This window comes from Paludisphaera soli (assembly GCF_011064595.1).
Lineage (GTDB): Bacteria > Planctomycetota > Planctomycetia > Isosphaerales > Isosphaeraceae > Paludisphaera > Paludisphaera soli.
Window position 1 is genome coordinate 114,346 of sequence record NZ_JAALJI010000010.1, and the last position, 57,671, is coordinate 172,016.

Below are 57,671 nucleotides of genomic sequence, written 5' to 3' on the forward strand. Positions count from 1 at the left end.
GGACTGCACAGCCGCCGTCGAGGGGGGGGACTCGCGCAACGCCCTGAAGTTGATGGAGCGCGTGCTCAAGGCCGACGTCCGGCCCTCGACCGAGATCGACCTGGCGGCCCTGGCGAGGGCCACCCAGGATCCGGCCCCGCCCCGCCGGGACGGGAATTCCGAGCCCGCAACGCCCCCGAAAGGCTAGAATCGGTTCGGGGCCGGTCGGGATCGACGCGCGAATGCTGGGGCCGAGTCATGAGCACACGTTTCGGGGTCGCAGCCGTCGTCCTGGCCCTCCTCTCGACGGCCCCGGCCCGCTCGCGGTCCGACGAGCCGGTCGCCAGGCCGGGGGTGGTCAGCGACTGGTCGTACTACAACAACATGGCCTGGTCCGCCTTCGCGCGGGGGGACCTGGAGATCGCCGAGGTCCGATTCGGCAAGGCGATCGAGAAGATCCGCCCCTACCCGAAGGCGCACGGCCGCCTCCTGACGCGGAGCTACCACGACCTCTCGCGGGTCCTCTGCGCCCAGGGCCGCTTCGCCGAGGCGGAGCCGCTGGCGAAGTGGGTCGTCGAGGCCCGCCAGGCGGATCCGAAGACCCGCGACGACGCCCTGTTCGACAGCTATTACCTCCTGGCCGTGATCGAGCGCTCGCTGCGGAAGGAGGCCGAGGCCCTCCCCCTGCTCGTTCGCGCGATCGCGATCGAAGAGAAGAACGTGAGCCTGTCCGACCCACGCCTCGCGCTGACGATCAAGGAGCTGGCCGACCTGGAGACGAAGCTGGGCTCCTACGCGGAGGCCGACGCGAACTACCGCCGGGCGATCCGCATCCACGAGTACGCCGAGACCCCCACCCCCGACCTGGCCGACGCCCTGGAGGGCCGCGCCGCCGCGCTCGACAAGCTCGGCCGGGCGGACGAGGCCCGGGCCTGCGAGGCGAGGGCCAAGGAGGTCCGAGAGCGAGCGGCCGCGGCGGCGGTCAGGCCAGGATCTCGTTGACCACCCGGCCGTGGACGTCCGTCAGCCGGAAGTCGCGGCCCTGGAAGCGGTAGTTCAACCTGGTGTGGTCGAAGCCCAGCAGGTGCAGGATGGTCGCGTTCAGGTCGTGGACGTGGACCTTGTCTCGCGCGACGCTGAAGCCCAGGTCATCGGTCTCGCCGTGGCTGATCCCCGGCTTCAATCCGCCCCCGGCCATCCACATGGTGAAGGCGTTGGGGTGATGGTCGCGGCCGTCCGAGCCCCCCTGCACCATCGGCGTTCGGCCGAACTCGCCGCCCCAGACGACCAGCGTGTCCTCCAGCATCCCACGCTGCTTCAGGTCCTGGACGAGCGCGGCGCAGGCCTGGTCGGTCTCGCCGCAGTTGTTCTTGAGGTCGGCCGTGAGGTTGCCGTGCTGGTCCCAGGCCTCGTGGAAGATCTCCACGAACCGGACGCCGCGCTCCAGCAGGCGGCGGGCCAGGAGGCAGGTGCCGGCGAACGACCCCTTGCCGGGCTCGACGCCGTACATGTCCAGGACGTGCTGGGGCTCCCTGGAGAGGTCCATCACGTCCGGGGCCGACATCTGCATCTGGAAGGCGGTCTCGTACGAGTTGATCCGGGTGGCGATCTCGGGGTCTCCCATCACCTCCAGACGCTGGGCGTCGAGGCTGTGGATGGCGTCGAGCGAATCGCGCTGGACCTGGCGGTCGACCCCTTCGGGGTTGGAGAGGTAGAGGACCGGGTCGCCCCCTGTGCGGAACTGGACCCCCTGGTAGACGGTCGGCAGGAAGCCGCTCCCCCAGTTCGAGTTGCCGCCGCTGGGGCCCTTCTTGCCGGTGCTGAAGACGACGAAGCCCGGCAGGTCGTTCGCCTCCGAGCCCAGGCCGTAGCAGGTCCAGGCCCCGAGGCTCGGCCGGCCGAAGATCATCGAGCCGGTGCTCATCATGATCTGGCCGGGGGCGTGGTTGAACGCGTCGGTGGACATCCCCTTGACGACCGTCACGTCGTCGACGACCCGGGCCAGGTGCGGCAGCAGCTCGGAAAGCTCCGTGCCCGACTGGCCGTGGCGGCCGAACTCGAACTTGGGGCCGAGCAGCTTAGCGTCGGGGTTGATGAACGCGGCGCGGTAGCCCTTGAGCAGCTCGGCCGGCGGCAGGGTGCCGTCGAACTTCGCGAGCTGGGGCTTGGAGTCAAACATCTCCAGGTGAGACGGCCCGCCGGCCATGAACAGGAAGATGACGCGCTTCACCTTGGGAGGGAAATGCGGTGCCTTGACGGCCATCGGCCCGGAGGCCGTCGGCGACCCCGCGCGGGCGTCGGCCGCCAGCAGCTCGCGGAAGGCCATCGCGCCCAGGCCGACGCCGCACTGGCCGAGGAACCACCTTCGCGAGACGTCGAGCGGGTCGTGACCCCGGTGGAGACGATCCTGGCAATTCATGAGTGACCTCCCGCTTATTCCTTGGTGATCGTCTCGTCCAGGTTCAGCAGCACCCGAGCCACGACCGTCCAGCTCGCGTGCTCGGCGGCCGACTCGCCCGCAACGCCCGAGAGCTTGGCGGGGTCGGCCTCGCCCGACGCGAACCGTTCGGCCTGCTTGCGCAGCAAGGTCGACAGCACCTCCACCTCCTGCGCCGTCGGCTTCCGCGCCAGGCAGCGTCGGAAGGCGTAGACGAGCCGGTCGGCCTCGGTCGAGCCCCCTTCCTTGAGGACCAGCGTCGCCAGCGACCGGGCCGCGTCGAGGGCCATCGGCTCGTTCAACAGCGCGAGCGCCTGCAGCGGCGTGTTCGACCGGGCCCGGCGGACGCAGGCGAAATCGCCGTTGGGCGCGTCGAACGCCTGGAGCATCGGATATGGGATCGAGCGGTAGCGGAACGTGTAGAGGGCCCGGCGATATCGGGCGGAGCCGGCGGACTCGGGCCAGGCTTTCGGGCCGTAGCTCGACGGCGGCTGGAACAGGAAGGCCGGCGCGGGCGGGTTGACGCTCGGGCCGCCGATCGTGGGATCGAGCAGCCCCCCCGCCGCCAGCATCACGTCGCGCACGACTTCCGCGTCGGCGCGGACCCGGGCCCCCCGCGCCAGCAGGCGGTTGAACGGGTCCTTGGCGAGCAGCTCGGGCGTCGCCCGCGAGGCCTGCCGGTAGGCGTTGGACTCGACGATCAGGCGGTGGAGCGTCTTCAGGCTCCAGCCCCGATCCATGAACTCGACCGCCAGCCAGTCCAGCAGCTCGGGGTGCGAGGGGGTCTCGCACTGCGAGCCCAGGTCCTCGCTCGTCGAGGTGAGCCCGGTGCCGAAGTAAGACTGCCAGACGCGATTCACCGCCGCGCGGGCGGTGGTGGGCGCCTTGCGATCCACGAGCCATTCGGCGAAGGTCAGCCGCGTCGGCGCGGCCTCGGAGGTCGGCGGCGGGTTCAGGAAGGCGGGGAATCCGGGCTGCACGGGCTCGGCCGGCTTGAGGAAGTCGCCGCGCTCCAGGCGATGGGTCTCTCGGGGCCTCTCGCGAAGGACGAGCTGCGAAGCCCCTTCGGGATGCTGCTTCCAGAGGGCCTCGATCCGCTCGTTGGCCTCCGCCCACTCGGGGACTGTCGTGCGGAAGTGGCCGAAGACGGCGGCGGCCAGTACGGCCGTGCGGGCCTCGGGAGCGACCGCGAGGGCCTCGCGGACGGCGACCGGGATCGGGTCGGCCTGGGCGTCGGGCGCCTCGGCGACCGAGAATCGGAAACGGCCGAAGTTGTTGTTCTGGTTGTCGTCGCTGTTCCAGCCCCCGTGCCGCTGGGTGAGCTTGAAGGTCAGGACCACGCCCGAGGGGAATGAGACGGGCTTGTCGAAGGTGAACACGGCCTTGCGAGGGACATTGCGGCGGCCTGGCCCGGCGTCGATCCCCCAGGCCGTCTCATCCTTGCGGTCGATCGCAAAGGCGATCGGGCCCGTCACGCGCCGACGCTTGCTCTTATCGTCGAAGATCGGCTCCAGCTCGGCTTCGGGCGGGTTCACGTCGGCGGTGGCCCAGGCGATCGCGACCTCTTTCCGCTCGTTCGGCTTGTCGGCGGGGGCGGCCTCGACGTGGAACTCGGTGAGGGCGAGCAGGCCCTTGGTCGAACGGCCCGGCCCGGAGAGCGGCAGGCTGGGGTCGTTGAGGAGTTCGAGCCGGACGGCCGAGACGCTCGCGACGGGCTGCAAGGCGGTGAACTGAGCCGTGTGGAGGGTCGGGGCGTAGCCGGAGGCCAGCAGCGAGCCGTCCTCCAGCAGCGTATGCTTCTGGCCGCTGCCGTTATTGGCGTCGACGTCGGTCCGCACGACGCTCCAGCTCGGGCCCGGATCGCGGACCGACTCTTCCCAGGACCGCATCCGGTCGGCCCAGTCGGGATTTTCCTTGCGGAGGCCTTCCTCGATCGCGGCGACCCCCTTGAGGATCTCCTCGCGGCGATGCAGCTCCTCGGGCGTGTAGACCGCGACGGCGGCCTCGTCCACGCTGTTGAGGAAGGCGAACATCCGGTAGTAGTCCTCGTGCGTGATCGGGTCGTACTTGTGGGTGTGGCACTGGGCGCACTGGATCGTCAGGCCGAGCACGGCCTTGCCGACGGCGTCCATCCGATCGAACATCGCCTCGACCCGGAACTGCTCGGGGTCGACGCCCCCCTCCTCGTTGATCATCGAATTCCGCAGGAAGCCGGTCGCGACGACCTGGTCCTGCGTGGGGGATGGCAGCAGGTCGCCCGCGAGCTGCTCGACGATGAAGCGGTCGTACGGCAGGTCGCGATTGAACGCCCCGACGACCCAATCGCGGTAGAAATGGACGAAGCGGGGCTTGTCCTTCTCGTACCCGTCGGAGTCGGCGTAGCGCGCGGCGTCGAGCCAGACGCGGCCCCAGCGCTCGCCGTAATGCGGCGAATCGAGCAGTCGGTCGACGAGCCGCTCGTACGCCCCCGGGCGGTCGTCGGCGAGGAACGCGTCGACCTCGGCGATCGTCGGCGGCAGCCCGATCAGGTCGAGGCTCAGTCGCCGGATCAAGGTGGGCCGGTCGGCCTCGGGCGACGGCGCGAGTCCCTCCCCGTCGAGCCGGTGCAGAATGAAGGCGTCGATCGGGTTGCGGACCCACTCGGGCCGCGAGACCTGCGGAGTCTCGGGCCGCTCGGGGGGGAGGAAGGCCCAATGGCCCTCGTACTCGGCCCCTTCGGCGATCCAGGTCTCCAGGATCTTCGTCTCTTCGGGCGTGAGCGGCTTGCCGACCTTGGCCGGCGGCATCTTGGCGTCGGCGTCGTCGGTCGTCGCGCGGAGGATCAGTTCGCTGTTCTCGGCGTCGCCGGGGATGATGGCCGGGTCGCCGCTGGCGGCCGGCGACGTGGCGTCGTGGGCGGTGTCGAGCCGGAGCTTCCCCTTGCGCTGGGTGGCGTCCGGTCCGTGGCACTGGAAGCATTTATCTGACAGGATGGGCCGGACGTCGCGGTTGAACCGCACGGTCTTCCCCGAGGGGGAGGTTTCGCCGGCCCCCGCGCCGTCCGCGAGGAAGGCGGCCAGGACCGCCAGGGCGAGACGGCCGGCCCGCGGGAACGAACGGCTGCGGGCGACTTCCTCGACTGATCTTTCCCTCATCATCATCCGTCCTCGCCACGACCACGAACGGAGCAGAGCACGCATCGGCGGCATGAAGATCGGGCCGGCCGACCCCCACGATTGTACACGGTCGGCCCGCTCCTGGCACCGTCCCGGCCTTTCGGATTGCGTTCGCGAGGCTGATCCGGCGGATGGAAAGGATGCAGGCGCCTCGGTTTGGAGTGCTTCGGCCCCCCGTCCGCGCCGAATTCGCTCGGGATCGATCGGGAGCCGATCGAGCGGTTTCGGGCCGGTCCGAGGTTGCCGGGGTCCCCGGCTTTGCAGTAGAGTGGGCCGGCCCGCCCCCTCGTCCCAAGTTATGCATAGATGTCGTGTTAGCTCACGCCCGGGAGCCCCAGACATGAGCGGAAGCGATCGGACCGCCGCCTCTCCTACGACGAATCAGGGTAGCGGCGGCCACGGGATATTCAGGCCCCTGTCCCCCCTCCGCCCCGGCTGGCGTTCGCTCCTGCACGCGTTCGTGATCCGGGCGCGGAAGACCCCCTCCCGGATCGCGATCCAGGATAGCTTCGGGGCCAAGCTGACCTATTCCCAGACCCTCATGAAGGCCGCGGCGCTGAGCCGGGTGCTCTCCCGCGAGCTGGGCGACGAGGAGTTCGTCGGCCTGATGCTGCCGCCGATGGTCCCCTCGGCGGTCGCGAACCTGGCGCTGGGGTTCCTGGGGAAGGTCGCGGTCAACCTGAACTACACGACGAACCAGGCAATGGTCGACTCGGCGGTGGCCCAGTGCGGCATCCGCCGGGTGATCACGTCGAGTCGGGTGCTGGAGAAGTGCCCGATCCGGCCCTCGGCCGACCTGCTGATGCTGGAGGACGTGCCGGCCAAGGTGCGGGCCTCCGACAAAGCGTTCGCGGCGCTGGTCGCCAAGGCCGTGCCGATCCCCGCCCTGGGCCGCTTCCTGCCCGGCCTCCGGACGCGCGGGCTGGACGACCTGGCGACGGTCATCTTCACGTCCGGGTCGACCGGCGATCCCAAGGGGGTGATGCTCACCCACCGCAACATCCTCAGCAACGTGCTCCAGATCGACGAGCAGATCGAGTTGGCCGAGCGCGAGATGATCCTGGGCATCCTCCCCTTCTTCCACTCGTTCGGCTACACGATCGGGATCTGGACGGCCCTGGTGCTGGGCAAGTCGGTGGTCTACCACGTCAACCCGCTCGACGCGCGGACGATCGGCAAGCTCTGCGAGGAGCATGACGTCACCCTGATCGCCGGCACCCCGTCGTTCACCCGGATGTACCTGAAGGCCTGCCGGGCCGACCAGTTCAAGGCCCTGAAGCACCTGCTCCTGGGCGCCGAGAAATTGAAGGACGAGACCTACCGCGAGATCAAGGCGACCCTGGGGATCGAGCCCATGCAGGGCTACGGCACGACCGAGCTGTCGCCGGTGGTGTCGGTCAACGTCCCGGCCGAGACGACGCTCCCCGACGGCCGCAAGCTCTACGCCAACAAGCCCGGCAGCGTGGGGCTCCCCGTCCCCGGCACGGCCGTGAAGACCGTCGACCCCGAGACCGGGGAGGACCTGAAGTCGGGGGCGACCGGCCTGATCTGCGTGAAGGGCCCCCAGGTGATGCCGGGATACCTCCACAAGCCCGAGGCCACGGCCAAGGTGCTCAAGGACGGCTGGTACTCCACCGGCGACCTCGGGTTCGTCGACGACGACGGGTTCCTCACCATCACCGACCGCTTGAGTCGGTTCTCGAAGATCGCCGGCGAGATGGTCCCCCACGTCGGCGTGGAGTCCGCGATCATGGCGGCGGCGGGCGTCGACGAGAATCAGGTGGCCGTCACCTCGATCCCCGACCCCAAGCACGGCGAACGGCTCTGCGTGCTGTATACCGAACTCGGCGGCGCGACCCCGGACGACGTGCACCACCGTCTGGTCGACGCCGGAGTTCCCCGGCTCTGGATCCCCTCCGTACGGGATTTCGTCCGGATCGACGAGATCCCCATCACCGGCACCGGGAAGATTGACCTCCGGGCCCTGCGGGACCTGGCGGTGAAGCAGCCGGTGGCCTGATCCCCGCCCTCCGCCGGCGCGGCGAGCGCCGGCGGATTCATTTCCCGGCGCGATTTTGGTAGAAGAGGAACGAGGGGGACGAAGAGGCGGCCGGGAGGCGTCGGAGATCCGCATGGACCTGCTGCTGCGCGTGACGTCCGGTCCTCACATCGGCGAGGAGCAGCGGATCGATCAGCGCGACGATTTCGTCGTCGGCCGCTCCTCGCGCGCCTCCTTCCCCATGGTGCGGGACCTCCTGCTCTCGCGCGACCACTTCCGGATCGAGAAGCGGAACTTCGCCTACCACCTGATCGACCTGGGGAGCACGAACGGCACCAAGGTCAACGGCCTCCGCGTCGAGCGCGTGCCGCTCCGCGAAGGAGACGTGATCACGGCCGGGCAAAGCTCGTTCGAGGTCCTGGTGTTCGGATCCCACGCCGGGGGGCCGCCCGCCGCCGTCTGCGCCGGCTGCGGGGCCCGCATCCTCCCCCCGGCCCCCGGCGATTCCCAATCCGGAGAGAAGACCGGCGTCCTCGCCCCCGAGGGGACGGCGGCCGTCGACGCCCGGCTCTGCGACGCATGCCGCGCCAAGCGTGGGCAATTCCCCGAGACCGATCCCGACTACCTGATCGAGGAGCTGATCGGCGAGGGGGGCATGGGCGAGGTCTACCGCGCCGTGCACCTCTCCGCCAACCGCCGCGTGGCCATCAAGATGATGCGCGCCAGCGCCACGGCCGACGACAAGGCCTTCGGCTACTTCCAGCGCGAGATCCGGGTCCTGAAGGACCTGCTTACCCCCGGCGGCAAGGGTCATCCCGGCATTGTGGAGTTCTACGACCTCTTCGAGGTTGACGGGCACTACCAGCTCATCATGGAGTTCGTGGACGGCAAGAACGCCCTGGAGTGGGCGCGGCAGTTCCAGCCCCTGCCCGTCCCCACGGTCGCCCAGATCGGCCGCCAGCTCCTCTCGGCCCTCGCCTACGCCCACGGCAAGGGCTACGTGCACCGCGACGTCAAGCCGTCCAACCTCCTGGTGATGGGTCCGGTGCACCGCCCTCGCGTGAAGCTCTCGGACTTCGGGCTCGCCAAGAGCTTCGTCGAGGGCAACCTGTTCTCGACGATGACCCGGCAGGGGGACGTCGGCGGCTCGACCGGATTCCTCTCCCCGGACCACATCCGCGAGTTCCGCCACGTCAAGGAGCCGGCCGACATCTACAGCGCCGGGGCCACCCTGTACTATCTCCTGACGAACGAGTACCCCTATTACGGCTTCAACCCCCGTCAGGCCAACTCGTACGAGTTGATCCTGGAGTCTCCCCCCATCCCCCTCCGCGCGTTCCGGCCGGACGCCCCCGAGGAGTTGGAGCGGATCCTCCAGAAAGCCCTCCAGAAGCAGCCCCGCGCCCGCTGGAAGTCGGCCCAGGCGATGAGCGACGCCCTGCAGGAGTTGCTGCTGATCACCCAGGCCTGATCGCGGCCGCCGCCGGATCGGGCGCCCTCCCAGCCGGCGCGGCCCGAGACATCGGTCCGCCGACGCCGCACATCGCTCTCGTTTTGCGTCGGGGCCATCGTGTAAGATGAAAGAATGGCGAAGCGGGGGGGCTCGACGGCCGCCGCGCTGCCATCTCGTCGGTTCGTGCGACGTCGGCATCCTGGCGCGAGGGAAGTGATTTGGACCGTCTGGGAACAGTCGCCGTCGTGGGCGTCGGCCTGATCGGCGGCTCGATCGGGATGGCCCTGCGCGGCCGAGGCCTGGCCCGCGAGGTCGTCGGCGTCGGCCGCGACATGACCAGCCTGGAGCAGGCCCGCTCGCGAGGGGCGATCGACCGCGCGACGACCGACATGGCCTCGGGCGTCGCCGAAGCCGACGTCGTGGTCGTCTGCACGCCCGTCGGCCGGGTCGCCGAGGACGTCCGCCGCGCGTCCGAGTCGGCCCCGAAGGCGGCCCTGATCACCGACGCCGGCAGCACCAAGCGGGCGATCGTCGAGGCCGTGGACCGGTCGCCCCGGGCCGCCGCGATGTTCGTCGCCGCCCACCCCATGGCGGGCTCCGAGCGATCGGGCTCCGCCTTCGCCCGGGCCGACCTCTACGAAGGGCGGGTCTGCGTCCTCACCCCCTCTCCCCGCACCGCCCTCGATCGCCTGGAACGGGCCCGGAGTTTCTGGTCGGGCCTGGGCTGCCGGATCGTCGAGATGGGCCCCGCCGAGCACGACGAGGTGGTGGCCTACACCAGCCACCTGCCCCACGCCCTGGCGGCCTCGCTGGCGGCCACCGTCCCCGCAGACTGGCACCCGCTGGCGGCGGGCGCCTTCCGGGACTGCACCCGCGTGGCCGCCGCCGACACCGAGCTCTGGACGGCCATCTTCCGCGACAACCGCGGCCCCCTGATGAACGCCGTGGGCAAGCTCCAGGACCGCCTCTCCTCGCTCAAGTACGCCCTCATGAACGACGACGAGGAGTCGATCCGCCGCTGGTGGAGCGACGCCCGCGCCCGCCGCTCGTTGTTCGAGGCCCAGCAGCCCCCCGGGCCCTGACCCCGCCGCCCGAGAGGGCGAGCCGACAGACCGACCGCACCCCCGCGACCGAACGAACGTCGAAACCTCCTCTTGTGTGTTGAAATCAAGCATGCTCTGGCACCTCGACATCGAGCCCGCGTCCGATCAGCCCGACTCGACCGGCCTCCGGGCCTCCCAGGAAGCCGTGGAATCCGGACTGCCCGGTCCTTGGCGCATCGCCTCCAGCCGCGGCTATCTCGTGGAGGGGGGCCTCACGGCCGACGACCTCCGCGACGCCGCGCGCCAGGTCCTCGTCGACCCGGTCGTCGAGACGTTCCGCGTCGCCCCCTGCCCGGCCGCCGACGGCCCGTCCGCGACCGTCGTCCACGTCTCCCCCAAGCCGGGCGTGACCGACCCCGAGGGCGAAAGCGCGCTGGGACTTCTGGGCGACCTGGGCTTCGCCGTCGAGGGGGTCCGGAGCATCCGCAGCTACCGCATCGAGGGGCCCGCCGAGCAGCTCCCCCGGCTGATCCAGCGCGTCCTGGCGAACGACGCCGTCGATCAGGTCGTCGTCGGCCCCCTGAACCTGGATCGGCTGGGCGAGGGCAAGCCTTACGACTTCGCGCTGGTGACGGTGCCGATCCTCGCCATGGACGACGCGGCGCTCGTCAAGGCGAGCAAAGACGGCCAGCTCTCGCTCAGCCTGGCCGAGATGCGGACCATCCAGGCCCACTTCCGCGACCAGGGCCGCGACCCCACCGATTGCGAGTTGGAGACGATCGCCCAGACCTGGAGCGAGCACTGCTCCCACAAGACGCTCCGGGGCCGGATCGACTTCGACGGCAAGCCGATCGACAACCTGCTGAAGCGGACGATCTTCGCCGCGACCCAGGAACTCGACCTCGACTGGCTCGTCAGCGTCTTCTCCGACAACGCCGGCGTCGTCCGGTTCGACGACGAGTACGACGTCTGCTTCAAGGTGGAGACCCACAACCACCCCTCCGCCATCGACCCCTTCGGCGGGGCGAACACGGGCATCGGCGGCGTCATCCGCGACGCGCTCGGGACCGGACTGGGGTCGAAGCCGATCTGCAACACCGACGTCTTCTGCGTCGCCCCGCCCGACCTCGCGCCGGATCAGCTCCCGGCCGGCGTGCTCCACCCGAAGCGGGTGCTCAAGGGGATCGTCGCGGGCGTGCGGGACTACGGCAACCGGATGGGCATCCCCACGGTCAACGGCGCGCTCGCCGTCGACCCGGCCTACCTGGCGAATCCGCTGGTGTTCTGCGGCACCGTCGGCGTGCTCCCGCGCGGCAAGGCGTTCAAGAGCGTTGAGCCCGGCGACAGGATCGTCGCCATCGGCGGCCGCACCGGCCGCGACGGCATCCACGGCGCCACGTTCAGCTCGGTGGAGCTGACCAGCGAGAGCGAGTCGCTCTCGGGCGGCTCCGTCCAGATCGGCAACGCCATCACCGAGAAGATGGTCCTGGACGTCATCGTGCGGGCCCGCGACCTCGGCCTCTTCCGCGCCCTGACCGACTGCGGCGCGGGGGGCTTCAGCTCGGCCGTCGGCGAGATGGGTGCCGACCTCGGCGCCGTCGTCGACCTGGAGAACGCCCCGCTCAAGTACCAGGGCCTCTCCTACACCGAGATCTGGATCTCCGAGGCCCAGGAGCGGATGGTCCTCGCCGTGCCGCCGGAGCATTGGGAGGCGTTCCGGGACCTCTGCCAGATGGAGGGGGTCGAGGCGACCGACCTCGGCGAGTTCGTGGCCACCGGCCGGCTCACGCTCCGCTACCACGGCGAGATCGTCGGCGACCTGGCGATGGACTTCCTCCATGACGGCCGCCCCGACGTGGTCCGCTCGGCCACGTTCACGCCCCCCCCGGCGCGGGCGATCGAGCCGCCGGCCTCGGCCGACTTCACGGCCGACCTGCTGGCGATCCTCGGCCACTGGGACGTCTGCAGCAAGGAATGGATCGTCCGCCAGTACGACCACGAGGTCCAGGCGCGGACCGTCGTCAAGCCGCTGGTCGGCGAGCGCGAGGACGGGCCGGGCGACGCCTCGGTGATCCTCCCGGTCGTCGGCTCGCATCGCGGCCTGGCGATCTCGTGCGGGATCAACCCGCGCTACGGCCGGCTCGACCCCTACGCGATGGCCGGCTGCGTGATCGACGAGGCCGTCCGCAACTGCGTCGCCGTCGGGGCCGACCCCGACCGCATCGCCCTGCTCGACAATTTCTGCTGGGGGAGCCCCGAGCGTCCCGAGACGCTCGGCTCGCTGGTCCTCGCCGCCCAGGCCTGCCGCGACCTGGCGCTCGCCTACAAGACGCCGTTCATCTCGGGCAAGGACAGCCTCTACAACGAGTACTCGCACGAGGGCCGGAGCCTGGCCATCCCGCCGACGCTCCTCATCAGCGCGATCGGCCAGGTGCCCGACGTCCGCCGCTGCACCACGATGGACTTCAAGGCGGCGGGCAACCGGATCGTCGTCGTCGGGGAGACCCGCGCGGAGTTCGGAGGCTCCCTCTTCGCCGAGGCCCGCGGCCTCGAAGGGGGCGTCGCGCCCAGAGTCGAGCCCGAGGTCGGCCTGGCGACCTTCCGGGCGCTCCACAAGGCGATCGCGGCCGGGCTGGTCCGGAGCTGCCACGACCTCAGCGAGGGGGGCCTGGCCGTCGCCCTGGCCGAGTCGGCGTTCGCCGGCGAGATCGGGGCGAGCGTCTCCTTGCGAGGCGTCCCCCGCGACGCCGCCGCGGCCACCGACGCGACCTTGCTGTTCGCCGAGTCCCCCTCGCGGTTCCTGCTGGAAGTCGAGCCGAAGAACCTCGAAGCCCTGACCGCGACGCTCCGGGGCCTGCCGTTCGCCGAGATCGGCGAAACGACGGCGGCCCACGGCGGCCCGCCCCGGCTCGTGGTCGAAGGGATCGACGGGGGCCGCGTGATCGACGCCTCGCTGGATGAAATGGCGGCGGCCTGGCGTCGCCCCTTGAATTGGTGACCGCACCTGGAGCGTCCCTCGCCCGGACGCCAGTTTATGGATGAATCGCCCGCGCCCGGATCGAGAACTTGGGGGCCTCCGGAGATGTTAAGGTTCGTCACATTCGTCGACGGTTCCAACCTGGACGGGGTGCTCAAGCATCTCAACCTCCGGGTCGACGACTACGGCGCGTTCTATCGCCACGTCTTCGAGCAGAGCGTGCAGTACTGGGGCCGGACGTTCGCCGAGGGCTCGCCCTGGCCGACCGCCCAGCACTCGCGGATTTACTGGTACGTCGTCGGCAAGATGGACGAGTGGGACCTCAACGACCCCAAGGCCGAGTCCCGGCTCCGGGCCCGATTCGAGATGAACCCGAGGCTTCGCGACGCCTACGTCGAGGACGTCCTCCGCAGCCGCCCCGACCTGCCGGCGGAACGGCGCATCGAGGAGGCCTGGAGCATCTGCTTCGCCGAGACCCGCGAGTGGTACGACGGCAAGCGCCGGGCGCTGGAGCGGAAGAAGCGGTTCTACCACGGCGTCCAGTCGGCCACCGATTTCGTCGAGATCCGCCAGGAAGGGCACTGGAAGGTGGATCTGCTCCACCACACCGTCAACGAGAAGGGGCTCGACACCAGCCTCGCCGTCGACATGGTGGCCCTCCAGGACACCTACGACACCGCCCTGCTGATCTCGGGCGACGCCGACGGCATCCCCGGCATCAATTACGTGAAGGGCCGGGCCAAGCACGTCGGCGTCGCCGAGTTCCGCAAGGGCTCGCCGGCCGACTTCCCCGGCAAGGGGACCTCTTCCCGCCTCAAGATCGCGGCCGACTTCGTCGTCCAGGTCTACGAGGCCGACCTGCTGAGGCGCAACCTGGCCTACCGGGCCGCCGAGCCCGACTATCAATCGTCCTCGTCGTTCGGCTCGACCGACCCCTCCTACTGATCGAGCGATCGGCGTCGGCCGATCGTCGGTGCTTCTCAAGGGACTTTGACCGTTATGGCCACGCCTCGCGTGATCGTGCTGAGGGCGCCCGGGACCAACTGCGACGAGGAGACGGCCGAGGCCTGGAACCTCGCCGGCGCCCGCGCCGAATCCTGGCACGTCGGCCGCCTGCTCGAAGAGCCGCATGCGCTCGACCTGTTCCAGGTCCTGACCCTCCCCGGCGGCTTCTCGTACGGCGACGACCTCGGCGCCGGCCGCATCCTTGCGACCCACCTGGCCCGCGGCCTGGGCGACGCCCTGCGACGGTTCCACGACCGCGGCGGGCTGATCCTGGGCGTCTGCAACGGCTTCCAGGTCCTCGTCCGCTGCGGCCTGCTCCCCGGCGGCGAGGCTCCCTGCCCCGCCACACTCGCCCACAACGACTCCGGCCGCTTCGAGGCCCGCTGGGTCAAGCTCCTGCCGAGCCCGGGAGTCTCGCCGTTCGTCTCGTTCGACGAGCCCCTGGAACTCCCCGTCGCCCACGGCGAGGGCCGCTTCCTGCTGTCCGACCCGAAGGTCCTGGAGGCGCTCGACGATGCCGGCCGAATCGTCCTGAAATACGCCGACGCGACCGGCGCGCCGACCCAGGACTACCCCGCCAACCCGAACGGCTCGCCCCGCGCCGCCGCCGGAATCTGCGACGCGACCGGCCGCATCTTCGGACTGATGCCCCATCCCGAACGCTTCGTCTCCCCGCTCCACCACCCCCGATGGACGCGCCTCGGCGACGCCCTCGGCCATGAGGGACACGGGATGAAGATCTTCCGAGGAGCGGTCGCGGCCCTGGCCTGACGGCGACGCCCTCGAACCCTCAGCGAGCCTCGGCCCTGGCGACGAGATCGAGGATCGCTCGATTCATCCGACCTCCGCCGAGGTCGAGGTAGTCGTTGTGCTCGGCCTGGTCGAGCACCAGCGTCATGGGCTCCCTGGCCGTCTCCTTCAGGCGCTCGAACATGGCGAACGGGACGAGCGGGTCGCGGCGACCGTGGCCGAGGAGGATCGGGCAGTCCAGCGCGCCGATCTTGGACAGGCTGTCGAACTTGTCCGTGAAGAAGCCGGCGGGCGGGGCGATCGGGAAGAAGGTGCGCGACATGTCGCGGACGCTCGTGAAGGTGCTGAACGCGAATAGGCCGGCGACCTTCTCTCGTGAAGCCAGGTCGATCGCCACCGCCCCTCCCAGCGACCAGCCCCCGGCGAAGATCCGATCGGCCGGGAACCCGTGCTTGAGCAAGAACCGATGGCAAGCTTGCGCCGTCTGGCGGCAGCCCGCTTCCGACGGCTTGCCGCCGCTCATCCCGTAGCCGAGGTAGTCCGGGATGATCACGTTCAGGCCGAGCCTTCGGAACCGATCGAACTCGACCGACGAGTAGGCCAGGCACATCGCGTTGCCGTAGAAGAAGACGAGCGCGGGCCGCGACGCCGCGTCGGCCAGCGGCCGGCCGTCGGCGGCCTGCGCGGCGCCGAACAGGGCGGCCACCTCGCCGCCGTCGGTCGGCAGCCGGACCAGCTCCTCGCCCGGCCCGGCGCGGACGACGGCCTCGGGGCGGCCCTGGGACGCGGAGCCGGGGAAGATCATGCTCGCCTGGAGGGCGTAGAGGGATGCGAAGAAGCCCACGAAGATCAAGCCCGTGAAGAGGAGGAGTCGACGCGCCAGGCGGAGGAGCCGAGCCCTGGGCGTCGGCGAGGCACCGACGGCCGGCGGGGCCTCGCCGACGTGTTTGGTGACGGCGGCTTCCGCGTCGATCGCCATGGCGAGGCTCCCCGGGTCCAGCAAGCTCCGACGTCTGTCGTCGCAATGATTATGGGCGTGTCGCCCGGCGCGACGCCAGCGAAAACGAAAAAAGCCGGGGCCGACGCTCGGGCCCGGGGGCTTCGCGTCGGACTCGGCTTGAGGGGGCTCGTCGCGGACGGGCGGGGACGCTCAGATCCCGTTGCCGAACGCCGCGTCGCCGCGATGGTTCTCGGAGGCAACGCCTTCGGGGGCGCTCTCCTTGCGGTGGGCGACGTGGGGGCCGCGGAGGATCGACTGGCCGCCCCGGGCGTGCTGGGTGTGGCCGCGGAGCGGGCCGCGACGCAGCGGCGGCTCGCCGCCGGCGAGGGCGGCCGGGGACTGGGCCTCGTACGGGACGTCGTAGTCGTCGGTCTCGTAGTCGTCGTAGCGCGAGACGTAGCCCGGCATCTTGGCGCGCTCGAGTTCCTCGGCGTACGAGGCGAGCACGGCGGCCTGGATCTTCTCGCGGCACATCGAGTTGATCGGGTGGGCGATGTCGGCGTGCAGCTTGGCGCGGCCGTCCGCGTCGCGGAGGGCGCGGTTCTCGTCGAGCCGGCATCCGCAGTGGTTGCAGAAGCGGCTGCGCAGGTGGTTCTTGGTGCCGCAGTTGTGACAGCGGTCGGTCAGCTTCCGCGAGGGCATCGCGACGAAGAAGCCCTTGGCGCCCTCGATGATCTTGAGGTCCCGGATGACGAACATGTCGTCGAACGTGATGCTGCAGAAGGCCTGCAGACGCTCGTTGCTCCCCGAGTTGTCTTCCATGAGCTTGATGCGAACTTCGGTGATCTCCACAGCCGGTACTCCTTTACGAGGCGTTCTGCTCAGGGGCCGCAGGTCACGACCCGGACCCATCCTAGTCCGAGCGGCTTGAGGGCGTCCGCGGCGCGCTCCGCCGAGGCGGCGTCGCGGCCGAGGCCGAAATAGGCGGAACCGCTGCCACTCATCAGGGACCCGCACAGGTGCGGGCCCAGATTCGCCAAGGCGTCCCGCAATCCGGCAAGCTCCGGGCGGATCGTCTCGGCGACGGGCTGGAGCCGGTTGAACAGGCTCCGTCCCAGCTCGACCGGATCCCCGGCCGCCAACGCGGCGAGGGCCGGCCCGATGGGCTTGGGCGTTTCGGGCGGTCTCAGGCGATGATACACGTCGGCCGTGCTCAGGCCGACCTTCGGGGCCACCAGGACGAAGTGCAGGGGGACCGGGAGGGACACGGCTTCCACCAGCTCGCCCCGACCGCGGCAGACCGCCGTCGGGCCGTTCAGGAAGAAAGCCACGTCGCTGCCGATCCGTCCCGCCAGCTCGGCGAGCCGTTCCGGGGGCGTCCCCAGGTTCCAGAGGCGGTCCAGCGCCACCAGCGTCGCCGCCGCGTCGCTCGACCCGCCGGCCAGGCCCGCCTGGGCCGGGATCGCCTTCTTCAAGGCGATCCGCGCCCCCGACCGACAGCCCGACTCCGACATCAGGAGCTCGGCCGCACGCACCACGAGATTCCGGCCGTCGACCGGCAGGCTCGGGTCGTCGCACGCGAGTGCGATCCCCCCGCCCTCCTCCTCGCGGAAGGTCAGCTCGTCGAACAGGTCGACCGCGACCATCAGCGATTCGATCTCGTGGTAGCCGTCGGGCCGCCGCCCCGCCACCTCCAGGAACAGGTTCAACTTCGCCGGCGCGAGGACTTCCACGCCCCCGGCGATCGAACGGACGATCATCGCTCGAACGCTCCTTCACCCATCGCCGACCCCAGCAGGGACGACCCGGATCCGCGAGCCTCGACGCGATCGACGATCTCGAGAAAAACCAACGCCGGGGCCGCTTCTCGTACGAACCAGTATGATGAGCGGTCTTCGGTGTTCAAAGCGGCTTCCTCGCGTTATCGCGGCCCTGCCAGGGCCTCGTTCTGCGGAGTTTCTATCTGGTCGCCCGATTCCGGGCAAGATCGAAAATCCGCTTAAGTCGAAATCGCGTCGGCATTCGCGACGACGGACTTTTACTTTTTTTCAAAGCCCCGGGATCGCCCCCGATCGGCCCTTGAAAACTCTCCGTCGAACGCTCTACCGCCCTCGCCGGACCCCCCGACTTGCCCCTCGCGCCAACCGCTGCCAAGATGAGACGAGGACCGGGAGCCCCCCTTCCCCACGCCTTGCGGGCCCGTCGAGGGCGGCCCGAGTCGAGCCGAGAGCGAGCCGCCCATGAATCCCGACTCCCTGCTCGAAACCGCCCTGAAGGCCGCACGCGATACCCGCAAACTGGCGATCGGCCAGGGGACCCGCCATGAGGCCCCCGCGCTCTTCGAAGCGATCTTCGGCCGCCGGCCGGCTCAGATCGTGGCCGACCCGAACACCTGGGAGGCCGCCGGCCGCGACGTGGTCGCCGCCTTTCGGGGCGCCGGGCACCCCTGCCCAGGGCCTTTTGTCTTCGGTGCGGACGTGTATGCCGGCATCGAGGACGCCGACCGTCTCGAGGCCGCGCTCGCGGGCGTGGACGCGATCCCGGTGGCCGTCGGTTCGGGGACGATCAACGACCTGACCAAGCTGGCCGCGCACCGACTGGGTCGGCCGTACATGGCCGTCGCCACGGCGGCCTCGATGGACGGCTACACGGCCTTCGGCGCGTCGATCACGCGGGGGGACTCGAAGCAGACTTTCGACTGCCCCGCGCCGGCTGTCGTCGCGGCCGACCTCGACGTGATTGCGAAGGCCCCGGCCGGCATGAACGCATCGGGATACGCCGACCTCCTGGCGAAGAACGTCGCGGGGGCCGACTGGATCCTCGCCGACGCCGCCCGGGTCGAGCCGATCGCCCCCGCCGTCTGGGAGATCGTCCACGAGAATCTGAAGTCGTGGGTCGCCGACCCCTCGGGCGTCGCGCGCAACGATCCGGAGGCCCTCCGCGGCCTGGTCGCTGGATTGATGATGAGCGGGTTCGCGATGCAGGCGCACCGCACCAGCCGGCCGGCCTCGGGCGCCGACCACCAGTTCAGCCACCTCTGGGACATGCAGCGCCACGCGTTCCAAGGGGCGGCCCCTTCGCACGGCTTCAAGGTCGGGATCGGCACGCTGGCTTCGCTGGCCCTGCATCAGGATCTGCTCGCGCGTGATCTTGAGCATGCCGACGTGGAGCGGGCCGTCGCCTCCTGGCCGACCTTCGAGCATGAGGCACGTCGGATCGTCGAGCTGTTCGGCCCCGGCGAACTGGCCGCGAAGGCCGTCGAGGAGACGCGCGCCAAGCATCCCTCGCCCGACCAACTTCGTGAGCAGCTCCTCCGCCTCGGCCAAGCCTGGCCCGAGGTCCGAGACCGCCTTGCTCGCCATCTGATCCCATTCGACGAGGTTCGCGCCCGCCTCCGCCAGGTCGGCTGTCCCGACCGACCGCAAGAGATCGGCATCCCGGCCGATCGACTACGCGTCTCTTACGAGCAGGCGTCCTCTATCCGACGCCGTTTCACCGTGCTGGACGTCGCCCGTCGGTTCGGGGTGTTCGAGGATTCGATGCGGGCGATCTTCCGGCCAGGCGGCCCGTTCGAGGACGCGTCGCCCTTCATGTGAAGATGCAGTAGAAGAACCCCCCGCCCAGACGCCAAGCGCGACGCAGCTCTCCGCCGAACCAGAGCCGAACCTCCTCGAGATCCGGATCGTCCCAGCGCGAGGGTTTCCGCCCCACCGGCCCCATGCGGAGCACTTCCTCGGACGGGTCATAGGCGATCGCGGTCCAGTTGTCGAGGATCCCGCCGGGCAGGGGAAAGGCGATCCGTAGGGGGGGGCCGGGCTCGACCTCGTAACTCACGCCGTCAATCTTGGATCGGCCCGAAGTCGGGTCCGGCCTCTTCATAAGTTGGGCGACGATCCTCTCGTAGTTGCTGCGGTTCCGAGCGAAGTCCAGGCGGACCTGGGCCCAATTCCCGGACGCCGCGAGGTGGGGCCAGAGGATGGGCGAGACGATGAGGACGAGCACCACAAAGCCCCCGGCCGCAACCGCCGAGCGACGACCTTCCGGCGTCCAGTTGTGCCAGAGGCACCACCCCAGCAGGACGACGCCGGCCAGAGTCCACAACCCTCGCGCGACCCAATCGAGCGGGAGGAACGGCTCGGAATACGCGAAAGCGAAGAACGCGGATGTCGCGCCGCCGATCGACCAGACGCCGGTCGCGGCCAGCAGCGTGCGTCCAGGTCGATGCTGTTCGGCTGCGGCTGGTCCGATATCCGATGTCTCCCGGTCCATAGGCTCGGCTCCAGTTGGGTTACGCCCCGAAGTGGCTGTGCTCCTTCGGCGCGAACCAGGGGTAGATCGAGGGGAGCACGAGGGAAGTCAGCAGGGTGGCGGTGAAGAGGCCGCCGATGACGACGGTGGCGAGCGGGCGCTGGATCTCGGCGCCGGGGGTCGTGGCGAGGGCCATGGGGATGAAGCCGAGGCCGGCGACCAGCGCGGTCATGAGGATCGGCCGGAGGCGGACGATCGACGCCTCCCGCGCGGCCTCGTGGGCTTCGTGGCCCTCGGCTCGCAGGTGCTCCACGGCGCTGACCCAGACCAGGCCGTTGAGCACGGCCACGCCGAAGAGGGCGATGAAGCCGACGGCCGCCGAGATCGAGAACGGCAGGCCCCGGGCCGCCAGGGCGAAGACGCCGCCGGTCGCCGCCGTGGGCACGGCGGTGAAGATCAGGAGCGACAGCCGCACCGACTTGAACGAGCTGTAGAGCAGAAGAAACAGCAGCACCAACGCGACCGACGCGACGATCAGGAGCCGCTTCTCGGCCGATTCCAAATGCTCGAACTGGCCGCCCCATCGCAGGATGTATCCGGCGGGCAGCTCCACCTGTTCCGCGATCGCCCGCTGGGCGTCGTGCACGAAGCCGGCCAGGTCCCGCCCCCGGACGTTCACGCCGACGTACACCCGTCGCTCGATGTTCTCGCGCTCGACCTCGCTGGGGCCTTCTTCCATCGCGATGTCGGCCAGGTCCTTGAGCGGGATCGGCCGGCCCATCGCGTCGATCACCCGGATCGAGCCGATCTTCTCGGCGTCGTCCCGCCACGAGAGCGGCAGGCGGATCTGCAACGGGCGGCGGATCTGGCCTTCGAACACCGTCCCGACCGTCGTTCCGCCGAGCGCCGCGACCACGTCGAGCACGTCCGACGCCTTGACCCCGTAGCGGGCGAGCTGGTCGCGGCGGACCTCGATCTTCAGGAGCGGGAGCCGCCCCGCCGAGGGGACCTTCACGTCGTGCGCGCCGGGGATCTTCGCCAGCACCCTTTCGACCTCGGCCGCCTTGCGGCGCAGGACGTCGAGGTCGGGGCCGTAGATCAACGCGGCCACGTCGCTCTTGACGCCCGCCACCAGCTCGTTGACCCGCATCTCGATGGGCTGGCTGAACCCGAACTTCACGCCCGGGACGTTTTGCGAGAGGGCCTCGTCCATGTCCTCGATGAGCTGGTCGCGAGTCATCCCCTCGCGCCACTCCTCGCGGGGCTTGAGCATCGTCCAGACGTCGGTCTGGTGGACCCCCATAACGTCGTTGGCGATCTCGGGCCGCCCGGTCTTGCAGAAGACGGTCCGCACCTCGGGGAAGCCCAGGAGGATCTCCTCGATCTGGGTGGAGACGGTCACGGCCCGCTCAAGGGGGGCGGAGGGGATCTGGACGGCCTCGATCAGGAGGTCCCCCTCGTTGAGCTTGGGCATGAACTCGGCGCCGAGGTTGTAGGCCACCGGGAGGCTGGTCGCGACGAGCGTCAGGGCCGTCCCCATCGCGAGCAGGGGCCGGGCGAGGAAGGCGTCGAGGATCGGCGTGTAGAGCTTCTTGAGCCCGCGGATCAGCCAGATCTCCTTCTCCTGCGGCCTGGAACTGAGGCCCATGGAGGCCATGACCGGCATGAAGGTCAGCGACAGGACCAGGGACCCAGCGAGCGCGAAGATTACCGTCAGGGCCATCGGCCGGAAGAGCTTCCCCTCCTGGCCCTGGAGGGCGAGGATCGGTAGATACACGATGGTGATGATCAGCTCGCCGTACATCGTCGGCTTGCGGACCTCCACGGCGGCGTCGAGGACGATCTCCTCCTTGGGGCGCGTCCCCCCCTCGTGGGCGAGCCTCCGCACGCAGTTCTCGATCATGATGACGGAGCTGTCGACGATGAGGCCGAAGTCGATCGCCCCCAGGCTCATCAGGCTGGCCGAGACGCCGGTGAGGTACATCACGTCGGCGGCGAAGAGCATCGACAGGGGTATGGCCATCGCCACGATCAATCCGCCCCGCAGGTTCCCCAGCATGGCCAGCAGCACGAGGATGACCAGCACGCCCCCTTCGGTCAGGTTGTGCAGCACCGTGTCGAGCGTGTCGCGGATCAGGTGGGTGCGATCGTACAGGGCTTCGATCGTGACCCCCTTGGGGAGCGTCTTCTGCAGTTCGGCGATCTCGGCCTTCACGTCCTCCACCACGCGTCGGCCGTTCTGGCCGATGAGCATCATCACCAGGCCGACGACGACCTCACCCTGGCCGTCGCGGGTCGCCAGGCCGGATCGGATCATCGCCGCGGGGTGGACCGACGCGACGCTGCCGATGGTCACCGGGACGCCGTCGCGCTCGTCGACCACGATGGCCGCGATGTCCTCGGCCGACCGCGCCTGGCTGACACCCCGGATATAGCGGGCCTCCCCCTCGTGGACGAGGTAGCCGCCGCCGACGTTGGCGTTATTGTCGCGGAGCGCCTGGAAGAGGTCGGTGATCGAGAGACGGTACGCGCCCAGCCGGTCGGGGTCGACCTCCACCTGATACGTCTTCAGCTCGCCGCCATGGGCGTTGATCTCGGTGACGCCGGGGACCTTGCGGAGCTGATAGGCGACGAACCAGTCGAGGATCGAGCGCAGCTCCATCGCCGTGACCGACGAGCCGGCCTCGGCCTTCACCTGGAACTGGAAGACCTCGCCCAGCGCCGTGGCGATCGGGCCCAGGCCGGGCTTGCCGTAGTTCTGCGGGATCGCCTCGGCCGCGCGGGGGAGCCGTTCGCTGACGAGCTGGCGGGCGCGGAGGATGTCGGTCCCCTCGTGGAACACGATCGTCACCACCGAGATGCCGAACTTGGAGACCGAGCGGATCTGCTCCACGTCGGGCAGGCCGCTCATGGCCGACTCGACGGGGAACGACAGCAGCGACTCCACCTCCAGCGGCGAGAGCGCCGGGGCCTCGGTGATGACCTGGACCTGGACGTTGGTCAGGTCGGGAACCGCGTCGATCGGCAGGTGGAGCGCCGCGAAGACGCCCATCGCCGCGACCAGGGCCGTGCCGGTGAGCACGAAGAATCGGTTGTTGAGCGACCACTCGATGATGGCGTTGAGCATGATCTTCCCAGGAGACGGCGGGGGGCGGGCGCGGAGGGGCCAACGGGCGGGTCGGGCCGAGGTCGGCGAGGGGGGTCAGTCCTCGTCGGCCTCGTTCTGGAGGATCAGCTCGCTCTTGAGGACGAAGGCGCCCTTGGCGACGACGACGTCGCCTTCGGCCAGCCCCGACTTCACCGCGACCCGGTCGCCGACCTGGCGGCCGACCTCGACGTGTCGCAGCGTGAAGCTCGGGGCGTCGGCCGGTCCGTCTTGGGGACGGAAGACGGCGGTCCGGCCCTCGATCTCGACGAGCGAAGCGGCGGGGACGGTCAACGCCGGCTCGCTCGTCGGCCCGTCGAAGAGGATCCGCGTGAACATCCCCGGCCTCAGGAATCCGCCGGCGTTGCCCGTCTTCGCCAGCAGCGGCACCGTGCGGGTCGTCGGGTCGAGCAGCGCGCCCACGGAGAGTACGCGGGCCTCGAAGTCGCGATCGGGGAAGGCGGCGGTCGTGAGACGGACCAGCCCCCCCTCGATGGAGGGGATCTTGGCGAGGTCGGATTCGGGGATGTTGGCGGTGACCCAGACGTCGGACATGTCGGCCACGACGAAGAGCATGTCGATGGGGTCGGCGCGCTGGCTGGGGACGGCCGTCTTGGTGATGATCGTGCCGTCGAACGGGGCCTCGATGCGGTAGGCGGTGACGTCCTCGTCCTTGGCGGCGACCTGCGCCTGTTCGGCGTGGTCCAGCAGGCTCTGGATGTCCTCGTCGACTCCCAGGATCCGCAGCCGCTGGCCGGCGTCGACGACGGCCGACTCGGCGAGCTGCCGCGCCTGGTCGGCCAGGCGTCGCTGCTGCTCGGCGTCGAACCGGGCCTGCTCGATCATGGAGAAGAGCTTGGCCTGGAGCCCCTGCCGGGTGTGCTTGGCGACGATCGCCGGGTGTTCGCCGATCACGTCCTGGCCGCGGAGCTTGAGCGTCTTCTCCTCCTCATGGCTGGCGATGTCGAACTCGGAGTAGGTCTGCAGCAAAATGGCGCGGAACGAGCCGAGGGGTTGGTCCGCGAATTCCTTCTCCAACACCTCCGGGTCCACTCCCTTGATGATCTCGGGAATCAGCCGGGCGACCGTGGCGGCGATCTTGTCCTTCCACTCGAACTCGATGCGCGCGGTCAGCAGCTCTCGCTGGCGGGCGCGGAGGTTGAGCCGCGCGGTGCCGACGTCGGGGCTGTCGAGCGTGACGAGGGGGTCCCCCTTCCTCACCTTCTGGCCGAGCACGGCGTGGACCTCGCGGACGATCCCCGCGGCGCGCGAGCGGACCTCGACGCGGCGGTCGGCGTCGACCTCGATCCGGCCGGCGACGCCGAGTTCACTGGGCAGTTCCTCGGCGCGGACCTTGTCCGTGGTCAGCCCGGCCGCCTTCAGCTTGGACTCGGAGACGCTGACCGTCGCCGGTCCGCCGTGCGAGGGGGGCGGGACGTCGACGGCCGTCGCGACGGCCGGGCTCGCGGCCGCGCCGATCCGGGTGAGGTGGCCGGGGAAGTCCAGCGTCAGGTGCAACGCCAGGACGACCAGCAAGACTCCGGCCGTGATCCACGGCGCCACGGCCCTCCAGGAACGGAGGGCCGACGTCGGGTGCTGAGAAAGGGCGAAAGACATCGAGAACGACTCCGCTGACGAACCGCCGAAAGGGCCTCATCCACATCCCGTCGTTGACGGGCGCGCGAGCACGAGGCGGCTCGACGCGCCGGATGGCGTGCGGTCGGGCGGCCGGGCTCGCGGATGGGACGTCGATCCCGAAGCGTGCCAGGCGCGAGCCCGTCGTGCCGCGAGTCGGCCGGACGGCGAAGCTCAGCCATCGAAGACTTCGGAAAGATACGCGCGAACGCACCCGGCGCGCCCGAGAGGCTCAGCAGTTCCAGCGCGCGAGGCGCGAAAGCCCCACGGAAGGGGCGAGGCAACGGGACTCCGTCCCCCGCAGTATGGACGGCGAAATCGCCGGAGGAGGATGGTCGAACCAGGCCGCATGGCCGGTGACGAGGTCGATCGCGAGACTGGAGAGCAGTCGCCCGACGTCGCGGCCGCGGTCCTCGCGTGCGATCAGGGTCGCGGCGGCGGGCTCGGGCTGGGGGGCGTCCCCCTCGTGGGCGTGCAGGCTGGGCGTGGTTCGGGCGTCGCCGTCGAGCAGCGAGGGGTCGAGGGATTTGGGCAGGAGCCAGTGCCAGTGCAGCACGGCCACCCCTTGACCGTCGCAGTCGCCCGCCTGGGGGTGCCAACGCAGCAGATGATCGTGCTGCGGGCAGATCTCGCCGGCCCCGTGATGGTGCCGAATGATGTGGAAGTCGGCCTGGGGGAGCGGAATCTGGAGCAGTCCGGGGATCAAGAACATGATCCCAAGGACCCGGGCGACCAGGATTGTCGACCGATTCCGGCTCATGAGGTTGGGACTTCCCGTTCGGAAGGGTCCGACTCGTCGGCGGGTACGCTGCCTAGGTATTATGAACCCTTCCGCTTACCCGGTCAAGTCGACGAGCCGAGGCTCGACGGCGCGTCGTTTCTCGCCGAGTCCGAACGCCCATGGACCAAGACCCCCGCCCCGCCCCGCCCCGCCGCTCGCTCCTCGTCACCGACTTCGACGGCACCCTGACCCGCCACGACTTCTACCAGTTGGCCATCCAGGAATTGCTCCCGACGGATTTGCCGGACTACTGGGGAGACTATCGAGCCGGACGGCTAACCCACTTCGAGGCGCTCCGGGACTACTTCTCCCACATCCGCGCGGACGAGGCGACGGTCCTGGACGTGGTCCACCGGATGCAGTTGGAGCCCCGGCTGGCCGAATGCCTGAAGGAGCTGGACGGGGCGGGCTGGGACGTGGTCGTCACCTCGGCCGGCTGCTCCTGGTACATCGAGATCCTGCTGGCCGAGGCCGGCGTGGACCTCCCGGTCTACTCCAACCCCGGCCGGTACGAGGAAGGCCGGGGGCTGATTATGGAGCCCCCCCCGCCCGGGCCGTTCTTCAGCCGCGAATTGGGGGTCGACAAGGCGGGCGTCGTCCGCAAGGGGCTGGAGGAAGGCCGGCGGGTCGCGTTCGCCGGCGACGGCTTCCCGGACCAGGAGGCCGCGAGGCTCGTCCCCGAATCCCTCCGTTTCGCGCGGGGCGACCTGGCCCGCGCATTGACGGAAGGAGGGCTGGGTTTCATCCCCTTCGATCGCTGGTCGGAAGTCGCCCGGGCGCTCGCCGCGCCGGGACGCGGGACGGAGGCGGTCCTTTGAGCATCAAGACGCAGATCGCCATCCCCTCGCTGGTCCGGGTCAAGTCGGGCGCGCTCGATCGCCTCGGCCTTTATCTGGAGCGGAACGCCCACCGCCACGCGATGGTCCTGGTGAGCCGGGGCATGGTCCCCGCCTACGTCGACCGGGTCCGGGAATCGTTCGAGTCGCACGGCGTCGCCTGCGACGACTGGATCGAGGTCGACGACGCCTCGTTCGAGCGCGCGACCGAGCTGTTCGCCGGAGTCCGCAAGGAGATCAAGGCCGTCGTGGGGCTGGGGGGCGGCAAGGCGCTCGACGTGGCCAAGTACGTCGCGTTCCTGGCCCGGCTCCCGTATTACGCGACGCCGACCTCGCTGTCGAACGACGGCTTCTGCAGCCCGCAGTCGAGCCTGACCGTCCGGGGCCGTCGTAAGTCGCTTGCCGCGGCGCTGCCTTATGCCGTGGTGGTCGACCTGGACGTCTGCAAGGACGCCCCGAAGGCCCTCTGGCTCTCCGGCGTCGGCGACCTGGCCTCGAAGATCACCGCCATCCGCGACTGGAAGCTGGCTTTCCACGCGGTCGGCGAGCCGGTCGACGACTTCGCCGCGCTGCTGTCCGACGCCACGGTGTACCAGTTCCTGGGCCGTCCTTCGATCGACGTCGACGGGGCCCGGCTGCTGAGCACCTCGCTGATGCTCAACGGCGTGGCGATGGAGATCTGCGGATCGTCGCGGCCGGCCAGCGGCGGCGAGCACCTGATCTCCCACGCCCTCGACGCCCTCGTCGAGCGTCCCCGACTGCATGGCCTCCAGGTCGGCGTCGCCACCTACCTGACGAGCCTCCTCCAGAAGAACGAGAGCGAGCGGATCGACCGCCTGTTCGACGAGACCGGCTTCTGGGCCCTCGTCCGCTCGGATCCCTTCTCCCGAGACGAGTGGTCGAAGGCCATCCGCATGGCCCCGTCGATCAAGGAGGATTTCTATACCGTCCTTTCTCAAGAAGGGGCCGTCGAACGGGCGATCTCTCTCCTGGACGAGGACGAGAAGCTGAAGCCCTGCTTCGTCGCCTGATCCGCGCAGGGATCGCACGCCCACTGAGATTGACAGCACGCGGAAGATAGGCAAACTATCCCGTCGCTCGACCGGGATGGATCGGCCTTTGCCGGACGGGAAGTCCGGCGGAAAAGCCAGGGATGGCCATGAACCAGACGCTGCGAATCGTCGCCGCGAGCGCGCTCGCGCTCGCCCTGACCGCCCGCGCCGGCGTCGTCGCCGGAGAATCCCCCTCGCGCGCCGCCAGGGCGAAGGCCGAGGAGCCGCCGGCTCCGCACGCCCGCGTGGCCCGCTACGAGATCGGCTCCGGGCCCCGCTCCTACTTCCTTTACGAGCCGGACGGCCCCAGGCCCGAGCGCGCCCCGGTGGTCGTCTTCCTCCACGGCTGGTTCTCGGTCAACCCGGCCATCTACGGCGCGTGGATCGACCACCTCGTCCGCAATGGGACCACGGTCGTCTTCCCTCGCTATCAGAACGACCTGGGGACGCTGCCGCGTGACTTCCTCCCCAACGCCCTGCACGCCGTCCGCGACGCCATGGCCGTCCTGGAAGGGGGCCGGGACCACGTCCGGCCCGAGCCAGGCAAGTTCGCGATGATCGGCCACTCGGCCGGGGGCAACCTCGCGGCGCAGCTGACAGCTCTCTCGGCCGACCGGAACAGCGGCCTCCCCGAGGTGAAGGCCACCCTCGTCTTCTTCCCCGGCGAGGTCGTCCCCAGCCGCGAGCCCCTCCTCAGCCTGATCCCCGAGAAGACCCTGCTCGTGGTGGCCGTCGGCGAGGAAGACGTCCTCGTCGGCGACCTCCGGGGCCGCCAGATCTTCACTCAGGCCACGGCCGTCCCGCGCTCGCGGAAGAGGTTCCTGCTCTACCGGTCCGACCGCCACGGCTTCCCCCCTCTGATCGCCGAGCACACCGCCCCCTCCGGAGCGAATCCGAAGCTCGACAACGGCGAGGGCATCCTGCGCAATCTCCAGCTGAGCATGGGCGACGTCAACGCGCTCGACCGCGCGGGGTTCTGGCGGATCGCCGACGAGACCCTCGAAGCGGCCTACGCCGGGCGCACCCTGGACGAGGCCGCCGCCGACCCCGACGCCTTCACGCACCTGGGCTACTGGAGCGACGGCCGCAAGGTCACCCCCCCCGTCATGGCCGACAGCCTCGACGCCGTCCCCCGCGTCATCCTCTCCAACGGCATCCGCCTGATCCCCTGGGAATGGCCCATGAAGCCCGCCGAATCCCCCCGCGTCGAGGCTCAGGAGACGGCCCAGCTCAAGTGACCCGGCCGCCGCCGATCGCCGGGTCGTCGACGACCCGGAAAACGCCCCGCCGCCCCCCATCCTCCCCGGTCCCACCCCCCTCCCGGCCGATCGCCGCCGGGCCGTCGACAAACTGATTTCGACGCCGGCCCGAGCCGATACGAAAGGTGGTCGCCAACCCAGCACAGGAGGTCGCGGGGCTATGTCGCGCATGACGAAATCCGACACCGAACGACGCGTCCAGCCCGATCCGCCCGCGGTCCACGACCGGAACGAGGGCGAGCCCGATCATTCGCCCTCGACGCTGGATCAGGTGGAGGCCCTCCGCCGGCAGGTGACGGCCCTCCAGCGGATCAGCAGCCTGGGGATCCTGGCCGGCGGCGTCTTCCACGAGCTGAACAACGCCCTGACCCCGATCCTCAACTACGCCAAGCTCGGACTCCGCAACTCCGACCCCGACTACCGCGAGCGGGCGCTGAAGCGGATCCTTGAAGGCGCCCAGCGGGCCACGACGATCACCGGCAGCATGCTCGGCCTCTCGCGGCCCGGCCGCGATCCGAGCCATCGCGAGGCCGTCGACCTCGGCCGCCTGATCGACGACGTGCTGCGGCTGGTCGGAAAGGACCTGAGCCGCAACCGGGTCCGGCTGGACCTCCAGATCGCCAGCCATCCCTTCGCCAAGGTCAACGCGACCCAGATCCAGCAGGTGCTCATCAACCTGCTGATCAACGCCCGCCAGGCCATGCCCGACGGCGGCGTCGTCCGGCTCCGGCTGGCCGTCGACCCCTCGGGCCGGATGGTCGAGCTGAGCGTGGCCGATCAGGGCGAGGGGATCGCCGCCGAGAACCTCCGGCGCATCTTCGAGCCCTTCTTCTCCACCAAGTCCGGCCCCGACGCCGCCGGGCTGGGGGGGACGGGCCTCGGCCTGGCCGTCTGCCGCGACATCGTGGAGGCCCACCACGGCCGCATCCGCGTCGAGAGCCGTCGCGGCCGGGGCTCCACGTTCACCCTGCTCCTCCCCGCCTGCGCGTCCCCCGCCGACGCTCCCTCCGCGAACCACGCGGGAGCCGCCTGAGGCGATCGAATCGTTCAGGCCGATCGGCCCGGGCTCGGACCCGGTAGCCGGTCGAACGTCTGCGTGTCCACGATCCTCGGGCACTCGGGGAGCGAGCTGAGGAACGTCTTCCCATAGGGCTTGGTCAGCACGCGGGGGTCGAGGATCGCCACGATCCCCCGGTCGGTGCGGGTCCGGATCAACCGGCCGAAGCCCTGCTTCAACTTGATGACGGCCTCGGGGATCTGGTACTCCACGAACGGGTTCCCGCCCCGCTTGCGGATCTCCTCCAGACGAGCCTCCAGGAGCGGGTGGCTCGGCACCGAGAACGGCAGGCGGACGATGATGACGTTCGAGAGGCTCTCGCCCGGCACGTCGACCCCCTGCCAGAAGCTGTCGGCGCCGAAGATCACGCTGTTCAGGTCGCTCTTGAACGCCTCCACCATCTTCGACCGCGGCAGGCCGTCCCCCTGCGCGAAGACGGCGATGTTTCGCTCGGCCAGCCAGGGCGTCAGCGCCCTCGCCGCGGCCTCCAGCATCTTGTACGACGTGAACAGGACGAAAGCCTTCCCCTGGCTCCGCTCCAGGTAGAAGGCGATCGCGGCGATCACGTCGCGTTCGAAGTCGAGCGGTTGGGTCGACGGGTCCGGCAGGTTCCGCGCGACGTGGATCTCCGCCTGCTTCGGGTAGTCGAACGGGCTCCCCAGCGCGAGCGTCTCCGCCCGGGTCAGGCCGAGCCGGGCCTTCAGGAAGTCGAACTTCGGCGGCGAGCCCACGCAGAGCGTCGCCGAGGTCAGGACGCAGGTCGGCGTCTGCTCGAACAGCAGCTTCCTGAGGGTCGGGCCGACGTCCAGCGGGGCCGAGGCCAGCCGCACGCGCCGCCGGGGCCCGGACTCGGATTCCACCCAGTAGACCTGCTGCTCGATCCCCTGCCTCACCCAGCCCTGGACCTGGTCCGCCAGGGCCTCGCAACGCTCGCCGGCGGAGGACAGCTCGATGTGGTGCTCGGCCGACTCGATCGACTCCGCCCCCCGGTCGATCGCCGTCGAGAGCTTGCGAAGCTCCTCCGCGAGCGCCAGCGACACCTCCATCGGACGCCGGACCCGCGCCGTGGGCGTGGATTGCCGGGCGTGCCACTGGCCGACGGCCTCGAAGAAGTCCTCGGCCGCCGTCCGCGCGCGGCGGACCTGGGCGACGGCGTCGGACAGGCCGTAGAACGCCAGCGAGCCCTTCTTGGTGCGTTCGTTGTAGAGCCGCGAGAGCGTGTAGTCGACGCCGACGTTCGACAGCTGGATGCCCAGGTGCTCGCCCGCGACGGCCTCCAGCGTGTGGGCCTCGTCGAAAATCGCCACGTCGTACTCGGGGAGCAGGCCGTAGCCCGAGGCCCGCATCGCCAGGTCGCTGACGAACAACGCGTGGTTGACGATCAGGATGTTGGCCGTCCAGACCCGTCGGCGGGCCTGGAAGTAGAAGCACTCCTTGTGTCGCGGGCACTCGCGGCCCAGGCAGTTGCCGTTCTCGCTCTGCACGGCGTCCCAGACCGAGGGCAGCGGCTTGAAGTCCAGGTCCGACCGGGTGCCGTCCTGGGTCTTGCCCGCCCAGAATCGCATCTCGGCGAGTTGGTCGAACTCCTCGGGCTTGTGGAAGGTCGAGCCGGCCCGCGAGGCCGCCACGTCCATCCGCCGCAGGCTGACGTAGTTCCCCCGCCCCTTCACCAGAACGGCGGTGAACTCCTGGGGCATGATCGACCGCAGGAACGGCACGTCCTTGCGCAGGAGCTGCTCCTGCAGGGCGATCGTGTGCGTCGAGACGACGACCTTCTTCTTCAGCTCGACCGCCGCCAGGATCGCCGGCACGAGGTAGGCGAAGCTCTTGCCGACCCCCGTGCCGGCCTCGACCATGAGGTGGCCGCCCTTCTCGATGGAGCGGGCCACGGCGTCGGCCATGCGGAGCTGCTCGTCGCGGACCTCGTAGCTGGGGAGCCGGCGGGCCACCGCGCCGTCGGGGCCGAGGATCGCGGCGGGGTCCAGTGCCATGCTTCGAGTCGTCCATGGTAGGGGGAGAGGCTCAGTTCCGCCCGATCAATCCCTGGGTCGGGCTCGAGGCGCTGGCGTAGAGCTTCCTGGGGATCCGTCCCGCCCCGGCGGCGAGCCGACCGGCCTCGATCGCCAGCCGCATGGCGTGGGCCATCCGCAGCGGGTCGGCCGCGCCGGCGATGCCGGTGTTCAACAGGACCCCGTCGCAGCCCAGCTCCATTGCGAAGGCCACGTCGCTGGCGGTCCCCACCCCGGCGTCGATGATGACGGGGTAGCTCGGGTCGTCGGCCTTCAGGTCTTCCAGGATGATCCGGATGTTGTTGGGGTTGAGCACCCCCTGCCCGCTGCCGATCGGGCTCCCCGCCGGCATCACCGAGGCCGCGCCCGCCTCCTTGAGGCGACGGGCCATGATCGGGTCGTCGCTGGTGTAGCAGAGGACCTGGAAGCCCTCCGCGACGAGCACCTTCGTGGCCTCGAGCGTGGCGACCGGGTCGGGGAGCAGCGTGCGGGGATCGGCGAGCACCTCGAGCTTCACCCAGTCGGCCCCGGGGTTGCCCAGCCCCTGGAGCAGCTCGCGGCCCAGGCGGGCGGTGCGGAGCGACTCCTCGGCGTTGAAGCAGCCGGCCGTGTTGGGGAGGATCGTGAACCGCTTCGGGTCCAGGAAATCCAGCAAGCTGCGGCCCTCGCGGTCGACCAGCCGCTCGCGGCGGACGGCGACCGTCACCACGTCGGCCCCGCTGGCCTCCAGGCAGTCGCGCATCAGCTCCAGCGTCGCATACTTGCCCGTGCCGACGAACAGCCGGCTGCGCACGGTGTGCGAGCCGATCGTCAGCGAGGGGGCCGCGACGCCGTCGACCTCGGCCGAGGGTTCGGGGCCGCCGCCGCCGACCAGGGTGACGATCTCGATGGCGTCGCCCGGCGCGATCTCGGTGTCGGCGTGGCGTGAACGGACGACGAGGTCGCGATTGCGCTCGACCGCCACGTGTTCGGGCTTCAGTTCCAGCAGGCCGAGGAGTCGGGCGACCGTCAAGGCGTCCGGCACGTCGCGCTTCTGACCGTTGAGCGTGATCTCCACGATCGATCCCACCGCCTTGCGACCCGCCTCCCGCCGACGAAAGCCCGAGGAATTCGGCCCCCGAGCCCCGCGCGCCGGCGGTTCGCCCCCTGAGTTGGAGAGCCTTGAAAGTCGTCCGACCCGCCGGACGCCCCGGCCTTCGGAATCGAATGGTCTCATCGTATCGGCCCGGTCGCTTGAGGGTCAAGCGTCCCGGACCCTGCGGACCCGGCTCCGACCCCGGTTGCGTGGCGACGGCGACCGCCGCGGGGAAGCCCCGACCGGGGCGTTATCCCGGATACGGAACGATCCTTAGGGAGTGTGGCTATAACCTGCCTGACATAGCTTGCATTGCGACCTCACGAATGAAGCTTATTTTCGCCTCATCGGCCCGGACGCAGCCGTCGCGAGGGCCTTGTTTCCGGCCCCGCGCACGCCCATCATTGATCTGCTGCGAAGGGTCCGACGGCCGCGCGACCTCCGCGCGGGCCCGCGGATCGGCCGCGACGACGGAGGGCGTCACGATGAGCGATGCGCTGCAGGATCTCGCGAAGGCGGCGGGCGTTGACCTCGACTCGATCGAGAAGACGTTCGGCGGCCTGCTGGCCTTTCTCAAGACGAAGCTGGACCCCGAGACCTTCGCGACCGTGGAAACCGAGGTCCCAGACGCCGGCCGGGTCTCGGACGCCTACGCGGACGAGCCGGGAGGCATCCTCAGCAAGGTCACCGAGCTCGCCGGCTCGCTGCTCGGCTCGGGCGGCGGCTCGGCTACCGACCTCCTGGGGAGACTCGTAAAGCTGGGCGTCCCGGCGGGTGCCGTCACGGCGATCCTGCCCCACATCCTCAAGTTGTTCAGCACCTATCTGACCCCGGACATCCTCCGCAAGATCGCCGAGGCGCTCCCGGCCATCCCGGGCGTCGACGTCGCCTCGCTCCTGGGCACCCCGCCGGGTGCCGTCGCCGACTCGTCCCCGGAGACCGATCCGTCGGCCGGCGGCTGACCGAACCATCCCTAAGGCAAAACGCGCCCGCCCGAGTTCCCCGCCGCGCGGATCGGTGCATCCTCTTCCATTAGGGGATGGTCCGCGAGTCTGGGGACGTTCGAACTCCGCACCACGCCCGGCCTTCCGAAGAAGGTTGTCATCTCAGAGTGATCGGAGGAAGCGTCGTCAAAGCATTTCGCGCCGAACGAACCCAATCTCCAAGCCCGAAAAATCCGTGCAAACCGTTTCCAGGCTGGATTTTGTGTCAAATGGCTTCGTTCTCAGGCGTCCGCGAACGAAGCCAATCGCCTTCGGCCTCAGCACGAATGCAGCCGGGAGGCAAAAACCGCTTCACGACGCGAACATCACGGTTTCCCACCCGGATGGAGAACCAATCGAAGCCAATTGCGGGACCCTTGCACGGGTCGATGGACGGGTGGGGAGATGTCCGACGGCAAGGTCGGCGGGAGGGATCGGCGCGGGAACGGCCAGCGTCCGGCATGGCGGATCGGGCGGCTAAGAGGGTATGCTGAAGGCGTCGTCGGCGAGGCCTGACGACGGCCCGATCACGATTCCTGGAGATCGGTGGGGTACGCCGTGGGCGCGATCATCGTACTGGCCGAGGACGAGCCCGATCTGCGGGCCCTCTACGCCGAATACCTGCGACGCTGCGGCTACATTGTGTGGGAGGCCGCCGACGGCGCGGAGGCCACCGCGCTGATCCGCGAGCATCGCCCCGACCTCCTGCTGCTGGACCATTGGATGCCGGTCCTCAACGGCCTGGAAGTCCTCGAGCAGCTCCGCGACTCCCGCGAGGCCATCGGCCTGAAGGTCGTCATGCTGACCCATCAGCGCGACGCCGAGACCCGGCTGGAGGGCTTCGCCCTGGGGGTGGCCGCCTACTGGACCAAGGACCTCTCGCTGGCCGAGCTGGGCACGAAGGTCCAGATCCTCCTGGACTCAGCCTCCACCTAGCCGGCCTCGACGCCCCGCCCGGACGCCTCGGCTCGGCCCGGTCCCGGAGTCGGGATCGACCTCACTCGGATTCGCCATGCTCGACCCTTACCAGGACGCCCTGGGCTACCTCTTCAGCCGGCTGGACTACGAGCGCGAGGGCATGCCCAGGACGCTCGCGGAACTCGGATTGGGGCGTATGCGCAGGCTCCTGAAGCGGCTGGGCGACCCGCATCGCGGACTCCGGATCGTCCACGTCGCCGGCACCAAGGGGAAGGGCTCGACGGCCGCGATGCTGGCCGCGGCGCTGTCCGCCTCGGGCTTCCGGACGGGCCTCTACACGTCCCCCCACCTCGAACGACTGGAGGAGCGTTACCGGATCGACGGGGCGGCGATCGCCTCCGACGAGATGGTCGCCCTGGTCGACGAGGTCCGCTCGGCGGTCGAGACGATGGAGGGCGACGGGGACGACCCCCGGAGCCTGGGGGCGACCTTCTTCGAGATCACCACCGCGATGGGCCTGCTCCATTTCGCGCGACGCGGCGTCGGGGCCGTCGTCCTCGAGGTCGGCATGGGGGGCCGTCTGGACTCGACGAACGTGGTCCGGCCGCTGGTCTCGGTGATCACCAGCATCGCGCTGGATCACACCCGCCAGCTCGGCGACACCCTGGCCGCGATCGCCGTCGAGAAGGCCGGGATCATCAAGCGGGCGACCCCCGCCGTCAGCGGCGTGCAGGAGCCCGAGCCCCGCGAGGCGATCCGCCGGGTCGCCGCAGCCCGTCGCGCACCGTTCCGCGAGATCGACGCCGACTTCCACCACGAAGCCTTCGCACCGACGGCCCCGCCGACCCGGCCGACCCCCGGCCGCGCGACGGTGCGGACCTGGCGGACGGATTGGGGCGTCCTGGACGTGCCTCTCCTCGGCCCCCACCAGGCCCACAACATGGCCGTGGCCCTAGCGGGGCTGGACGCCCTGGCCGAGGCTGACCCGACCCTGGCCGTCGATCGCGAGGCCGTGGTCCGGGGCTTCGCGGGGCTGACCTGGCCGGCGCGGGTGGAGGTCATGGGATCGAGCCCCTGGCTCGTGGTCGACGGCGCCCACAACGTGGCCTCGGCCGAGGCCCTAGCGAAGACCCTGCGGGACCACTTCCCCCCCTGCCCGCGCACGCTGGTCTTCGGCACCACCCGCGACAAGGACCTCGGCGGCCAGCTCCGGGCGCTCTTGCCGATGTTCCGGGACCGGGTCGCGACCCGATACGTCCAGAACCCCCGGGCCGTGCCGGCGGAGGAGGTCGCGGCGGCGGCCGAGGCCATCGACGGCCGCCCCATGAGGGTCGCCCGCGACCCGGCCGAGGCCCTGGCCCTGGCCCGGAGCCTGACCGGGCCCGACGGGCTCATCTGCGTCACCGGCTCGCTGTTCCTCGCCGCCGAGGCGCGGGCCGTCGTCCTCGGCCGCGAGCCGGCCCCCGCCGCCGGCCGGGCCTGGAAATGAGAGCGGACACCGGAGGACCATCGACGATGAACGACGGATTCTGGCTGCGGATCGGCGCCGTCTGGGGCTTCCTGGCCGTGGCGATGGGGGCCTTCGGCGCCCATGGGCTGAAAGATCGACTGGAGGCGACGGGGCGGCTCGCCAACTTCGAGACGGCGGCCCAGTATCATATGTACCTGGCCCTGGCGCTGGTGGCCGTGGGCCTGCTCCAGGCGGCGGGCCGATCGGGCCCCGCTCTGTCGATCGCGGCGTGGTGCTTCCTGATCGGCTCGGCGGTCTTCTCGGGTACACTTTACGCTCTGAGCCTCTCGGGCCTGCGATGGCTCGGGGCGATCACGCCGGTCGGCGGCGTGCTGATCCTCGTCGGCTGGGCGGCGCTGGCCGTCGCGGCCGGGACGGCGGGCGGGCGTCCGGGCCCCGCCGCGGGCGATCGCGAGCCCGTCGCGACCGCGTCCTTCAAGGAATTCTGACGAAAGGCGATCCCAAACCGGCCATGAGCAGCTACATGATTTCCGTCACCGCGGCCGACCGCGTCGGCATCGTCTACTCGGTGACGGGGGCCTTGCTCGACCTGGGCGGCAACGTCCTGGAGCTGAGCCAGACGGTCATGCGGGGGTACTTCACCATCATCCTGGAGGTCGATTTCCCCGCCCCCAAGACCCGCGACCAGATCGTCGAGGCGATCCACGAGCGCGGCAAGCGGTTCGAACTCCAGGTGCAGGTCACCGAGATCAAGCCGGGCCCGGCCGAGCCCCAAACGCCGGCCGGCGAGCGGTTCATCCTGACGGTCCTGGGCGACGACAGCCCGGGGATCGTCCACAGCATCGCCGGCTCGCTGGCGGCCCACGGGGCGAACATCGTCGACCTCCACGCCCGGGTCGACGGCACGCGGTTCTCACTGGTCATGGAGGCCCTGATCCCCCACGACCTGACGCCGGCCGCGATCCGATCCGAGCTGGAGCGCTACGGACGCGCCCACAAGCTGGAGGCCTTCGTCCAGCACGAGAACATCTTCGCCGCCACCACCGAGCCCAGCCCGGTCCGCCTCAGCGCGGCCCTTCGAAGCCAAGGAGACAGCCTTGCATCGCACTGAAGACGTCCTGGCCACCCTCAGCATGATTCGCCAGCACAAGCTGGACGTCCGCACGGTGACGATGGGCATCGACCTGGCCCCCTGCGCCTCGCCCGACGTCGCCGTCCTCTGCGACCGCATCCGGGCCCGGCTGATCCACTACGCCGGCCGGCTGCGGGCCGTCTGCCGCGAGGTTGAGGCCCGCTACGGCATCCCGATCGTCAACCGACGGATCGCCGTCAGCCCCATCGGCCGGATCGCCGCCGGCCAGAAGGCCGAAGGGCTCCTGGCCGTCGCCCGGACGCTGGACGCCGTGGCCGCCGAGGTCGAGGTCGACCTCGTCGGCGGCTTCACGGCGCTGGTGCAGAAGGGCTGGACCGACAGCGAGCGCCGGCTCATCGCCGCGCTGCCGGAGGTCCTGTCGACGACCAAGCGGGTCTGCTCCTCGGTCAACGTCGGGACCACGGCCGCCGGGATCAACATGGACGCCGTCGCCGCCCTGGGGCACGTCCTCAAGGAGACGGCCGAGCTGACCCGCGACCACGACGGCTTCGGCTGCGCCAAGCTCGTGATCTTCGGCAACGCCCCCAACGACAACCCGTTCATGGCGGGCGCCTTCCACGGTGCGGGCGAGACCGACTGCGTGATCAACATCGGCGTCAGCGGGCCGGGGGTGGTCAAGGCGGCCGTCGAGGACCTGGTCGCACACGCCCCCACGAGGCCCACGCTCGGCGACATCGCCGAGGAGATCAAGAGCACGGCCTTCCGCGTGACCCGCGTGGGCGAGCTGATCGGCCGCGAGGTCGCCGCCCGGCTGGGCGTGGCCTTCGGAATCGTGGACCTCTCCCTCGCCCCCACGCCGCAGATCGGCGACAGCGTCGGCGAGATCCTCCAGGCGATGGGCGTCTCGCGGCTGGGCGGGCCGGGCTCGACGGCCGCGCTGGCGCTCCTGAACGACGCTGTGAAAAAAGGGGGGAGCTTCGCCAGCTCCAGCGTGGGCGGGCTCTCCGGGGCGTTCGTCGCCGTCAGCGAGGACGCGGCGCTCGCCCGCGCCGTCGAGGTGGGCGACCTGACCCTGGCCAAGCTCGAGGCCATGACGGCGGTCTGCTCGGTCGGCCTGGACATGATCGCCGTCCCCGGCGACACCGACGCCGAGACCCTCTCGGCCCTGATCGCCGACGAGGTCGCCATCGGCGTCATCAACCACAAGACGACGGCCGTCCGGGTGATCCCCGTGCCGGGCAAGAAGGCCGGCGAACGCGCCGTCTTCGGCGGCCTCTTCGGCGAGATGGACATCCTCGCCATCCACGCCGCCGGCGGCTCGGCCGAGTTCGTCCGCCACGGCGGGCGCATCCCTGCCCCGCTCTCCAGCCTCCGCAACTGATCGGCCCGGGGGCGGTCCGGCGCCGGTGCGCCAGATCGCCCCACTTCGCCTTGGCAGGGAGGGACTCCAGGGGTAGACTCCCGGACGCACGATCTCGGGCTGGACGAGCAGCCCGGCATGGACGCAGGATCGCATCTAGGAAGGATGATGTCATGGTGACGCCGACGCGGATCGCTCGCGGCCTGGGCATACTCGGCGTGATCGCCTTCATGGCGGTGGCGACGGGCTCCTCGATCGCCACCTCGAACCTTCAGGACGACCCCGCCGCGGCACTGGCCCCGGCCCTCCCGGCAGGCCTGGACGACCCGACGCCGGCGCCCGGGACGCTCGACCCCGCGCCCGCCCTCCCCGACGCCGCGCCGGCGCCCACGAAGCCGGAGCCCCTGAAGGACCTCCCCGCCGCGCCCGACGAGCCCGCGCTCAAGCTGGACATCCCGCCCGCCCCCGCGACGACCCCGCGACCGACGGCCGCGCCGGCCCCGATCGACGAGCCGGCCGCCAACCCGCTGCCGCCCGCCCGCGAACGCGAGCCGATCGCGGCACCCGAGCCGATCGCGGTGCCCGAGCCGGCCCCGGCCGCCCGGCCCCGCCCCTCGGCCGACGACCCGGACGCGAAGGCCCGCTCGTTCGTCGAGCGGAACCGCAAGGAGGCCGACGAGCAGCTCAAGGCCCTCCGCGAGGAGGCCGCCCAGCTCAAGGCCCGCCTGGGACGCGTCGAGGCGGGCATCCGCCGCTGGGAGTCGCTCGCCGAGGCGCTCGATCGCAGCGAGGACCGCGCCGCCATGCGGAACCCGGCCGAGGTCCGCGGCCGGTCCGAGGTCCAGCAGTACATCGTCCCCGGCCGGGCCCCCGTCATCATCCAGTCCCAGCCGGTCACCCGCTCGGACTACGTCCCCGCCCCCCTGCCCCGCTGACGGCGAAACGCCCGGGAACTCACGCGGCCCGGACCTCCGCCAGGAGGCTCCGGGTCGCCTCGTGCGCGGGGGCGTCGAACACCCGGCCCGGCTCCCCCGACTCGACCACGCGGCCCTCACCGAAGACGTGCACGACGCTCGCGACCTTGCGGGCGAAGCCCATGGCGTGCGTCACCACGATCATCGTCTGGCCGTCGCGCGCCAGGTCGGTCATCACCCCCAACACCTCGCCGGTCATGCGCGGGTCGAGGGCGCTGGTCGGCTCGTCGAAGAGCATGACCTCGGGGCCCATCGCCAGGGCCCGCGCGATGGCCACCCGTTGCTGCTGGCCTCCCGATAGCTCCCTCGGCCGCGCGTCCAGGCGATCGGCCATGCCGACGCGGTCCAGGAGCGCCCGGGCTCGCTCGACGGCCTCATTCCGCCCCATCCCCAGCACTTGGACGGGGGCCTCGATCACGTTCTGCAGGACCGTCTGATGGGCGAAGAGGTTGAACGCCTGGAAGACCATACCCATCCGTCGGCAGACCCGTCGCGCCGCCCTCGCGTGCTCGGCCGGGGTCTGCTCGGCGGTCAGCTCCAGGTCACCGATCGCGACCCGACCGGCCTGGAATCGCTCCAGGCCGTTCAGGCACCGCAGGAACGTGCTCTTGCCGCCGCCGGAAGGCCCGATGAGGCAGGCCACATCCCCCTTCGCGACCGCGAGGTCCACGCCGCGGAGCACCTCGACGACCCCGTGGCGCTTGACCAGCCCTTCGACCACGATCATGCGAGCCCCCCCTTCACGCCTTCGGCGCCCAGTCGGCGTTCGGACCATCGCGAGAACCAGGAAAGCGGCAGGCTCATCGCCAGGTAGATCGCGGCCGTCGCCGCGGCGAATTCCACCACGCCCCCGGTGCTGTTGGCCAGGATCGAGTACTGCTTGGTCAGCTCGACCAGCGTGATCACCGAGCAGACCGAAGTGTCCTTGAACAGGGCGATGAAGTCGTTCGAAACCGGCGGGATCACCAGGCGGACCGCCTGCGGGATCACGATCCGCCGCAGCGCCGTCCAGCGCGACATCCCGAGCGCCAGGGCCGCCTCCATCTGCCCGCGGGGGACCGCCTGGAGCCCCGCCCGGTAGATCTCGGCCTCGTAAGCCGAGTAGTTCAGGGCTAGCCCGGCGATCCCCGCCACCCAGGGGGGGAGGCGGAGCACGAAGAACAGGACGTAGAGCTGGAGCATCAACGGAGTACCCCGGATCAGCTCGACGTAGGCCGCCAGCAGGCCGCGAAGCCAGCCGGGCCCGTACATCCGGCCCAGCGCGACGGCCAGGCCGATCGCCATCGCCAGCGGCATCGAACCGAACGAGAGCCCGAGCGTCACCCGGGCCGCGTCGAACAGCCGGCCTCGATACCGCGCCAGCAGCTCCCAGCCCCTGGCCGAGAACTGGCCCGAGGCCGGCGCGATCGGGCCGGCGAACTCGGTCAACTCGCGCTGCAGGTCGTTCCAGATCCCGTATTTCTCGTAGATCCGCCGCAACTCGCCCGAGGCCGCGAGCCGGCCGATCCCCTCGTCCAGGGCGTCCCTCAGCGCGGCGTCGGCCTTCCGCGTGTAGATCACGTAGTACCCCCGAGAGACGGGGGGGCCGATGGCTTCAAGGCCTGGGAAACGGTCCTTGTAGAAGAGGGCGGCGGGGACGTCCTGCAGCGTGAGGTCGTACTGGCCGTTCTGGGTCGCGAGCATGGCGTCGGTCGCGCCGTCGAAGCGGACGACCTCGATCGTCGAGCCGGCCTCCTCCTCCGCGAAGACGTCGGCCGCGGAGCCGACCAGGACCCCGACACGCCAACGGCGGCCGTCGGCGCGGGGCCTCTTGAGGTCTTCCCACGACCCGATCGAGCCCCCCGTCGGGCCCATGAGCTGGAGTTGGTAGATGTAGTAGGGCCGGGTGGCGAGGTAATCGCGAGAGCGGACCTCGGTCCACTCGTAGCCGTTGACCACGGCGTCGAACCGGCGGGCGTCGAGGACGGAGAGGAGCTTGTCCCACTGGCCCTGAGAGAACTCGGCCGACGCGCCGAGGCCGCCGGCCAGCCGCTCCATCATCTCGACCTCGAAGCCCGTCACCGAGCGTGGCGAGGCGGGGTCGGGGAACGCGTAGGGCCCTCCCCCTTCCATGTCGCTGCCGTATCGGAGGATCTTTCCCGCACGGACGTCTTGGAGCGCGTCCGCGTGTGCGACGGGGGCGAGGGCGAGGGCGGCGAGGGCCGCGAGGATCAGGGGCGACGAGGAGGATCGCGGCGGGACGCGCCGGGTCGTCGAGGTGGTCGGGCGTGGGGCGGGGCGGGCGGAGGCGTCGGATTCCGATGCGGCAGGCTCTCCTTCCATCAACTGGGTCCTTTCCGGCCGTCGGCCTTCGATCATTCGGGGGCGGGCGTGGTCGATTCCTCGGAAGGCTGGCGCGGCGTGGGGCCTTCGGCGGGAGGCCCGCCCTGGCGTCGGGGCGAACGACCTGCGACCCCGGTCGCCGAGCGGGCCCGGGGGTCGGGCATCAGCCGCGTGAGCCGGCCGACGTAGAATCGGTGGCCCCGCCACTGGACGTGGCTGTTCAGGAGGGCGTCGAACCAGAGCGGCAGGAGCATCAGGTCCTTGATCGGGCTGTAGATCAGGTGCCGGAGCTTGGGGAACGATCCCCCCAGCCACCGGGCCTGCACCGCGTCGCGGGCCATCCCGAGCCCGACCAGTCCGAGCAGGCCGCCCCAGGCGATGCCCGACTCGCCCGAGAACGCCCAGACCAGGCCGATGGTCGTCAGGTTCGCGAGCGGCTCGGCGACGAACGCCGGCAGGGCCAGGCGGCGGCGGATCTTGAACCAGCGCGAGTGCCGGTTGAGGAACCAGGTGAAGCCCCGGCGGCGGTTCACGTTCTCGATGACGTGGTGGCTCAGTCGGATCGAGTAGCCGGCCTTGCGGACCCGCATGCCGATCACCTGATCCTCGGCCAGCAGGTTCCGGACCGCCGCGAACCCGCCGATCGCCTCCAGGACCGAGGCCCGCAGCATCATCGACTTGCCGACGACGCAGGTCACGCCCAGCACCGAGGCGAGGGCCATGCCGCCGGCGATGTAGCCGTTGAGCTGGAGGTTCTCCATCACGGCCCCCCCCTGGATCTCCCCCTCGCCGACGAAGAGGTTCGTCACCAGGCCCACGCTAGGCTCGGCCAGGTGGCAGGCCGTCTCGCGGAGGTACGAAGGGCGGGCGCGGACGTTGGAGTCGCTGATGAGGAGCACGTCGTGGCGACGGAACGGCTCCATCGCCGCCAGGCTCTCGACCTTGGGGTTGAGGCCGAACGGCGGGCAGCCCACCACCAGCCGGGCGTCCTGCTCCGGATGCTCTTCCATCAGCTTGCGGACCACGGCCGCCGCCGGGTCGGCGGGGTCGGCCACGCAGAAGAGGAGCTGATAGGTCGGGTAATCCAGGGCGAAGAAGCTGGCGAGGTTGGTCTCCAGCTCCTCGTCAAGCCCCTTCAGGGGCTTGAAGATCGTGACCGGCGGGGTATGATCCGGGAGGCCGCGAGGGCGGCGGGTGATCCAGAAGAGGCAGCAGGTCGACGCCAGCGTCGTCGCCACGGCGACGGCGGCCACGAGCCCGAGCAACAGGTCGGCGGTCTGGATCGACGTCATGCTCACCCCGAACCCGGCGAAGCGGCCGGCGGCCGCCATCCATGGGAGGATCGCCCCGGCGTCGCGGTGGGATCGCCGAGGCTCCCGGTTCCCCCGGATACGGCCTCGTCGAGATTCGACGCCGTCGCACTCCCTAGATCATAACGTCGGCGACGATTTCGACCAATCCGGCTTGCGACGGTTCTCGGGATCTTCCGGAGCCTTTCTCCGGCCCTCCACCCGCAAGCGGAAAAGCGCGGCTCCCGTGCGCCTCTCGTGAAGCCCCCGGCGGCGGCGTGGTAAGCTTGGGTCTTGGCGCCGACGCGTTCCCGATCGATCGAGGAAGGGAGACTTCGATGAGACGACGCTCCAGGGTGGGAGGGCCGCCGGCCCTCGCGGGGTTCTTCACGCCGCTGGTCCTCCTCGCCGTCGGGATCGCCGCCCTCGCCCAGGCGCCGGCCAGCCCGCCTGCGGAGGAGGATCCGACGGCCCGTCCCCGCAACCGGATGGTCCAGCGCCACCTCGTCGAGCGCGGGATCAAGGATCCCCGCGTCCTGGACGCCTTCCGGACCGTCCCTCGCCACAAGTTCCTGCCGCCGGGGACCAACCGCCAGGCCTATGACGACGAGTCCATCCCGATCGGCGAGGGGCAGACGATCACCCCGCCCTACGACGTGGCCTTCATGACCGAGGTCCTCGAACCCAAGCCGACCGACAAGGTCTACGAGGTCGGCACCGGCTCGGGATACCAGTCGGCGATCCTCTCGCGGCTGGTGAAGGACGTCTACTCGGTCGAGATCCATGCCCCCCTCGGCGAGCGGGCCGCGAAGGTCCACAAGGAACTCGGCTACACCAACATCCACACGAAGGTCGGCGACGGCTACGAGGGCTGGCCCGACGCCGCCCCGTTCGACGCGATCATCGTCACCTGCGCCCCCCAGCGCATCCCCGGGCCGCTGGTCGAGCAGCTCAAGGAAGGCGGTCGCATGGTGATCCCCCTCGGCGACCGATTCACCCAGAGCGTCCACCTGGGGATCAAGCGCGACGGCAAGCTGGTCATGAAGGAGCTGAAGCCCACCCTGTTCGTCCCCATGACCGGCAAGGCGCTACGGGAGACGGCCGAGCCCAAGGCCGCCGAATCGACCCAGCCCGCCCCCAAGGCCGAGCGATGAGCGGACGTCCGGCAACGCCGCGGAGATCCCCCGTGAACAAGTCGATGCCCGTCACCTGGTCGCTCGCGATCGGCCTGATCTTGGCCCTCTCCTCGGCGGGCGCCGCCCAGCAGCCGACCGGCGAGATCCTCCGGCCGCCACCCCCCCCCCGCGACGATCTGGAGCTGGACGCCAACGGCGACGGCGTGCCCGACGGCTGGTACAACGCCCGGGACGCCGCGATCGAGCAAGCCGGCGGCGCGGCCGGCCCACGCTTCGTCCGCTTCGCCTGCGAGCGTCGCGGCCGCCCGGCCCGCCTCAGCCGCGCCTTCGGGGTGGACGGACGTCAGGTCGAGGCGATCGTCCTGGGCCTGTGGGTCCGCCTGAAGGACGTCGAGTACGGCGAGCGCGGGGGCGAGGAGCCGAGCCTCCTCATCGACTTCCTCGGCGACGAGTTGAGGCACCTCTCGCGGGGCACGATGGGCCCCTGGACGCGCTCGGTGGGCGACCGCTGGACCCGCGTCGCCAAAAGGATCGCCGTCCCCCCAGGTGCGCGCGACGCCATCATGTCGGTCGGCCTCATGGGGGCGGCGGGCCGCCTCGACGTGGACGGCCTGACGTTTGAAATGGTCCCCCGCCGATCGGTCGAGACCACGAACCTCGTGGTCAACGGCGATTTCGAGCTGGGCGACCCGGTGCCGGCCTACTGGATCGTCAACAACGACGCCGCCCGGACGTCACCCGGACGCGAGTCCGACACGGCGATCGAACTGTCGCGATCCGGCGCGCGGGTCCTGAGCGGGCTGGCCCTGCCGGTCGAGGGCTTCGACGCCCTGGAGCTTTCGCTCTACGCCAAGGGGCAGGGCCTTCGCGGCTCGGGGGGTGCCGCCGCGGCCTTCTACTTCCTCGACGCCCAGGGCGAGCCGCTGGGGGGGCGCCGCGGCGGCGCACCGGCGTTCCAGTGGGCCGGCACGTTCGACTGGCGACCCCAACGCACGGTGGTCCCGGTCCCCCGCGGCGCCGTGCGCGCCGTGGTCCAGCTCGAGAAGTCCGACGGCGTGGGATCGCTGCGGGTCGACGACCTGCGTGTCACCGCCGCGCCGAATCCCGAACTCGGCTCCTGGGGCCCTTACCAGGCCGCCGACGACGTCATCGGCTGGCACGAGCACCAGTCCGCCGCGGAGATCGCCGCCGGCTCGGCCCTCGATTTCTCGTTCCTGAGCCCCTCGCCGGCGGGCTCGAAGGGGGCCGTGGTCGTCAAGGACGGCCGGCTCGCCTTCCGCGAAGGCGGGCGGGCCCGGTTCTTCGGCGTCCAGCTCCTGCCTCCGACCGCCTTCCAGGAGTTGGAGAAGTCCGACGCCCTGGCCGACCGCCTGGCCCGCTCGGGCGTGAACCTCGTCCGGATCGGCGAGCTGGACACGCCGCTCGGCCCCGACCGGAGCCTCCTCGACGACGCCCGGGACGACACCAAGGAGTTCGACCCGATCGCCCTGGAGCGGCTCGACCACCTGATCGCCGCCCTGCAAAAACGCGGGATCTACGTCGCGCTGGAGCTGCTGGGCGGCCGTCGATTCCGGGCCGAGGACGAGGTGAAGGCGGCCGGGCTGCTCCCCGCCGGCGGGGGGCCCGCGGCGCTCCTCGACCCCGGCATCGGCAAGCTCGCGCGGGACACTTCCGTCGCGTTCCTGTCCAGGCGCAACGCCGAGACCGGCCGCACGCTCCTGGACGACCCCGGCGTGGCGTGGGTCACGCTCGCGGGCGAGGTCTCCCTGTTCGACCTCATCGACCGGCCGGATTCGCTCCCCGCCGTTTATGGGGCGGAGCTGCGGGCCCGGGCCGAGAAAGCGCGGGGGGTCTCCGGTCGTCGGCTCTGGCAGTCGATCGAGTCGGCTCACTACTCCGGCTGGGCCGCGAGCCTGCGCAAGGCCGGCCTGAAGGCGCCGCTGGCCGGCGTCTCGCACTGGCGGCGAGAGCCCGAGTTCGCGGCCTCCCTCTCCGCGACGGGCCTGGACCTGATCGACGACCGCCTGTACTGGGCCCCTCCCCTCTGGTCCGACCCCGAGTTCCGCTCGCAGCTCTGGGCGGCGGACGGCGGGCTCGCGGCCGGGGCCTCGCGCAAGCAGGTGGAGGGCAAGCCCTACGTGGTGGGGCAGTGGTGCCCGCAGACCCTGGGCGCCTGGGCCCTGCCTCACGAGGCCGCCGATCAACTCCTGGCCTCGGCCACGGCCTTGCACGAGGATTGGGACGCCCTGGTCCGACGGGGCGTCTTCATCCATCCCAAGGTCTGGGGCGAGGGCCCCGTCGGCACCGTGGGCGTCGAGGACATCTTCCAGATCCCCGAGGTCGCCAACGGCGTCCCCCAGGTCTTCGCCCTGTGGCCCCACGCCGCATCGATCCTGCTCCGCGGGCGGGGCGAGGCCGCGACTCCCCACGACTCCGGGACGGCGCGCAACACACCCCGGCGGCGGGGCCCCGTGCCGGGATGGGACCACGATCGCGGCCGGCTGGTCGTCGACACGCCCTACACCCAGGGGATCGCCGGCTGGAACGGCGGCGAAGGGGCGGATTTCCCCACGCTCGGCGTCTCCGCCGAGTCGCCGTTCGCGGTCGTCGTGGCCTCGTCGGCCGGCCCGAAGCCGATCGCCGAGGCCGAGCGTCTGCTGGTCACCACGATCGCCCGCGTGGAGCCCACCGGCTACCGCTGGGTCGACCCCTGGAAGCGCGAGACCTCCGACCCGGGCCGCCCGCCGTTCCTCCAGGAGCCCGTCCGGGCGCGAGTGGAGTGGCGGCGCAAGGGGACGATCAAGGCCTTCGCCCTCGACGCCTCCGGGGCCCGGGCGAAACCCGCGACGGTCGAGCCCCTCCCCGACGGCGCGGGCGTCGCGCTGATCGTCGACGGTCGATCCGCCGCGATCCACTGGGAGTTGATCGCCGAATGACGACCATCGTCACCGGAGGCGCGGGATTCATCGGCTCGCACCTCGTCGACCGCCTGCTCGACGACGGTCGCGAGGTCGTCGTCGTCGACGATTTCGACGCCTACTATCCCCGCGCCGTCAAGGAGGCGAACTTGGCCGCGGCGCTCGCGCGGCCCGGCTGCCGCCTGGTGGAGCTGGACGTACGCGACGCGGCCGGCGTGGGTGCCCTGGTCCGGGAGACGCGTCCCGAGGCCATCGTCCACCTGGCCGCCCGCGCCGGGGTGCGCCCCAGCATCGCCGCGCCGGCCCTCTACACCGAGGTCAACGTCTTGGGGACGGTGAACTGGCTGGAGGCCGCCGCGCGGCTCGACCCCCTGCCCCGGTTCGTCTACGCGTCCAGCTCGAGCGTCTACGGCGACCGTGACGAGGGACCGTTCCGAGAGAGCGACCCCGTCGACCGGCCGGTCAGCCCCTACGCCGCGTCGAAGCGGGCCTGCGAGCTGATGGCGCACGCGTTCCACCATCTCCACGGCCTGCCGATTACCGGCCTCCGGTTCTTCACCGCCTATGGGCCGAGGAACCGGCCCGACCTGGCGGTTTCGCTGTTCGCGGACCGGATCGAGCGCGGAGAGCCGGTCGTGATGTTCGGCGACGGCGGCACCCGGCGCGACTACACCTACGTCGGCGACATCGTCGACGGCGTGGCGCGCGCCATCGACCGTTGCGAGGGCCTGAAGCTCTACAACCTGGGGAACTCCCGTCCGGTCGAGCTTCGGGAGATGATCGAGACCCTCGCCGCGGCCCTGGGCAAGCCGGCTCTCATCCGTCTCGCCCCGGAGCAGCCGGGAGACGTCCGACAGACCTTCGCCGACGTCTCGCTGGCCGCCCGCGAACTGGGCTACGCCCCGAGCACGTCGCTCCGCGAGGGCCTGGACCGATTCGTGGCCTGGTATCGTTCGCCGAGGAGCTGAGCCCGAAGCCTTCGAGTCGAGGATGGAGAGCGTACGGCCGGAAACGACGAACCGCGTCGGGCGCAACCCCCGAAAAGGGTCCGCCGACGCGGTCGGTGGATCGAGGCGACGAGGAGGGACGACGGCTCAGATGAGGTCCTTGAGGGCCTTGAGCGGGAGGACCTTGACGACCTTGCGCGCCGGCTTGGCCTTGATGGTGATCTGCTCCTTGGTCGCCGGGTTGAAGCCCGGGCGGGCCTTGGTGGCCGGTTTGTGCTGGACCTTGATCTTCAGCAGGCCGGGGATGACGAACAGCCCGGGGCCCTTCTTGCCGATCTCCTTCTCGATCAGCTCGGACATGGCCTCGAACACGCCGGCGACGTCCTTCTTGCTCAGGTTCGTCTTGGCGGCGATGGCGGTGAAGATCTCGGTCTTGGTCGCGGCCTTCGCGGCGGTCTTGGCGGCAGGGGCCGGGGCCGCCTTCGCTTCCGCGGCCTTGGGAGCGGCTTTCTTGGCCATTGCAGGATCACCCTTTTCCAGAAAGATCGACGCCGAACGTCTTGCGAGCCGGTCGATTCCCCCCTCCCCGTTGAAGAGCGGTCGTCGTGGCTCCTGCCGATCGTTTTCGACGATTATGCCGCAAACCTCCAGAGAAAATCAGGGCCCCCCCCCGAAAATCCAGGGTTTTCGGCGATTTTCCCGCTCTCGCCCCGCTTGGCCCCCCGTTTTCGGGCGTTTCGCGGGGGATCGCCGCGCCTCCATCGCCCTCCCCTCAGACCGCGACGGTCGGCCGCAGCGGAGCGAAATCCATCAGGAACGTCCCCGTGGCGGACATCATGTCGACCATGAAACCGTCCCGAGCATAGGCCTCGGCGCTCCGCGAAGCCTGCCCGAAGTCGGCGAAGACCTGGCGCATCAGGCGGGTGCCGTCGCTGATCCGCAGGATGATGGTCGGGCTCTGGGACCGCGTCTCGTTCCTCATGTTCACCTTCCTCGCCGACTCCCGAATGCGAAGGCCCGGGTTCCTTGCGGCGACCCCGCGACGAACCTTCGCCGATTCCCTTGGCCCGAGGGCCCAGGGGCGTCGCTCCTCCCCATCCGCCGGGGAGGACGCATCCTCGTCCACCATGTACGCAAGCTCGGGCCAGTTGTGCCGCTCCTGGCCTGATGTTTCACGAATTCCACGCCATGTTGCGCCAAGGCGGCGCAAGCGGCGGCCAGGAGAGTGGATCAAGCGTCGCGTACGGCGACCCTCGGCCGCTCTCAGGGCCTTCGACGAGACACCCCAGTCGGGTCCTCGGATCAGAGGCGGGGGGCGGCGGGCTTCAGGGGGGGCGTGAACGCGGGGACGCCGTGCGGCCTCACCCTTCGCTTGTACACGATGTTGCCGCTGGCGGCGTAGAGAACATCGAAATCCGGCCCGCCGAACGACACGGCGGCGGCGGCCCCTCGGGGGGTGGGGATGATCGCATTGACCCGACCCGCCTGGTCGCAGACCTGGACGCCCAGGCTCGTCGCCGCGTAGAGCCGGCCGTCACGGTCCACGCAAAGGCCGGCCGTCCCGGCGTCGCGCGCGTCGTCCGGGAGATGGAGATGGTAATAACGCTGGCCGTATCGGAGCGAGAGGTCGGGCTGGACCTGGAAGCTGTAGACCCAGCGGCTGGCCGCGTCGGCGACGTACATCAACGATTGGTCCGGCGAGAGGGCCACGCTCCCGGCGTCGGGCAGCCCGGTGTTCGAGACGACGGGCTCGCCCTCGGGCGATCGGGCCTCGACCTGCCGGCCGCTCGTGGACGTCTCGCCGGGCCCGGGGAACAGCCGGAAGCGGACTCCGTCGTTCCGCGTGAGCCGCCCGAGGAGCGCATCGACGATCGCCTCGGGCCGATCCTCGACCGGCTCGGCGCGACCGTCGCCGATCCGGGCGATCCGCGACGCCGAGGCGTCGCTCACGAAGACGTCGCCCGCGGGGTCCACGGCCATCGAGGCGGCGGCCGCGCCCTCGGCGGCGACCGTCCAGCCCTCGCCCGGGATCAGGATCTCCTGGAGCTTGTCCGACCCCGGCCCGGCCTGGATCGGCGTGGGCCAGCCTTTCCAGAGCCATCGCATGGCCTCGGGAAAGATCTCCGTGGCGTGCTTGGAGCTGTGCCCGCCGTCGCCCCAATCGTGGGCGACCTCGTATCCGGCGAAGGTGAGCGCCCTCTCCATCTCCTGGTTGGCCATCCACCAGTCGCCGCCGTAGATGTTCAGGTCGTTGGAGCCGTCTTCCAGGAAGACGCGCAACGGCTTCGGCTCGTACTTGCGGATGAGCGTGGGATAGTCGTTGCCGCCCCGCAGGCCGACGTAGGTGCCGATGGCGCTGAAGACCCGCCGAAAGGCCGAAGGACGCTCCCAGGCGGCCGTGAAGGCGCAGATCGCCCCGCTGCTGGATCCGCCGATCGCGCGGTCGTTCCCGTCCTTCGAGAGACGGACGGGCCGGCCGTCCTCCGCCTGGTGCTTCTCGACCTCGGGCAGGAGTTCCTCGGTCAGGAACCGGACGTAGGCGTCGCCGAGGCCGTCGTATTCGAGGCTCCGATTGAAGCGGTCGAGGGCCGCGTCGGTCGGGGCCTTCACCCGGCCGTGCATCACGAACACGCCGATGAGAACCGGGATCTCTCCCTTCGCGATCAGCTCGTCGAAGACCGCCGGCGCGTTGTACTGCAGGCCGTCCTGGCAGACGAACAGGCACGCGGGCTTTGATGGGTCGTACTGCTTCGGGATGTAGATCCAGTAGTCCCGCGTCGTCCCCGGGAAGACGGTGCTCGACCCGAACGCATGCTTCTGCACCTCCCCTTTCGGGACCTCATCGGCGGCGACGGCGGCCGAGGCGATCGTCGCCAAAAGGATGATCGGGAGGGCGAGTCTCGGCCGTGCCATCGGTCGTCGCATCATCGTGCGCAGTCCTGGGAAGGGGGAACGCCTGGGGAGCGCGGCGGGTCCCGGACGAGGTTCGAGAAGATCGAACTCGATCGGAACGGCCGATGATTTTAGCCCGGTGATCGCCCGGGCGAAAGGGAGGGCCGCAGGTCGGGCCCGGCAAGGCGAAATGAGGTGAGAGGAGGGAGAAACGGCAATGGGCGCACCAGGATTCGAACCTGGGACCTTACCCTTATCAGGGGTACGCTCTAGCCAACTGAGCTATGCGCCCTTTGCTTGCGACAGGTAACAATGTACCCGAAACCCAGGGTGAGTCAACCACCCAGTCCTCTGCCGACTGAGATATCCCGATTCCCGCCGCCGGTGGATACGAAACGACCCGCCCGGCGGATTCAAGGTCCGCCGGGCGGGTCATGGGGGCCCGTCGTCTCGTTCAGGCCGTCATCGTTCCAGGCCGGTCGTCGCCCGGCGTGGACTTAGTTGATGAACGCGTCCTGGCTGACCGGCTGCTGCTTGTAGGGGACAGGGAGCTTGCTGCCGGCGGGGGTCAGGATCTTGGCATACACGACGCCGTCGATCGAGTTCTGGATGAACCGGACGGAGCCGTCGCAGAAGGCGAAGTTGCTGCCGTTCGGGTGCCCGCTGGTGACGAACGGGAAGGTCCCCTTGATCGTCAGGGCCTGGCCGTAGCCGATGTTCTCGAAGTTGCCGACCCGATTGGCGGCCGCCCAGGTCGTGGCGTCGGTGGAGTTGGTGCCATCGGCCAAGGCCGTGTTGCACGCGCCACTGGCCCCACAGATGTCGTCGGAGCCCATGAACAGGGCGAAGGTCGGCCAGGGGGCGGCCCAGTTGCTCTCGACCATGCCGGAGTACGCCGTCCCGGTCGAGTAGCCGACCAGCGTGCTCTCGCCGATCAGGACGGTCGAGCCGGAGCCGTCGACGATGCTGGCGGTGGTGGTCTTCGTGCCGCCCCAGCCCGGGTTGCGTCCGCTGAGGGCGCCGGGGATGTCGGTGACCGTGTCGATCCCGTTGTTGTTGCTGTAGATCGAGTTGATGAACATGACGCCGAGCTTCTGGTTGACGCCCTGGGCCAGCGCCCCGGCGGAATCCCAGCTGAGCGCCTGGCTCTGGCTGCCGCCGGCCGAATCGCCGTCCATCGTGAAGCCCTGCCACCGCAAGGGGGCGGCCGCGTACCGGGCGAAGCCGCCGTTGGCGGCGTAGCTCAGGTTGCCCTCATTCGGGGTGAAGTTGGAGTCGTCCGGGCATCGCAGGATGGCGAGGGCCGTCCGGGAGATGAGGGCGTTCGGCGTCGACGTGCCGGGGGCCGTCGTCGCCAGGTAGTTCAACTCATGCGTCCAGTTGTTCGCCAGGTCGGCCTGGTCGAGATCCTGGAGGATTTCGACGACCCAGCTCTTGGCCGCGCGGGGGGCGATGGTCGTGGCGTTGGGGGCCTGGGCCTCGTAGAGGACCGACTCGTTCGCCGCGTCGTGCGCGGGCGTGACCGGATATTCGAAGAACGTGCCCGCCGCCGGGTAGGCGCCCTTGCGGATGGCGTAGTTGTTGAGCGCCAGGCCGATGTTCTTGAGGTTGTTCTGGCACTGGGCGCGGCGGGCGGCCTCGCGGGCCGACTGGATGGCCGGCAGCAGCAGGCCGACCAGGACGCCGATGATGCTGATGACGACCAGCAGCTCGATCAGCGTGAAACCTTGGCGACGACGACGGGGCTTCATGAAGGCTGTCCTTTCACTAGACGGGGAGAACGAGACTACCGGAATCGTATCCAAACATCGACCCCTAAGACAATACGTTCGGCCCGGGCCCCTGTGACGAGGCCCGGGCCCCGGGCCGGGCTCATTCGATCGTCCGACGGTACAGGACGGCGGCCTGGTAGGCCCCCATCGACTCGGGGTCGAAGCCCGTGAGCTTCAGGCGGTCGACCACGAAGAAGCTGCGATAGCGAGTGTTCTCGGCCGTGGAAGCCCCGATCTCCGGCCCCAGGATGTCGAAGGCCGCCTGGGGGTAGGTGGGATCACCGACCATCGCGATGTCCCCCTCCCGCTTCACCTCGAAGAACCCGACCGTGATCCAGACCGCGAACTGGTGCGTCCGCACGGTGGTCAGGTTCATGACCCGCTGCATCAGCTCGCCCCGGAAATACGGGTGCTGGGTCTGGTTGACGCCGCCGCCGCCGCGACCGAGGGAGATCTCGGGGTAGCCGGTGGGGGTGTTGGCCTGGGGGATGAAGACGCTGGTCGCGCCGTCGTTGAGGTTCACCGTCGGCCCGCTCGTGACCGTCACGATGGGAGGGAGCCCGCCGATCGTCGGGTTGTTGGCCCCGGCAGGTCGAATGCGGTTGATCGAGCCGTCTCCGAGGACGCTGGCGTTGCTCTCTGCCGAGCCGTCCGGGATCTGGAAGAGCCGACGCGTGGGAATGGCCGGGGGCAGCACGGTAGCGGCGGCGGTGCTGATCGGGCCGACCACCCGGTTGTAGCCGGGGAACAGGGCCAGGTTCCGGACGCCCGGATCGTTCGTGGTGGCGGGGTCGACGACGGGGTCGGAGAAGAACGAAGGCGGCAGCGACGCCGGCCGCATCGACGTGGCGTCCACGTCCGGGAACGTGAGCGACCGGAAGGGACGCTCGGCCGGGATCTTGGTCAGGTAATCCGGGTGGGCGGAGTTCACCGGGGGGGCCGGCGGCGTGATCGCGGCGTTCTGCCCGGTCACCCCCTCGCCGAATCCGAAGAGGAAGCCCGACCCGCCGTGCCGCGCCCAGAGGAACTGCGCGAAGGCCGCCTTCATCCGATTCGCCAAACCGCCCGCGACGGGATCCGGGGCGACCGTCCCCACGTTCTGCATGGGGTGGGCGTACGCCGGGGCCCCGTTGTCCCGGGTCCCGGTGACGACCATCGGGATCGTGGGATAACCGGCAGCCAGGGGCCCCGTCCAGAGTCCCCCTGTGAATTCCGTCAGGCCGACCGCGGCCGGCAGAGGCAGCTGATATGGGTTCATCAGCTGCTGCAGGAAGGTGGGGACGGCCCCCGACATATCCTGCTTGCCGAGGAGGGCGAGGAAGACCTCCTCATCGATGATCAGGTTCAGGTTGAGCTGCCCCGCCCGGAGGTCCTGACGGGCCCAGTCGAAGTTCGTCCCCGCCGCGACGGTGCCGATCGCGCCGGCCATCTGGCTGGGGACCTCGAAGAACTCGAACATCCGGAACCAGCCGTCGCTGGCGTAGCCGCCCACGGTCGCCGGTGCGGTCGGGGTCGTGTAGAGCGTATCCGCGATGCCCGAGGCCCCGGCCGCCGTGTAGAAGAATTTGTCGACCAGGTAGGGGAACGTGTGGGGCCTGACGGGGTTCGCCGTCGCCTCGAAAGTGAACGGCTGGGCCAGCTCCGCCGTGGCGAACGGGCTCGCGACGGTTGGCGTGAGGATCGGCCTCGTGATCGCGTTGCGGCTGGTAGTCAGCACGCCGGCCGCCGCGTTGGCGAGTCCCACTCGCTGGGGTGACAGGGGATCCCCCGAGGGGGCGAACTCCGCGAAGTGCTTGGTGAACAGGCCGGGGGCCACGCCGGGCACGAGGGTCAGCTCGAAGGGGCTCGTGAAGTCGCGGTCGTGGAACGGGAAGAGGTCCCAGTACTCGGCCGGGTTCCCGCCGACGATCGTGCCGTCGTTCGGGAGGCCTAAGGTGTGATAGATCTGGCCGAGGGAGACTTGGGGCCCCTGAGAGCCGGTCTGCTGCGTGGCGCTGGTCCCGTAGTTGATGACCCCTCCCAGGGTGGTCACCGGCGCGGCGATCTGGTTGGTGTAGCCGTAGCGGGGGTCGATGTTGCCTCCCACGGCACCGTTCACCGGAACGGCCTGGCCGCCGCGATAGGGCTGGAGACGCTGATACGAGAAGATGTCATTGGTGCCTTTAAGGGTGACGATGTCCACCCGGTCGGGCTCGTCCGACGGAGTGGGGTTGGGATCGGTCCGCACGGTGCCGCCGGCATCGATGTAAGGGAACCGCATGCTGTCCACGACGACCATCGGATTGTCGTCCGAGACCGGGGCCATCGGATTGGCGGGGCGGCGCAGGCAGACCCAGTAATACGTGGCCTGCCCCGCCGTCCGGGGGATCTTGATGGGCCGGGTCGTGGTGCGCGTGCCGTCGATCTGCTTCGGGAGCACCCCGAACGGCAGGGTGAAGCCAGCCACGGCCCCGTTCATCGGGTCGTGGTCCGCGGCCAGCGTGAAGAGGTTCGCGGTGGCGGGGAGGCTGGTCGCCACCGGGATGGTCTCGCTGTCGGCCTCGGTCCCGGCGCCGGGGAAGGCGTTCGCGATCGTCGCAACGTACTTCGGGTCGGCCGCCGTGCCGAAGAAGTCGACGGCCGTCGCCCCCTTCTGACGGGGAAGAGGATTCAGGACGGCGTTGGTCGCCGGCGTGAAGGCGGCCGGGTGGAGGGGCGTCAGGCTGTGGAGCGTGGAGCCCGGCTGGAGCTGACCGTTGAAGGGGTCGGGACGGCTGCCGGGGGTGTCCTCGGTGAAGATCAGGTCCCAGCAGGCGCCGTCGTAGGGGGCGCCTGCGGCCGAGTTGAACCCGCTCAAGTTGACCTGGCCGGCGTTGTTCGCGGGCGTCCCGGTCTCGGGCTTGGTCAGCGTGTTCACCAGCTCCACGAAGAACCGGCCGGTGTCCACGCCCGACCCGACGCCCTCCTTACGGGCATAGGAGTAGGCGAGCACCTCGTTGATCGCGACCGGATTGAACTCCATCCCGAACTGCTCGAGCGGCGTGATGCCCGTCCCCGAGGTGAACGTGAGCATCGGGAGCGTGTTCAGCGGCGTCAGCGTGCCGATGGGCGCGAAGTTGACGTCCGGGTTGACCCACTTGGTCATCGTGCAGTCGGGGTCGCGAAAGTCGACCAGGTTGACGAGGTACTGGCCGAGCTGCGCCAGCTCCTCGGGCGTATCGACGGACCGCGGCGGCAGCACGGTCTTGAGGAGTTGATAGGCGTCGGTGATCCACTTGCGGCGGATCGGCTCGTTGGGGTCGTTCGAGACCGGCAGCGGCATGTTCAGGTTGATCTTCCGCCCCCGCTGTGCCAGGGCCGGCGTGTAGGTGGTCGGCGAGATCGACGCCATGTTGGCGTTGGTCGTGGGCGACGCGAATCGACGGTTGTCGGGAAACTGCGGATCGCCCGCGGCGTGGGGCGGGACGTCCAGCGGCCGGTCGAAAGCGTACGGCGGGTTGTCGTTCGTCCAGGCGTAGGCGTTCGTCTCCCACGACTCGACGGCGAAGAGCCGACGCCGCCGAAGCGCGTCCAGGTCGTTGAGGAAACTGATCGGCGCCAGCGAAGCCAGCCGGCTGCCGAGCGCCGGGCCGTCGACGTCCTGACGGCGGTAGAGCCACTCCAGGTCCGCGTTGCTGAACGGCGAATCCAGGTTCGGGTTGAGCTTGTAGAGGTTCAACTCGTCGGCCTCGTTCAGGCCGTCGGACCGGCTGTCCACCGCGACGTTGACCACGGTGCCGGAGTCGTCGGTGTAGCTGTAGTTGTAGTCGACGCCCGAGTTGATCTTGTTGTCGTAGGTCGGCATCTGCGTGGGCGTGCCGACCGCGTCGGTGGCGGGCGGGGGGAAGGTCTTGTAGGCCAGCATGCCGCCGGAACGCTGCGGGGTGCCGCGGGTGTTCGGGTTGAGAAACGCCTCGTAGCCGTGGAGGATGTTGTTATTGTGGGCGACTCTCGCGCCCAGGTTCGCCAGGCTGGCCATGGCCGCCGGATAGGGGTCGCCGTTTCCCCAGGGGTAGCCGATCTGGCCGGTGCCCGGGTCGATCTGCCCGGGGAGGCCGGGGGGGCGATAGTAGCCGCGATACTCGACGCGGCCCCAGTAGTCGCCTCCGCTGCCGCCGCCGCCCCGGGAGTTCCAGCGGCTCACCGAGCCCGACCCGTTCAGATCGACCGGCGTGAGGAACCGTCGCATCCGCTCGACCGGCAGCAGCAGCGCGCCGGCGGCGTCGTAGAAGTCGGAATCGCCCCGCTCGCCGAGCCGTCCGGTCGCCCCGGCCGGGTAGGCGTCGAACGAGTTGAAATCGTCGTCGGCCGCGTCGGCCGGGACGCCGCTGGAGTTGTAGTCGTAGACGCTGATCGAATAGCCCGGCCGGACCTCGTTGCTGTAGTTCGCACCGAGGGGGGCGTAGGAGCCGCCGGGGACGGAATCCGGCTCGCCCCAACGGCCGGCGACAGGGTTGGTCGTTCGGACGACGGGGTTCGGAGCGACGGGAGGCCTGTTCCCGGCGTTATCGACGTCGCCGGCGTCGGCCTTGCCGTTGGGAAGCGAGGTGTAGCGAGGGATGGTCTGCGCGACGTCTTGCCAGCCCATCTGCACGGGGTCGACGTCGCCGTTGACCTGGCCGGTGGTGTCCGGCGCGTCGGGGTTCGCCTGCGGCCGGGTGCCGGCCACGATGTTGCGAAGCTGCGTGAGGCGGACGTCGAGGGCCGAGGCGTCGGCCTGGGCGTAACCGGAGGCGAACGCGT

42 protein-coding genes and 1 tRNA gene (2 of these 43 only partly in view) are annotated in these 57,671 nt (G+C 70.2%); 23 read left to right on the forward strand and 20 right to left on the reverse strand.

The features are described from left to right. Positions 1-187, forward strand: the 3' portion of a protein-coding gene (locus tag G6O68_RS14860) for a cysteine hydrolase family protein (protein ID WP_165249097.1). Its footprint begins 479 nt before the window's first position; the window shows 187 of its 666 coding nt (coding positions 480-666); the start codon falls outside the window, past its left edge; its stop codon occupies positions 185-187. A 50-nt stretch (positions 188-237) separates the two neighbouring features. Beyond that, complete coding sequence (locus tag G6O68_RS14865) at positions 238-981, forward strand: tetratricopeptide repeat protein (RefSeq protein ID WP_165249099.1); 744 nt, start codon at positions 238-240, stop codon at positions 979-981. Here G6O68_RS14865 and G6O68_RS14870 read toward each other — a convergent pair. Together G6O68_RS14870 and G6O68_RS14875 are read right to left on the reverse strand one after the other, a co-directional pair. Next, positions 962-2,398 (reverse strand): DUF1501 domain-containing protein, encoded by a 1,437-nt coding sequence (locus G6O68_RS14870; protein WP_165249101.1) that lies wholly within the window; start codon positions 2,396-2,398, stop codon positions 962-964. The two genes, G6O68_RS14865 and G6O68_RS14870, sit on opposite strands and share 20 nt — an antisense overlap. Before the next feature lie 14 nt (positions 2,399-2,412). Then, the gene (locus G6O68_RS14875; RefSeq protein WP_165249103.1) at positions 2,413-5,550 is read right to left on the reverse strand and encodes a PSD1 and planctomycete cytochrome C domain-containing protein; all 3,138 of its coding nucleotides are present in this window, start codon (positions 5,548-5,550) and stop codon (positions 2,413-2,415) included. A gap of 361 nt (positions 5,551-5,911) precedes the next feature. On the opposite strand from G6O68_RS14875, the gene G6O68_RS14880 reads away from it, so the two are divergent. The 6 genes from G6O68_RS14880 to purQ all read left to right on the forward strand — a co-directional run bounded on the left by G6O68_RS14880 (position 5,912) and on the right by purQ (position 14,819). Beyond that, entirely contained in the window at positions 5,912-7,591 is a 1,680-nt protein-coding gene (locus G6O68_RS14880; protein ID WP_165249105.1) for an AMP-binding protein, read from the forward strand. Positions 7,592-7,703: 112 nt separating this feature from the next. Further along, positions 7,704-9,041: a protein kinase domain-containing protein gene (locus tag G6O68_RS14885; protein WP_165249108.1), complete on the forward strand. Its 1,338-nt coding sequence runs from the start codon at positions 7,704-7,706 to the stop codon at positions 9,039-9,041. Between the two features lie 200 nt (positions 9,042-9,241). After that, positions 9,242-10,105, forward strand: coding sequence for a prephenate dehydrogenase (locus G6O68_RS14890; RefSeq protein WP_240911228.1), 864 nt, complete (start codon positions 9,242-9,244; stop codon positions 10,103-10,105). A 91-nt stretch (positions 10,106-10,196) separates the two neighbouring features. Then, entirely contained in the window at positions 10,197-13,064 is a 2,868-nt protein-coding gene (gene purL / locus G6O68_RS14895) for a phosphoribosylformylglycinamidine synthase subunit PurL (protein ID WP_165249109.1), read from the forward strand. Positions 13,065-13,148: 84 nt separating this feature from the next. Further along, complete coding sequence (locus G6O68_RS14900) at positions 13,149-13,988, forward strand: NYN domain-containing protein (protein WP_165249111.1); 840 nt, start codon at positions 13,149-13,151, stop codon at positions 13,986-13,988. Positions 13,989-14,042: 54 nt separating this feature from the next. Beyond that, positions 14,043-14,819 carry a phosphoribosylformylglycinamidine synthase I gene (purQ, locus tag G6O68_RS14905; protein WP_165249113.1) on the forward strand — a complete coding sequence of 259 codons (777 nt, stop codon included), beginning with the start codon at positions 14,043-14,045 and terminating at the stop codon, positions 14,817-14,819. A 19-nt stretch (positions 14,820-14,838) separates the two neighbouring features. Here purQ and G6O68_RS14910 read toward each other — a convergent pair whose 3' ends face one another. The 3 genes from G6O68_RS14910 to ispE all read right to left on the reverse strand — a co-directional run bounded on the left by G6O68_RS14910 (position 14,839) and on the right by ispE (position 17,498). Further along, positions 14,839-15,777, reverse strand: coding sequence for an alpha/beta hydrolase (locus G6O68_RS14910; RefSeq protein WP_165249115.1), 939 nt, complete (start codon positions 15,775-15,777; stop codon positions 14,839-14,841). Between the two features lie 171 nt (positions 15,778-15,948). Then, complete coding sequence (locus G6O68_RS14915) at positions 15,949-16,590, reverse strand: SpoVG family protein (RefSeq protein WP_165249117.1); 642 nt, start codon at positions 16,588-16,590, stop codon at positions 15,949-15,951. 29 nt (positions 16,591-16,619) lie between these two features. Then, positions 16,620-17,498 (reverse strand): 4-(cytidine 5'-diphospho)-2-C-methyl-D-erythritol kinase, encoded by an 879-nt coding sequence (gene ispE, locus G6O68_RS14920; protein WP_165249119.1) that lies wholly within the window; start codon positions 17,496-17,498, stop codon positions 16,620-16,622. 480 nt (positions 17,499-17,978) lie between these two features. Here ispE and G6O68_RS14925 point away from each other — a divergent pair, with 480 nt between their 5' ends. Further along, positions 17,979-19,334: a sn-glycerol-1-phosphate dehydrogenase gene (locus G6O68_RS14925; protein ID WP_165249121.1), complete on the forward strand. Its 1,356-nt coding sequence runs from the start codon at positions 17,979-17,981 to the stop codon at positions 19,332-19,334. On the opposite strand, the gene G6O68_RS14930 is transcribed toward G6O68_RS14925, so the two are convergent. From G6O68_RS14930 to G6O68_RS14945, 4 genes are all read right to left on the reverse strand, one after another. Further along, a complete protein-coding gene (locus tag G6O68_RS14930; protein WP_165249123.1) occupies positions 19,327-20,007 on the reverse strand; it encodes a hypothetical protein in 681 nt (226 codons plus the stop codon). The two genes, G6O68_RS14925 and G6O68_RS14930, sit on opposite strands and share 8 nt — an antisense overlap. 19 nt (positions 20,008-20,026) lie before the next feature. Then, positions 20,027-23,113 carry an efflux RND transporter permease subunit gene (locus G6O68_RS14935; RefSeq protein ID WP_165249125.1) on the reverse strand — a complete coding sequence of 1,029 codons (3,087 nt, stop codon included), beginning with the start codon at positions 23,111-23,113 and terminating at the stop codon, positions 20,027-20,029. A gap of 75 nt (positions 23,114-23,188) precedes the next feature. After that, on the reverse strand, positions 23,189-24,748 hold the full coding sequence (locus G6O68_RS14940) for an efflux RND transporter periplasmic adaptor subunit (RefSeq protein ID WP_165249127.1): 1,560 nt from the start codon (positions 24,746-24,748) through the stop codon (positions 23,189-23,191). Between the two features lie 250 nt (positions 24,749-24,998). Then, positions 24,999-25,526: a hypothetical protein gene (locus tag G6O68_RS14945; protein ID WP_165249129.1), complete on the reverse strand. Its 528-nt coding sequence runs from the start codon at positions 25,524-25,526 to the stop codon at positions 24,999-25,001. A gap of 140 nt (positions 25,527-25,666) precedes the next feature. Between G6O68_RS14945 and G6O68_RS14950 the strand changes: the two genes are divergently transcribed. The 4 genes from G6O68_RS14950 (at position 25,667) to G6O68_RS14965 (ending at position 29,727) form a co-directional block, all read left to right on the forward strand. Next, positions 25,667-26,365: an HAD-IB family phosphatase gene (locus G6O68_RS14950; RefSeq protein ID WP_165249131.1), complete on the forward strand. Its 699-nt coding sequence runs from the start codon at positions 25,667-25,669 to the stop codon at positions 26,363-26,365. After that, the gene (locus tag G6O68_RS14955; protein WP_165249133.1) at positions 26,362-27,414 is read left to right on the forward strand and encodes an iron-containing alcohol dehydrogenase family protein; all 1,053 of its coding nucleotides are present in this window, start codon (positions 26,362-26,364) and stop codon (positions 27,412-27,414) included. The genes G6O68_RS14950 and G6O68_RS14955 overlap by 4 nt, the downstream gene beginning before the upstream one ends. 128 nt (positions 27,415-27,542) lie before the next feature. Continuing rightward, positions 27,543-28,673, forward strand: coding sequence for an alpha/beta hydrolase (locus G6O68_RS14960; protein ID WP_165249135.1), 1,131 nt, complete (start codon positions 27,543-27,545; stop codon positions 28,671-28,673). 190 nt (positions 28,674-28,863) lie between these two features. After that, positions 28,864-29,727 carry a sensor histidine kinase gene (locus G6O68_RS14965; protein WP_165249137.1) on the forward strand — a complete coding sequence of 288 codons (864 nt, stop codon included), beginning with the start codon at positions 28,864-28,866 and terminating at the stop codon, positions 29,725-29,727. Between the two features lie 14 nt (positions 29,728-29,741). Here G6O68_RS14965 and G6O68_RS14970 read toward each other — a convergent pair whose 3' ends face one another. Both G6O68_RS14970 and thiS read right to left on the reverse strand, forming a co-directional pair. After that, positions 29,742-31,742, reverse strand: a complete 2,001-nt coding sequence (locus G6O68_RS14970; protein WP_206108099.1) for an ATP-dependent DNA helicase — start codon at positions 31,740-31,742, stop codon at positions 29,742-29,744. A 31-nt stretch (positions 31,743-31,773) separates the two neighbouring features. Beyond that, complete coding sequence (gene thiS, locus G6O68_RS14975; RefSeq protein WP_390625379.1) at positions 31,774-32,820, reverse strand: sulfur carrier protein ThiS; 1,047 nt, start codon at positions 32,818-32,820, stop codon at positions 31,774-31,776. Positions 32,821-33,320: 500 nt separating this feature from the next. Here thiS and G6O68_RS14980 point away from each other — a divergent pair, with 500 nt between their 5' ends. From G6O68_RS14980 to G6O68_RS15010, 7 genes are all read left to right on the forward strand, one after another. Further along, on the forward strand, positions 33,321-33,797 hold the full coding sequence (locus G6O68_RS14980; protein ID WP_165249139.1) for a hypothetical protein: 477 nt from the start codon (positions 33,321-33,323) through the stop codon (positions 33,795-33,797). 567 nt (positions 33,798-34,364) lie between these two features. Next, positions 34,365-34,754: a response regulator transcription factor gene (locus tag G6O68_RS14985; protein WP_240911235.1), complete on the forward strand. Its 390-nt coding sequence runs from the start codon at positions 34,365-34,367 to the stop codon at positions 34,752-34,754. A 76-nt stretch (positions 34,755-34,830) separates the two neighbouring features. Further along, complete coding sequence (locus G6O68_RS14990) at positions 34,831-36,225, forward strand: bifunctional folylpolyglutamate synthase/dihydrofolate synthase (protein WP_165249141.1); 1,395 nt, start codon at positions 34,831-34,833, stop codon at positions 36,223-36,225. A gap of 26 nt (positions 36,226-36,251) precedes the next feature. Next, positions 36,252-36,695, forward strand: a complete 444-nt coding sequence (locus G6O68_RS14995) for a DUF423 domain-containing protein (RefSeq protein WP_165249143.1) — start codon at positions 36,252-36,254, stop codon at positions 36,693-36,695. Between the two features lie 35 nt (positions 36,696-36,730). Continuing rightward, a complete protein-coding gene (locus G6O68_RS15000; RefSeq protein ID WP_240911245.1) occupies positions 36,731-37,318 on the forward strand; it encodes a glycine cleavage system protein R in 588 nt (195 codons plus the stop codon). Further along, entirely contained in the window at positions 37,305-38,681 is a 1,377-nt protein-coding gene (locus tag G6O68_RS15005) for a PFL family protein (RefSeq protein WP_165249147.1), read from the forward strand. Before G6O68_RS15000 ends, G6O68_RS15005 begins: the two co-directional genes overlap by 14 nt. Before the next feature lie 152 nt (positions 38,682-38,833). Continuing rightward, complete coding sequence (locus G6O68_RS15010) at positions 38,834-39,595, forward strand: hypothetical protein (protein ID WP_165249149.1); 762 nt, start codon at positions 38,834-38,836, stop codon at positions 39,593-39,595. Positions 39,596-39,614: 19 nt separating this feature from the next. Here G6O68_RS15010 and G6O68_RS15015 read toward each other — a convergent pair whose 3' ends face one another. From G6O68_RS15015 to G6O68_RS15025, 3 genes are read right to left on the reverse strand one after another with little or no spacing between them, the layout of a single operon-like run. Next, complete coding sequence (locus G6O68_RS15015; protein WP_165249151.1) at positions 39,615-40,361, reverse strand: amino acid ABC transporter ATP-binding protein; 747 nt, start codon at positions 40,359-40,361, stop codon at positions 39,615-39,617. Continuing rightward, positions 40,358-41,956 (reverse strand): ABC transporter permease subunit, encoded by a 1,599-nt coding sequence (locus tag G6O68_RS15020; RefSeq protein WP_165249153.1) that lies wholly within the window; start codon positions 41,954-41,956, stop codon positions 40,358-40,360. The genes G6O68_RS15015 and G6O68_RS15020 overlap by 4 nt, the downstream gene beginning before the upstream one ends. A gap of 32 nt (positions 41,957-41,988) precedes the next feature. Next, positions 41,989-43,287, reverse strand: coding sequence for a glycosyltransferase (locus tag G6O68_RS15025; protein WP_240911247.1), 1,299 nt, complete (start codon positions 43,285-43,287; stop codon positions 41,989-41,991). Between the two features lie 296 nt (positions 43,288-43,583). Between G6O68_RS15025 and G6O68_RS15030 the strand changes: the two genes are divergently transcribed. From G6O68_RS15030 to G6O68_RS15040, 3 genes are read left to right on the forward strand one after another with little or no spacing between them, the layout of a single operon-like run. Next, positions 43,584-44,399, forward strand: a complete 816-nt coding sequence (locus tag G6O68_RS15030; protein ID WP_165249155.1) for a protein-L-isoaspartate(D-aspartate) O-methyltransferase — start codon at positions 43,584-43,586, stop codon at positions 44,397-44,399. Positions 44,400-44,431: 32 nt separating this feature from the next. Further along, positions 44,432-47,317, forward strand: a complete 2,886-nt coding sequence (locus G6O68_RS15035) for a hypothetical protein (RefSeq protein ID WP_240911249.1) — start codon at positions 44,432-44,434, stop codon at positions 47,315-47,317. Beyond that, the gene (locus G6O68_RS15040) at positions 47,314-48,267 is read left to right on the forward strand and encodes a GDP-mannose 4,6-dehydratase (protein WP_165249157.1); all 954 of its coding nucleotides are present in this window, start codon (positions 47,314-47,316) and stop codon (positions 48,265-48,267) included. The genes G6O68_RS15035 and G6O68_RS15040 overlap by 4 nt, the downstream gene beginning before the upstream one ends. Positions 48,268-48,393: 126 nt before the next feature. Here the strand turns inward: G6O68_RS15040 and G6O68_RS15045 are convergent, their stop codons facing one another. The 6 genes from G6O68_RS15045 to G6O68_RS15070 all read right to left on the reverse strand — a co-directional run. Further along, a complete protein-coding gene (locus G6O68_RS15045) occupies positions 48,394-48,765 on the reverse strand; it encodes an HU family DNA-binding protein (protein WP_165249159.1) in 372 nt (123 codons plus the stop codon). Positions 48,766-49,018: 253 nt separating this feature from the next. Further along, positions 49,019-49,228, reverse strand: a complete 210-nt coding sequence (locus G6O68_RS15050; RefSeq protein WP_165249161.1) for a hypothetical protein — start codon at positions 49,226-49,228, stop codon at positions 49,019-49,021. Positions 49,229-49,548: 320 nt separating this feature from the next. Beyond that, positions 49,549-51,174, reverse strand: coding sequence for an alpha/beta hydrolase-fold protein (locus G6O68_RS15055; protein WP_165249163.1), 1,626 nt, complete (start codon positions 51,172-51,174; stop codon positions 49,549-49,551). Positions 51,175-51,356: 182 nt separating this feature from the next. Beyond that, positions 51,357-51,430 (reverse strand) — tRNA-Ile (locus tag G6O68_RS15060). A 205-nt stretch (positions 51,431-51,635) separates the two neighbouring features. After that, a complete protein-coding gene (locus G6O68_RS15065) occupies positions 51,636-52,889 on the reverse strand; it encodes a DUF1559 family PulG-like putative transporter (RefSeq protein WP_165249165.1) in 1,254 nt (417 codons plus the stop codon). A gap of 121 nt (positions 52,890-53,010) precedes the next feature. Next, positions 53,011-57,671, reverse strand: the 3' portion of a protein-coding gene (locus G6O68_RS15070) for a hypothetical protein (RefSeq protein ID WP_165249167.1). The gene runs 1,324 nt beyond the window's last position; only the last 4,661 of its 5,985 coding nucleotides appear in the window; its start codon lies off the right edge, out of view — the gene reads right to left on this strand; it ends in the stop codon at positions 53,011-53,013.

Excerpts from the sequence above, each read along its gene's own strand:
- G6O68_RS14865 (WP_165249099.1), top strand. The coding sequence starts at position 238 with ATGAGCACACGTTTCGGGGTCGCAGCCGTCGTCCTGGCCCTCCTCTCG.
- G6O68_RS14870 (WP_165249101.1), bottom strand. The coding sequence starts at position 2,398 with ATGAATTGCCAGGATCGTCTCCACCGGGGTCACGACCCGCTCGACGTC.
- G6O68_RS14875 (WP_165249103.1), bottom strand. The coding sequence starts at position 5,550 with ATGAGGGAAAGATCAGTCGAGGAAGTCGCCCGCAGCCGTTCGTTCCCG.
- G6O68_RS14880 (WP_165249105.1), top strand. The coding sequence starts at position 5,912 with ATGAGCGGAAGCGATCGGACCGCCGCCTCTCCTACGACGAATCAGGGT.
- G6O68_RS14885 (WP_165249108.1), top strand. The coding sequence starts at position 7,704 with ATGGACCTGCTGCTGCGCGTGACGTCCGGTCCTCACATCGGCGAGGAG.
- purL (WP_165249109.1), top strand. The coding sequence starts at position 10,197 with ATGCTCTGGCACCTCGACATCGAGCCCGCGTCCGATCAGCCCGACTCG.
- G6O68_RS14900 (WP_165249111.1), top strand. The coding sequence starts at position 13,149 with ATGTTAAGGTTCGTCACATTCGTCGACGGTTCCAACCTGGACGGGGTG.
- purQ (WP_165249113.1), top strand. The coding sequence starts at position 14,043 with ATGGCCACGCCTCGCGTGATCGTGCTGAGGGCGCCCGGGACCAACTGC.
- G6O68_RS14910 (WP_165249115.1), bottom strand. The coding sequence starts at position 15,777 with ATGGCGATCGACGCGGAAGCCGCCGTCACCAAACACGTCGGCGAGGCC.
- ispE (WP_165249119.1), bottom strand. The coding sequence starts at position 17,498 with ATGATCGTCCGTTCGATCGCCGGGGGCGTGGAAGTCCTCGCGCCGGCG.
- G6O68_RS14925 (WP_165249121.1), top strand. The coding sequence starts at position 17,979 with ATGAATCCCGACTCCCTGCTCGAAACCGCCCTGAAGGCCGCACGCGAT.
- G6O68_RS14930 (WP_165249123.1), bottom strand. The coding sequence starts at position 20,007 with ATGGACCGGGAGACATCGGATATCGGACCAGCCGCAGCCGAACAGCAT.
- G6O68_RS14935 (WP_165249125.1), bottom strand. The coding sequence starts at position 23,113 with ATGCTCAACGCCATCATCGAGTGGTCGCTCAACAACCGATTCTTCGTG.
- G6O68_RS14940 (WP_165249127.1), bottom strand. The coding sequence starts at position 24,748 with ATGTCTTTCGCCCTTTCTCAGCACCCGACGTCGGCCCTCCGTTCCTGG.
- G6O68_RS14945 (WP_165249129.1), bottom strand. The coding sequence starts at position 25,526 with ATGAGCCGGAATCGGTCGACAATCCTGGTCGCCCGGGTCCTTGGGATC.
- G6O68_RS14950 (WP_165249131.1), top strand. The coding sequence starts at position 25,667 with ATGGACCAAGACCCCCGCCCCGCCCCGCCCCGCCGCTCGCTCCTCGTC.
- G6O68_RS14960 (WP_165249135.1), top strand. The coding sequence starts at position 27,543 with ATGAACCAGACGCTGCGAATCGTCGCCGCGAGCGCGCTCGCGCTCGCC.
- G6O68_RS14965 (WP_165249137.1), top strand. The coding sequence starts at position 28,864 with ATGACGAAATCCGACACCGAACGACGCGTCCAGCCCGATCCGCCCGCG.
- G6O68_RS14970 (WP_206108099.1), bottom strand. The coding sequence starts at position 31,742 with ATGGCACTGGACCCCGCCGCGATCCTCGGCCCCGACGGCGCGGTGGCC.
- G6O68_RS14980 (WP_165249139.1), top strand. The coding sequence starts at position 33,321 with ATGAGCGATGCGCTGCAGGATCTCGCGAAGGCGGCGGGCGTTGACCTC.
- G6O68_RS14990 (WP_165249141.1), top strand. The coding sequence starts at position 34,831 with ATGCTCGACCCTTACCAGGACGCCCTGGGCTACCTCTTCAGCCGGCTG.
- G6O68_RS14995 (WP_165249143.1), top strand. The coding sequence starts at position 36,252 with ATGAACGACGGATTCTGGCTGCGGATCGGCGCCGTCTGGGGCTTCCTG.
- G6O68_RS15000 (WP_240911245.1), top strand. The coding sequence starts at position 36,731 with ATGATTTCCGTCACCGCGGCCGACCGCGTCGGCATCGTCTACTCGGTG.
- G6O68_RS15010 (WP_165249149.1), top strand. The coding sequence starts at position 38,834 with ATGGTGACGCCGACGCGGATCGCTCGCGGCCTGGGCATACTCGGCGTG.
- G6O68_RS15015 (WP_165249151.1), bottom strand. The coding sequence starts at position 40,361 with ATGATCGTGGTCGAAGGGCTGGTCAAGCGCCACGGGGTCGTCGAGGTG.
- G6O68_RS15020 (WP_165249153.1), bottom strand. The coding sequence starts at position 41,956 with ATGGAAGGAGAGCCTGCCGCATCGGAATCCGACGCCTCCGCCCGCCCC.
- G6O68_RS15025 (WP_240911247.1), bottom strand. The coding sequence starts at position 43,287 with ATGGCGGCCGCCGGCCGCTTCGCCGGGTTCGGGGTGAGCATGACGTCG.
- G6O68_RS15030 (WP_165249155.1), top strand. The coding sequence starts at position 43,584 with ATGAGACGACGCTCCAGGGTGGGAGGGCCGCCGGCCCTCGCGGGGTTC.
- G6O68_RS15040 (WP_165249157.1), top strand. The coding sequence starts at position 47,314 with ATGACGACCATCGTCACCGGAGGCGCGGGATTCATCGGCTCGCACCTC.
- G6O68_RS15045 (WP_165249159.1), bottom strand. The coding sequence starts at position 48,765 with ATGGCCAAGAAAGCCGCTCCCAAGGCCGCGGAAGCGAAGGCGGCCCCG.
- G6O68_RS15050 (WP_165249161.1), bottom strand. The coding sequence starts at position 49,228 with ATGAGGAACGAGACGCGGTCCCAGAGCCCGACCATCATCCTGCGGATC.
- G6O68_RS15055 (WP_165249163.1), bottom strand. The coding sequence starts at position 51,174 with ATGATGCGACGACCGATGGCACGGCCGAGACTCGCCCTCCCGATCATC.
- G6O68_RS15065 (WP_165249165.1), bottom strand. The coding sequence starts at position 52,889 with ATGAAGCCCCGTCGTCGTCGCCAAGGTTTCACGCTGATCGAGCTGCTG.